Below are 57,671 nucleotides of genomic sequence, written 5' to 3'. Positions count from 1 at the left end.
CACCCGCTCGTATAGCAGCTTTGACGTGACCTCATTGTGGAACTTGTCATCGAACCAGCCCACGATGCGGCGCACCTCGTAACGGGCATCGGCAGAGCGCGGCATCAGCGACGGCTCGGGGTATTTTTCTTCGATCCACTCGCAGATCGCGGCGCTTTCGGCCATGATCTTGCCGTCGATCTTGAGCACCGGAACCTTCGCCGCCGGGTTGCGGCGCATGAAGTCCGGGTCCTTTTCCCAATAGCGTTCCTCGATCAACTCACACTCGATCTTCTTTTCAGCGAGGCTGAGTCGGACCTTGCGGCAGAACGGGGAGAGGGGAACGTGGTAGAGCTTGGCCATTTGGGATCCGGATTGCGGGGAACCCCCTCTACTTGCCGTGAAAGCGGTCCGGTTTCAACGGGATTGATGGGAAGTGGCGAAGCGGTGCCGCCCGTGGATCATCGGGCAGGGGGTGTGTCGGTTGCCCATCGCGTGAGCCAGGGCATGTGCAGGTCGTCCGCAACGTGGCGGATCGGTGGCGGCCTGCGCCAAATGGCAAAGGCCGCGAACAACCGATTTCAGTTCAATCCGAAACGCGGTAGGGTGCCGCCATGACACAGCTTGCCCTGCATCACATTTCACTGCCCGTGCGTGATCTCGCGCGGTCGGCAGAGTTCTATGACACCGTTTTGGGCCTGCCCCGGCTGGACCGGCCCGGGTTTGGGTTTGACGGGCTGTGGTACGGCTGTGGCGATGGGCAGTTGCACCTGATCGTCAACCCCGACGGCACCTATCGCAGCGGGCCGGTGACGGGCGGGGATGTGCATTTCGCCCTGTCGACTGATGATTTCGACGGCGTTTTGGCCCGGTTGGCAGAGTCCGGCTACCGCGAAGACGCCGCCGTCGACACCGCGACACACCTGCGGGTCAGGCGTGACAGCGATGCCGGTTTCGCGCAGGCCTTTCTCATGGACCCGGACGGGCATCTGGTCGAGATCAACCGCGCCCGCGGCTGACCCGCCTCAGTCCGCCGCGCGGCGGATGCGATAGTGCGTCTCGGCGGCGAATTTGCCTTCGATCACCGTTTCATCGCCATCGGCCCAGCGGATCGTGACCCGAGTCGCTTCAACCGCGTCGCCAAGACCAAAATGCGCGACAGGTGCGTCGAATGACATGAAACCGCCGCCCAGTTGCAATTCCTGCGTCCGGGTCACGCCGTTTGTATCCGTCACCCGGATCGTCGCGCCGATGCCATCGCGGTTGCCGTCCAGATCCTCAAAAGACACCGCCAGCGCGTGGCCCGCTTGCGCGTTGTTGCGGAACACCGCCAGCGGGCCGTTCACGGTATAAGTCACAAGGTCCAGATCGCCATCGCCATCCATGTCGAACTGCGTCGATGTCGCCGTCATCAGGTAATCCTCCAGCCCGAAGGGGCCAGAGGCCTCGGCAAAACCGCTGCCGGTGTTGTGGTAGAACAGGTTCGACGGGCTGACCTCATTCGGGACCCATGTGCCGTTGACGATATAGACATCGCTCAGCCCGTCCTCGTCGAAATCGGCAATCTTTGTGTCCCAGCTCCAGCCGCCGATTTCCAGTCCCATGTCCTTGGCCACGTCGGCATAGCCGCCCTTGCCGTCGGGCGTCAGCAACACGTTAAAGCTCTTGATCTGCGGCAGGGCGGCGTCGGCTTCTGCCGCCGGGATCGGGCGAGAGGGCTTGAAGTGCACCTCGCAATAGGCGCGGGCCTTGTACTGATCCGCCGGGATCATATCGCAAATGCCCGCATCCTTGCGCTGAATCGCAAGGTCCTTGATCAGCATGGATTTGCATTCGGCCTGATATCGCCCGGTCAGGTCCTGACAGCGGCTGGCATATGTCGGGTCAAAGCTGTTGCCGGAACGATACCATTCCTTGATCGCCATGTTGCTTTCGCAGATTGCCCGCTGGTCGTCGCGAGTGATCGTGGCGCAGTAGCGCTCCAGTGGCTGCATCTTGAGCTTGGCAGAGACGCCCGAAGACCGCCCCGCGATCTGCGCAAGATACAGCTCTGCCGCGCCGTCGTTGTTCAGGTCGGCGGTCTTGATCGCCATTGTGGTCGTGGTGGTGTGCGGAATGATCCCGTCCTGAAAGGTGATCGCACGGAATCCGCCCGCGCCGTCCCCCATGTAATAATAATCCGGCACCTCGAAATCATTGCCGACCAGCAGGTCGGCCTTGCCATCGCCGTCAAGGTCGGTGAACAGCATCGACAGCGTCTCACCGGGGATGCCGGGCAGGACGGTATGTGCGGCGCCTGTTAATGCGCCGCTTTCGTTCCAGATGACGCGGTCGCGGGATTCCTCGCCCGGAATGCGGCGATACCAGCCCGCGGCCCAGTTGCCGACACCCAGGTCCAGATCGCCGTCCCGGTCCGGGTCGCCAAAGGTCAGCGCCATGCTCAGGGACGCGCCGGGCGTGTTGGTGACTTCTTGCGGCGCACCGAACCCGTCCGGCCCGTTCATCAGGGTGAAATTGCCGCGCTGGTAGGTGGCCAGAAACAGGTCGCGCCAGCCGTCGTTGTCGATGTCGACCAAAACGGCGTTGAAGACGGGCGCATCGGCCAGCGGTCCAAGGTCAATCTCCATCGGGGTGAACTGGCCCGTGCCGTCATTGGCAAACAGGCGCAGGGCAACCTCGGTCGAGGCGACGGCAAGGTCGATATCGCCATCCCCGTCGATATCCCCAGAGGCAAGACTGCGCCCCTCCCAGAAGGGGGGCCACATGTCGGCCATGGTGAACTCGATCGGCTGGTCCAGCCCGATCTCCCAGCCTTCGAGCCGGGTGAACCCGGTTCCCGCGGCGGGGGAAGGGGGGGCAAAGGGGCGGGGTTCCACAATGATGCGGGCGGCGTCGGGGCTGGTGACAACCCATGGGTCGCCCTCGGCGGCCTGAGCGGCCCACAGCAGGCGGGGCGTCTCTGCCTCACCGGTCAACATCCGCAATGCGCGGTCACTTTGCCATTCGTGGTAGTAATGCGCGCCCGCACCGGACAGGATGCCCAGCCCCGCGATGCTGGCAGCCAGCCAGAGCCCGGCGCGCAGGCCCACCGATTGCGCCACGATAAAGAAGGAGTAAACGCTGAAGCTGCCCAAGGTGAACAGCAGCGCCATGACGTAGCCATGGCTCAGTCCCAGACCCAGCAGCGCGCCCGTCACCACCACGTCAAAGGCGATGGGAACCGGCAGGAACACCCCGACCAGTGCGATCAGAACCAGAACGACCAGACTGAAACTCAGCCCGGTGATCAGCTCCTGCGGCAGCAGCGTGGCGACCACCGCCCCCAGAATGCCCGCCAGCAGCATCAGCGGCACGGTCATCTTGACGATGTACCAGAGGTTTTTCAGATAGCTCACCAGCACGTCCCACAGGGCGCGGTGCACGCCGGTCAGCGGTGCGGGCGGCACGGTGGCCACGCGCTGTGCGGGGGGAATTTCCTTTTGCGGCAGGTGGCGGCAGATCAGTGGCACGACCACAAGGATCACCAGCAGACTGAGCGCGATCTTGGTCAGCGCCATGTAGAACGGCAGCAGGCTGAACAACATCGTCAGCACCACCACGTTCAGGGTGGGTGAGGCGATCATCGCCGACAGCGTGGTTTCCGCCCGCAGGCCGCCTGAATACATGCCCCTTGCGATGGGCGCGGCGCAGTTGACGCAGACCCCCAGCGGCGTGCCGATGGCCAGACCCAGCGCGCTGTTGGCAAACCCACCCTTGAAGCTCTTGCGCCGCACATAGGGGGCCGCGGTCAGAAAGGCGGCGGCAAAGAGCACGCCAAAGGTCATGCCCTTCTTGTTGGTGTTGATCCAGTTGAGCGTGGACCAGAACATCCGTTGCAGCACGGTCATGTCCTCGGTCAGGGGATACTTGGCCTCGAACCCCAGCGGATCCTCCAGCAGGATGCCGCCCGACATCATCGCCTTTTCGTCCAGCGCCGGATAGCGCGAGCCGGTCCAGAACAGATAGGCCAGCACGACCACGATGGCGGATGCAATGGCAAGGCGAAGCCAGTCGGTGCGGGCGGCGGTACTTTCCACGGTCTGTCTCTCTTGTTTGGGTCTGGTGGGGGCGGTCGCGCGTCCTCAGTATGGAGGTTCCAGACCAATAGGGGCAAGCGGGCCGCCGATGGCGGCCAGTACGAAAACGCCCCGCCTGCGGTGGGCAGGCGGGGCGGGTATCAGGATCGTCGTGGCATGGTCATGGCCTACCGGGGCCGGATCACTTGGCCTGTGTGGTCAACGCGGTCTCCAGCACCTCGATGCGCTCATTCAGCTGCGAGATGTAGATATGCGCGTGTTCCAGCTCATTCAGCATGCCCAGCACCTTTTGGGTCAGGTCATACTGGCCAGTTTCGGCGGTCGGGCCGACGTTGGGCAGATAGCCAAGATCGTACATCATTTCCGCCCGCGCCGAGATCGGCAGGATGTTGTAGTCATCCGCAAAGACCGCATCGCACGGGGTCGCGCAGGAACCCGAGGTGGTGATCGTGCCAAGCAGGGTCAGGTTGCCGTTGCTTCTGAGCAAGAACTCGGACGCGCCGCCATTGGCGTTGATCGCCAATGCGCTGAGGCCCTTTGCCGTCGCAAAATCCCATGTGTCGGGGGAATCGATGTTGTCCATGCGGAACAGAACGTCGCCATTGTTGGACAGCGTCATGAGCGCACGAAGGGCTGCGGTGCCGTTTGTTTCTTCAATCAGCAGCGCCGCAGATGCGTTGCTGCGGCGAACGTGCAGCGCGGCGGTCGGGTTGTCTGTGCCGATGCCCACTTCGCCGGAGGAATCGATGAAGATACTGTCCTCAGGGGCACCGGGCTTGGCGCGGAAGAACAACTTGCTGCCGTTGGTCACGTCGCGGATGAAAAAGTTCGCCTCGTTCGCGGCGATGTCATAGGTCTGCGCGGTGAACCCGTCGCTGCCGTCCTGTTCCAGACGCAGGGTCGGTGTGTTGCCCTCGACGACGTGGATGTCCACCACCGGGTTGGCGGTCTTGATACCGACGTCACCGTCAGCCTCGACGTAGAGGGTGTTGACCGGTGCGCCAGCCTCGACCCGGAAGGGGATGCGCCCTGCGGTCGAATCCTCGAATGCCAGATAGCTTGCGCCGCCGTTTGACGTGTCGTTGGCGACGATGCGCCAGTCATTCGTCGGGAAACTTGCGCTGTTCGACGTATCCAGAAAGTGGATGCGCAGGTTGTTTTCTTTCAGTCGCAAGGTATCGAAGCCAAAGTTCTCGCCGTTGACGCAGTCGTTGCCGACGCACAGGCTGAACGTGATGATGACATCATCAAGGTGTTGAATGTCGGCAGAGGCGCTGCCGGACAGCGCCACCCAGGCACCAAGGCCTGCCGCGGCGATCTTCCGCGTCGATTTCATTTTGTTGGCCATGGTCTTGTTCCTCGCGCGCGTTGGTTCGTTTATCGGATCAGTTTTCTTCTTCGGTCATCTCGTCAGGCGTGGTTATGACGCCTCGGGATACGACGAACTGCCCTGTCAGGTAAAAGGATTTCGCCGCAGTATCAGAGGCTTTGTCACCGCGCCCGTTGTTTTGGGGATTGATGATCTTGACCTTCTCTTCGGTCGCGGCTGTCAGTTCAAAGCTGTAGACGCCATCCGCCGCATTGCCACGGTCCAGTTCGAAAACCGGCGTGCCCGAGGCCGCGAAGACGGTGGTCATTTCGCCACTGGGGGCGACCACGTCCAGCTTGGCGTTGGTCAGCCCGAACCAGTTCACGAACCAGAAGGCGGTCGAATTGTGCTGCGCCACCGGGTCGGCGGCCTGGGCCATGCCCCCTGCAAAAGTGAATGTGGCAATCGCTAGTACGCGAAGAGTGTGGCCGACCCGCATTTGGTGTCCCTTGGTCTTTGGGTAAATAAGTTTGAGCAGAAATGTTAACGGCTGCCCCTATTCCACGCAATAATGCCCTGAAAGGTGCCGCTGGGTCAAGTTTGATGCGTGTCTCGCGGGTATCTACTGCACCACATTTTGCCACGACGCCCATTTCGCTTCGGCCCGTGCCTGTGCGTCGTTGATCTGGTCGGCGGTCATTTTCGCGCTCCAGTACGCGGTCAGACCGGCGGTGCCGTCGAAACCGCTGGTGCCTGCCAGCACCAGCCACATCTGGCCAAGCACGTAGTCTTGCGGAACGCCCAGACCGCGGAAGTACAGCAAAGCGACATTTGCCATGGCCGGGGCGTAGCCTGCCTCGGCGGCGCGACGCATCATCAGCGCCGCCCGGACGTCGCGGCGCGGGTCGCGCAGATCGTCCTCCAGAACCAGATAGGCCACCAGAAATTCGGCCACCGGGTCACCTGCAAGGGCGGCTTTCTCCAAAGCCTTCAGGGCGTCCGCATCGTCGGGCGGCGGCGCGAGGCGCGCATCGTAGACCAGATGCTGTGCCTGTCTGGCACCGGCGTCGCCTTGCCCACCGCGCCGGTAATAGCTCGCGGCCAGTTCGTCGCTCTGCGGGACACCGAAGCCGTTTTCGTATAGCACGCCAAGATTGGTCAGCGCCTCGGGCAGTCCCTTGTCCGCCGCCGCCTGGAACAGGGTGGCGGCGCGGTCATAGTTCTGCGCCACGCCGTTGCCGCGCACATAAAGCAGCCCAAGGTTGTTGAGTGCCCGCGCATGGCCCGCGTCGGCGGCGCCCTGATACAGCGCGGCGGCCTCGGCAAAATCCTGCGCCACGCCTTTGCCGTTCTGCAACAGCACGCCAAGGCTGACCGCTGCGTCAAGGTTCCCGGCCTCGGCCGCGCGCCGGTACAATCCGGCCGCGCGGGTCAATTCTGCCTCATCGGTTTGTGTGGTCTCGATCACCAGCGCCAGATCGTACAGGTGTTCGGCTGTACCGCTCTCTGCGGCCCGTTCCAGCAGGGCGATGGCGCGCGGGATGTCGCGCGGCACGCCCAGACCCGCGTGATACAGCCGACCCAGCCGGTTGGCGGCCTCGCGGCTGCCTGCCTCGGCGGCCCGGTCATACCATTGCGCCGCGCGGGCAAAGTTCTGCACCACACCGTCACCGTTTTCGAACCGTTCGGCCAGCGTCAGTTGCGCGGTCAGGTCCCCGGCCTCGGCGGCTGCGCGCAGGTCGCCCTGCGCAAGGGCGGGCGCGGTCACAAGGGCCAGTGCAAGGGCAAGCGGACATAGCAGTCGTCGGCGCATGATCAGTTGGCCTCTGGCGCGGGCACGCGCAGGGCGTCGGTTTCAAACCAGGCGCGGGCGGCGTCTTGCGCGGCGGCGATCTGCTCGGGTGTCATGAGATCGCCCAGCACCTCGCGTTTTTCCGGTGCGTCCGGATGGCCAAAGGTGGCGGCGATATTGTACCACTTGTGCGCCTCGACATAATCGGGCGTGCCATCGTGGTCGCCACGGGCAAGGATACCGGCAAGGGCGAATTGCGCCGGGCCGTCGCCAAGGTCCGCCGCCGCGCGCATCAGCGTCAATGCCTCTTCGCGCCGCGCCTCATCAGTGTCGAACAAGTGCCGCGCCAAGGCGGATTGCGCCTGCACGTTCCCTGCCTTTGCCTGCGTATCAAGCCAGTCGAGCGCACCATCGCGCCCCGCCTTGGCGGCGGCCATGACCCAAGGCACCGCGCGTTGCGGGGCCGCGCGCCCGTCCAGACGTCCCTCGATGGCCAGCCGCCCCAGCTCAATCCGCGCAAGGCGCGCGTCCGTGGTGTCCAGCGCGCGGGTGTACCACGTCAGCGCGGTGTCGAAATCCTCTGCCACGCCAGAGCCCAGTTCGTACTGCCGGGCCAGCGCGACCATGGCGCGTCCCAGCCCGTTTTCCGCCCCCATGCGATACCAGCGTACCGCCTGCTCCATGTCCTGCGGCACACCTTCGCCGCGCGCAAAGGCGTAGCCAAGGTTGCTCATCGCCCCGGCGTCACCTGCCTTCGCGGCCAGCGTCAGCCAGCGCAGGGCCTCTTGCGGGTCGGCTGTCACCCCGTCACCCTGCAAATAGCGGGTGCCCAGCATCCGCTGGGCCAAGACATGTCCGGTCTCTGCCGCGCGGCGGAACCAGTCGAGCGCTTCGACACGGTTGGTCACACCGCTTTCGGGATCGTCAAGCAGCATGGCCAGCTGGATCTGCGCCTCTGTCAGCCCCTCACCGGCGGCCGCGCGCAACCAGCGCATCCCCTCTTCATTTTCCTTGTTCTCGAATTGAACGGCAGCGAGTGAGAATTGCGCCATGGCGTGCCGCTGTTCCGCGGCGGCCAGCAGCCAGTTGAAGGCCGCGCTCTGGTCCTGCGCGACGCCTTGGCCGTTCTGGTACAGCAGGCCCAGCATGTATTGCGCGCTGGCATCGCCACGGGTGGCGGCACGGGTCAGCAGATCGGCGGCCTTGACCGGGTCGCGTCCGGGACCGTCGGGCACATCGCTGAGATAGATTCGCGCCAGCAGGGTGGCGGCCTCGACGTGGTTTTGCTCCACCGCCTTGTTCAGCCAAAGCACCGCGCCCGCCGGATCGCGCGGCCCGCCGCGTCCCTCGATCAGCACGCGGCCATAGCGATACTGCGCCAAGGCGGTGCCGCTTTCCTCGGCCAGCGCTTTCAGCCCCTGACGCACGGTGACAAAGTCCCCCTGCGCCCAGGCGCGTTCGATCGCGGCCATTTCCGGCGGGTCCAGCGTTTCGGCGGCAGGTGGATCGGCCACGTCCTGCGCGGTCAGCGGCAAGGGCGCAAAGGCCGTGGTCGAGGCAATAAGGACTGTGACAAAGGGGCGTAAAAAAGACGTCATGGCGGCTCCGGTTCTCGGGCGTGTTGCAGGGCAGCGCGGGGCGATCCTAGCGATCCTGACACAATGCGCGAGGGCGTTGTGCGCTCAGAGCAGGGTTTTTTCAAGCAGCCAGAGCAGGGCGGCGGCACCGCAGAGGGCCGTTCCGAACGGCAGGGCAAGGTCGCCCTTGACGCCGCGATGCACGCCAAGGGTGACAACCAGCGCGCCCAGAGCGGCGACCAGAACCAGCAACGGCAAGTCGAACGGGCCGGTCAGTGCGCCCAGTCCGGCCATCAGTTTCACATCGCCAAGGCCCAGCCCCTCACGCCCCCGCAGCGCCTTGTAGCCGATGCGCAGGGCCAGAAAGCTGCCCATGCCCAGCAGACCGCCCGCCAGTGCCTGAACAAACACGCCCTGCGCCAGAGCCGCGCCAAGGCAGAGCGCCGTCAGCGCCGCGGTCAGCGCGTCGGGCAGCCGGAACCAGAGCAGGTCGCACACCGCCAGCGCCAGCAGCAGCCACAGCAGGCCCGCCGAACACCAGACCTCCCACCCGGTGCCGCCGCGCAGCAGCGCCAGACCGGCCAATCCCAGCGCCGCAAGCTCCATCAGCCAGAGCCAGCCGGGCAGGGCGGCACCGCAGTTTCGGCAGCGTCCGCGCTGGAGGGGATAGGACAGCAGCGGCACCAGATCGCGCCAACCCAGCCGCGTGTTGCAGCTTCGGCAGCGCGAAGGCCGGGTCACAACATCCTCGCCGCGCGGCAACCGGTCGACCAGCACCGCCAGAAACGATCCGACCGCAGGGGCAAGCAGCAACAGCAAGAGCATCGACAAGTCGGTCATGGCGGCCCTCCGATCCGCCAACGCATTGTCCGGCGGCGATTGTCTGCCCTCGGGTTCTTGTCTAGGATCGCCGGAAAACGTCAAGAGCCTCCGGGGAGCATATGTCACAAACACAACAGGCCGCGCCGCGCCGCGCCGCCGACGCGGGCTTTTCGTTGCTGGAACTGATGGTGGTCGTGGTGATCCTGTCGATCCTTGCACTGGTCATCGTGCCGCGCGTCATCGACCGGCCCGATCAGGCCCGCGCTGCCCGTGCGCAATCGGACATCGGGGCGATTCAGGCGGCGGTCAATCTCTACCGGCTGGACAATTTCCGGTATCCCACCACCGATCAGGGGCTGGAGGCGCTGGTGACACGGCCCAGCAGCGAGCCGGTGCCGCAGAACTGGTCGTCGGGCGGCTATATGGACCGGGTGCCGCAAGACCCGTGGGGGCGGCCCTATCAATATTTGCAACCGGGGGTTCACGGCGATTTCGACGTCTTTACCTATGGCGCCGACGGGGTGCCCGGCGGCACCGGGGCGGATGCGGACATCGGGTCGTGGACGCAGGGGTAAACCCACGCGAGGCGGGCTTCAGCCTGCTGGAGCTGATGGTCTCCGTTGCGGTCTTGGCGGTGCTGGCGGTGGGGGCCGGACTGGCCACCGGGTCCGCCGTATCCCCTGCCGCGCGCGATGCCGAAAGGTTCCGCCGGGCGCATGACCAGAACTGGGCGCTGGCCATTCTGGGCCGCGAGTGGCGTGGCCTGACCGTCACTCCCGACGCATTGATGCTGGCGCGCAAAGGCGAAAATGGCTGGGACAGCGGCGCGCGGTTGTATGACTGGCGCGGGCAGGCGCATTTCACGGCCACGGGTCCGCTGCCGGACTTTGGCACGCCCGAGATCACCTTTGCCCCAGACGGCAGCAGCACGGCCTTTGCGCTGGTCTTCAACAGCAGGCGGGGGCCGGTCTGGCGATGCGCCTCCGATGGGTGGAGCAAGCTGACATGCGCCGCCCAGTGATCGGTCCAGTGACCCGCGCGCCAAACCCGCCCAATGCCCTCAATGCCCCCAGAAACTGCCGGGGCCTGACCCTGCTGGAGCTGGTGATCGCCATCGCCATCCTGTCGCTGGGCACGCTGGCCACTCTGAACGTGATCGGGCAGGCGCGAACCACGCTGGGCGGAGCGACACCGCGCCTGTTGGCGCAACTGGCGGCCGAAAACCGCGCCGAGGAATTGCGACTGCCCGCAAGCGGATCGCTGCCCGCAACCGTGACGCTGGGCCCCTACAGTTTTGACATCGAAACCCGCCAACGAACCACCGCCGCGGGTCTGATCCGGGCGGATATCACCGTGACCTCGCAGGGCGGTCCGGGGGCGACGCTGGTCACCGTTCTGCCACCCGCGCGGGTGCCATGATGCGGCGGGACACGGGGCTGTCGCTGATCGAACTGGTCGTCGCCATGGCGCTGTTTGCACTGGTCGCCGTGATGGGCATGCAGACCCTCAGCGGCACGATCCGCAGCCGCGATGTGTTGACCGCGCGCGACGACCGGGACCAGAGCCTGGGCGTGACGCTTGCGCTGCTCCGGTCCGATCTGGACCGCGCGGCACCGCTGCTGTTTTATCCGCCCGACAGCCCGCCGCAATCGGCGCTGCATCAGATTTCAGAGGGGCAGTTTGGCCTGTCCATCGCCGCGCCGGCCGGGGCGGATGCGCCTTTCCAGCGCGCCGAATGGCGGTTGGACCGGGAGGGTGGGCTGCTGTCACGCCGGTTCTGGCCAGTGACAACCCCGGCCCATGCGCGCCAGCGCGGCCCTGAGAGGGTCCTGTTGACCGGTGTTCAGGCGCTGCGTCTGCGCAGCTACTGGACCGGCTATGGCTGGATCGAGGGGGCGGGGGCGGATCTGTTCGCCAAATCGCCGCCGCCCGGTGCGGCGGACGGCGATGCGGCGTTTGCCTTGGTCGCCAACACCTATTCCGATATCCTGCCCGCCGCCATCGAGATCACTCTGGTCCTTGAGGGTCTGGGAGAAGTCCGCCTGTTGGAGGCGCTGCAATGACGGGGCCGCGCGGCTTTATTCTTGTCAACGCGCTGGTGTTGGTGGGCGCGCTGGCGGCGGCGGCGGCGGTTCTGCTGATCCGCGCAGAGATGAGCGTACAGCGGCAGGCGGCATGGCAGGGGGCGGCGCAACTCGACGCGTATCTGGATGCCTTCGAGGCCCTGGCGATTGCCGCGCTTGAAGCGGACCCCGCAGGCGGGCCGGACACATTGACCGAAAGCTGGGCCCGGCCGATTGTTGCCGCCGAACTGGACAGAGGGGCGGTTACCGGAACGATGGAGGATTTGCAGGGGCGCTTTAACGTGAACTGGCTGGCTGTCCCGGATGACCTGAATGCTCAGGACGCCTTCGCCCGATTGCTGTCCGGCTTGGGCCTGTCGTCTGAACTGGGCGGTCAGATCGGCGATTTTCTTGCCCCCGGCGAGCCGCTGAATGCGGCCGCCTATGCCGGTGTCGATCCCGCCACGCAGCCGCGCGGCGGGCCGGTTCTGGACACCCGGCAACTGTTGGCGGTGCCGGGCCTGTCACAAGAGACGTTCGACCGGCTGGAGCCGCTGATTGTGGCGCTGCCCAGCGACACCCGGCTGAACGTCAATACCGCCGTGCCGCAGGTGCTTGCCGCATGGGTGCCCGGTTTGACGGTGGAGCGGGCGCAGGCCCTTGTCCTGCGGCGCGCCCGCACGCCGTTCGGATCGGTTCAGGAGTTCCTGCTCGAATTGTCCCCCGCCGTGGTCGCGCAGGTGGACGACACCCGGATCGCCACGGGATCGGAGTGGTTTCTGGCCCGCGCGACCGCCCGTCTGGACGGGCGCACGGCCGCGCGCCGTGTGGTGTTGTCGCGGCACCCGCTTCCAGTCGGGGTGTTGGTCGACTATCGTCTTCCCGATGGATGACTTGCACGACACCAAAGCGCTGCCGACGGACCCCGGATTGGCAACCGCCCCGATCACGGGACCTGCGCCGCGTGGCCGCTATGTGGCGTTGGTGCCGGGCGAGGCGGTGCCCTTGGTGACGCTGGACCTGCCGAAAGGGCTGCGGGGCCGGGCGCGCGAACAGGTGGCACAGCGACAGCTTGCGGATATGCTGGGGGCCGATGCGGCGGCGCTGCAACTGCGGCCCTTCGCGCCCGAGGGCATGGCCGAAACCTGGTCAAAGGTGATGGTCGCGGAGCGTGCGCAAGTTGCCCAATGGCGCGGGCAGACCGGAGGACGCTGTGCGGCGGTGCTGCCCGACTACCTTGCCCTGCCGGTCTCCGAGGGGATCTGGACGGTTGTGGGCACGCCTGACCGCCTGCGGGTGCGGTTTGGCCCCTATGACGGGGCGACCACGACAGAGGGCGCGCTTTGCCTTCAGGCCGCGCGGCTGGTTGCGGCGGGACATGCGCCCGACCGTGTTCTGCGGTTCGGGGCACCGTTGCCCGCGTTCGAGGGGTGGCTGGCGCAGGCCGGTATTCCGCTGGAAACCGACCCGGCCAAGATCAGGTCCGCCCCCTTGCGCGCCTTCTCGCGCGGCGAGCTGACGCTGGACCTGCGCGCCGATCCGCAGGCCGCCCGCACCCGGTTGCAGCGGCAGGTGCGGGCCTGGCAATGGCCGGTGCTGACCGGGGCGGTGGCGGCGGCGCTTTGGGCCGCGACGCAACTGACGGTAATCCGCGCCGTCGAAGAGGAAACCGCGACCGTGACAACCCGCGCCTTGCAGGCGACGCGCCAGAACTTTGTCCCCTCCGGCCCTATCCTCGACATGCGGGTGCAGATCGCGCGGGTGCTGGCGGATGAGCGCGCGGCGCTGCGCGCCAGCACTGACGACGCCTCGCCGCTTGATCTGTTCGCGGATGCCGCCCCCGTCGTGTCCGGGGCTGGCGCGGACCTGCAATCGGTGGCGTGGGAGCCATCGGGCGGCCTGCGCCTTGTCCTGCACGCAGGCGATTTTGCCGCCGTCGATGCGCTGGTCGATGCACTGGGCGCAGAGGGATTGCGCGTGACGGTCCGCGATGCACGGTTGGCAGAGGACAGCGGCCGCGTGACCGCCGATCTGGAAATCGGCCTGCCGGAGAACGGCGGATGACGCGCCGGTTCGTGGACCAGTTGCTGCGTCTGACCGGGCGGGAGCGGGCGCTGTTGCTGGTGATGGCCCTTGTGCTTGCCTGCGGTGCTGCGGCGGGCCTGCTGTGGCCTTTGGTAGAGCGGCGCGCAGCGGCGCAGGCGGCGCTGGACGAGGCGCGCGCCGTCGATGTCTGGGTCGCGGCGCGGGTCGCGGATATGCAGGTGTTGCGCTCTGCCACCGGCCCCGGACCCACGGCCCCCATCGGGTTGGCGGCGGTGCAGCGCAGCCTTGAGGGCGCGGGGCTGTCCAAAAACGTGGCGAGCCTGTCGGCCCGGCGCGGGGATGGCATTGAGATGCGCTTTGAGGCGGTCAGCTTTGACCGGCTGATCACATGGCTGACACAGGTCGAGCCGCTCTGGGGCTATCGCTTTGCGGCCTTCCGGATAGAGCGGGGGGCCGAAGAGGGGCTTGTCGCCGCAGTGATAGAGGTGGTGCCGCAGGCCGAAACACAGCGCTGAACGGATTTTCGGACGCCGCCTCAAATGCTAGGGTGCGGGTATTGTGATTTGAAAAGGCGCGTTTGGTATGGCGACTATTTTTGAAACGACGGATGCCGCGACCGGGGTGAACACGATCTATTCCCTGACCCTCGGCGATATCTTTGTCGGCTCCGTTGCGGGCGGCGATGAGGTCGACAGAACCCTTGTGACCCTGTCGGCGGGCGTGACCTACAGTGTCACGCTCACCGGGCTGTTCGGCGGCGGGTCGACGGGCGTTTTCAGCGTCGGGAACTACGACACCGGGCCGACCTTTTGGAGCGCGCAATATGCTGACGGGGCCCTGAGCGGAAACATCGCGGGTGTGCAGGTCACCGACATTGGCGGGGCATGGCGCGCGACCTTTGTTGCGCCGGTTTCGGGCGAATACTCGCTTTTGGTCGATGACAACGGCGACACGCAGGCTGCGGATTACCGTATGTCCATCGCCTCGGGGGACGGATCGGCGGTGTCGACAACCACTGTCACCGACACGAATGGCAGCTTCCCATGGGCGCAATACACCGACAGTTTCGATGCTGGCGGTGCCCTGATCCTGCGCGAGATGGCCTATGATGATGGCCGCACGCTGGCGACCGTCTTTGCCAACGGGCTGAAATTGTCGGCGACGGTCACGGATGCAAACAACGCCTTCGCCTGGGAAGACATCCAGAGCTTTTATGACGGGATCGCTGTCTTGACCGATCAGCGCGTCACCTATGACGATGGCCGGGTCGAGGCGGTGGAATTCGATGGCGGGCAGCGCCGTGTGTCGACCATGACGGATGTCGCTGACGCCTATCCTTGGGTAAGCTACGTGGACAGGTTCGACGACACGGGCGCGCGTGTCTGGCGGTCCATGACGTTGGACAGCGGCTTGCGGGTCGACACGGTTTCGCCGCGCGGACCGGCGGGCGGCGTTGCCGTGACCGAAACAACCGATGCCGCCACCGGTCTGGACACGATTTATACGCTGACGCCGGGCGACAGCTTTGCCGGGTCGGTGGCAGGCAGCGATGAAGTCGACCGCACGCTGGTCACGCTGGAAGCGGGGGAAACCTATACTGTCACCCTGACCGGGCTGTTCGGCGGCGCGTCTGCCGGGTCCTTCGGCGTTTCGAATAACGATTCCGGTTCGACCTATTGGAGCGTGGCCTACGCCACCGGGGCGATAAACGGCAACATCGCGGGCCTTCAGGTGGTCTACACCGGCGGTGCGTGGCGCGTGACTTTTGTTGCGCCGGTCGATGGGGAATATTCTCTGACGGTCGATGACAACGGCGACGCGCAGGCGGGGGCCTACACTGTCGCGCTGCTGCCCGGCAACGGGACGGCCTATACCTCGGTGACGATCACCGACCTGAACGACGGTTTCAACTGGGCCACTTACACCGATTTTCTGGATGCGGGCGGCGCGCGTGTCCTGCGGTCCATGGTGCTGGACAGCGGTTTGCGTCTGGAGACCGACTACAGCGGCGGCGTCCGGACCCAGCTGCGCGTGACCGACGTGGCCGATAGCCTGAACTGGACCCGCTACACCGACAGTTTCGATACGGGCGGCGCGCACACCTCGCGGGTGATGGTGCTGGACAGCGGGCAGATTGTCGAGACGACCTATGCAAACGGCACCAAGAGCGCGGTCACCGTCACCGATGGCGCGGACGACTTTGTGTGGCACAGGCTCCACACCACTTTTGACAGTGCGGGTGTCGTGACCGGCCAGACCAACAGCTATGACGATAGCCGGGTGCTGACCAATGCCTATCAGGGCGGTGCCCTGACAACCTCGACCATGACCGATCCCGATGATGTCTATCCGTGGCAAAGCTATGAGGACAGCTTCAACGCGGCAGGCGACCGGACCCAACGGGTGATGGTGATGGATGACGGGTCAGAGATCATCACCACCTTCGCCGAAGAGCCGGGGGTGATCTAGGCATCAAATGCCCCGCCCGGCCATGGAAGGTCGGGCGAGGCGACATGCTTAGCTCCGGATGCGCCAGCCGGTCTTGAAGATCCACCAGATCGCGATCATGCAGATCGCCGTGAACCCGCCGATCGCCGCAAGGCTGACCGCGATCGGCACATCGGCGATCCCGAAGAACGACCAGCGGAAACCGGACACAAGGTAGACCACCGGGTTGAAGTAGGCGACCGTCTGCCATGCCGGGGGCAGCATCGAGATGGAATAGAAACTGCCACCAAGGAACACCAGCGGCGTGACCACCAGCAAAGGCACCAGTTGCAACTGTTCAAAGCTTTTGGCCCAGATGCCGATGATGAACCCCAGCAGGGCAAAGCTGACGCAGGTCAACACAAGGAAGGCCAGCATCGCAACGGGGTGCTGGATCTCCAGATCGACAAACAGCGCCGAGGTGCCAAGGATCACCACCCCGATGAACAGCGCCTTGGTCGCCGCAGCCCCGACATAGCCCAGCACGATTTCCAGAAAATTCACCGGTGCCGACAGCAGTTCGTAAATCGTGCCGATGAACTTGGGAAAGTAGATCGCAAAACTGGCGTTCGAAATCGCCTGCGTCATGACCGACAGCATGATCAGACCGGGGACGATGAACGCGCCATAGCTGACGCCCTCGACCTGATCGATTCGAGACCCGATAGCCGCGCCAAAGACCACGAAGTAAAGCGAGGTGGACACCACCGGCGAGATGAAGCTTTGCAGGATGGTACGGAAGAACCGCAGCATCTCGAACTTGTAGATCGACAGGATCGCGGGAAGGTTCATGCCGCGGCCTCCTTTTTCTGGTCGGCCACAAGACTGACAAAGATGTCCTCAAGCGAGTTCTGCGCCGTATGCACGTCGCGCACATTGCAACCGGACGTGGCCAGCAGGCCCATCAGCCGCCCGATCCCGGTGCGTTCGGCCTGCGTGTCATAGCTGTAGACGATCTGTGTGCCATCCTCGGACAGGTGCAGGTCATAGTCCGACAGCGCCTCGGGCAGGGTGGCGATGGGGTCCATCAGGTCGATGGTCAGTTCCTTCTTGCCCATGCGCCCCATCAGGCTGGCCTTGTCCTCGACCAGCAGGATCTCCCCCTTGTTGATCACACCGACCCGGTCGGCCATCGCCTCGGCCTCTTCGATGTAATGGGTGGTCAGGATGATGGTCACGCCATCGTTCTTGAGTTCCCGGACCGTCTCCCACATGTCGCGGCGCAATTCCACGTCGACCCCGGCGGTGGGTTCGTCCAGAAACAGGACGCGCGGTTCATGCGCCAGAGCCTTGGCGATCAGCACCCGGCGTTTCATGCCGCCCGACAGTTCAATGACCTTGGAGTCGCGTTTGTCCCACAGCGACAGCCGCCGCAGGATGCGTTCCACCAGCGCCTCATCCCCGCGTTTGCCGAACAACCCGCGCGAAAAGCGTACCGCATCGGCGACCTTCTGGAAGGGTTCAAGGTTGATTTCCTGCGGCACCAGCCCAACCAGCCTGCGCGCTGCCCGGTAGTCGGCAATCACGTCATGACCGCCGACGGATATCGTGCCTCCGGTGATCCGGGTGATCCCGCAGATCGCGGAAATGAGGGTTGTCTTGCCAGCGCCGTTCGGCCCCAGCAGCGCGAGAATTTCGCCTTCTTCGATGGCGAGCGAGACGCCCTTGAGTGCCTCGAACCCGTCATCGTACTGTTTCCGCACGTCGCGGATGTCTACCATGGGCATATGCCGCCCTCCTTGTTCGCATGCGCGCAACCTAACCTTCCGCACGTGATGTTCAATTGAGCAGGAATGCATAGAGACCATGCATGTCGCAAACAGACTGGCGGCCAGCGGCGTCGGGTCCTAAAGCCAAGGGATGACCCCCGCAAAACTCAATCGTCCCGCCCTTGGCATCCTGTTCATCTGCATAGGCATCGTCGCCATTTCGATAAATGACCTTCTGATCAAGGTGTTGTCCGGCGGCTATCCGCTGCACCAGATGATTTTTGCCCGCTCTGCCGTTGGCTTGGTGTTCTCCTTTGGCTTTGTTTTTGCCGAAGGCGGCCTTGGCGTGCTCCGGACCAGCACGCCGGGGTTGCACCTGTTGCGCGGCCTGCTCGTCGTGCTGTCGAACATGACCTATTTCTGCGCGCTGGCGGTGTTGCCGCTGGGGCAGGCGACGGCGCTGTTCTTTGTGGCCCCCCTGCTGATCACGCTGCTGTCGATCCCGATTCTGGGCGAAAAGGTCGGCCCGCTGAGGATTGGTGCGGTGATTGTCGGTTTCGCCGGAGTGGTGGTGATGCAAGAGCCGTGGAACGCGGATGTGTCGGCCTCGCGGCTGGTGATGCTGTTGCCGGTGGTCGCGGCGGCGTTTTATGCCTTGATGCAGGTGCTGACACGGCGGCTGGGCATGACCACGCGGGCCTCGGCGCTGGCGGTCTATGTGCAGGGGACGTTCCTGATTGTCTCGACGCTGTTCTTTCTGGTCGCCGGGGACGGGCGCTTTGTCGAAGGGGTCGAGAACGAAAGCCTGATCTTTCTGCTGCGCGCGTGGGTCTGGCCCGCGCCGGGGGACTGGGTGGTGTTTCTGGGATTGGGGCTGTGTTCCGGGGTGGTCGGCTATTGCCTTGCCGCCGCGTACCGGATGGCCGATGCCGCCACCATCGCGCCATTCGAATACATCGGCCTGCCGCTGGCGATCTTCTGGGGCTGGATGGTGTTCGGCGAATGGCCGATCCCGGCGACATGGGCCGGGTGCCTGCTGATCATCGGGGCGGGGGTCTTTGTCTTTCTGCGCGAACAGGCCAAGGCACGTCCCGCGCCGGGGCGGCGATCCCGCTGGGGACGGCGCTAAAGCGCCTTCAACCGCACCGCGATGCTGGCCTGACGACCGGCCAGCGATCCCAGCGGATCCAGTTCAGGGTGCGTTGCCAGCACCTGAGCCATAGAGGATTGCGCGCGCTCAAGATGCATCTTGCCGGCCTGCGTCTTGCCCTCTGCCAAGGATTCAAGCCCCAGTTCGTGCCGGGCCGTGGCCGCCACCGACAGCGCCGCCGCACTGGCCGCGCCCTCGCTGCCCATCGCCATGGCCTCGGCCATCTGGGCGGCTTGCGCATAGTCTCCGGCGCGCAGCAGGCTGTGGGCATATTCCAGCTGGATCCGGGGCAGGAACGGGCCCGCGCTGCTCATCAGCCGCGCGTATTGACGGTTTGCCTGCCCGTATTCGCCCTCTTCCAGCGCCGACCGCGCCACCACATAGTTCTTGCGAAAGCCCGATGAATTGCTCTCTGCGGTGCCGCAGGCCGCAAGGGGCAACAGCACGCCAAGCGCCATGGACGCCAGCATCACGCGTTTGGGGGTCATCTGCTCTGTCCTCATTATCGTCGCCAAGGTTTGCCTTGATCGAGCGTCATGATACCACCGGACAGGGGGCGGCGTCCACGAAAACCCAAGACCGCCCATGGGATAAGACGGAGAGCGTGATGCGCTGGCTTGCCTGGCTGTTGACGCCATTGACCCTTGCCGCGGCTGTCTGGGCGGGGCAAGGCCTGTATCGCGCGCTGGAAAATCCGTTGCCAGAGGCGGCGGCACTGGCCCCGGCACCTGCCGATGAGACGCTGGCGCTGGACATGCCGCAACCACAGCCGCCGGTCCGCTGGCCGTCGCTGTTCGGCACCTATCAGCCGCCCGAACCGCAACCGCCGCGCCCGCCCGCCCCGGTTCTGGAAGAGCCGCCGCGCCCGCCCGCGCCGCCGCTCGACAGCCTTGGGTTCGCGCTCAAGGGGGTGGTCAGCGACGGCGACACCCGCTGGGCCATCATCTCGCATCCGACCGGCGAGCGCCTGATCCGGGTTGGCGACAGCCTTGCCGACAACGTCGTTGTGACGGGGATCGAAACCGGCGGGCTGCGGGTGGACAACCACGGTGAGGATGCCTTTCTCGCCTTCCGCGACTGACCCCTTTCCGCCCCGATTCGCCGAGGGGGAGACAAGCCCTTTGTTTCGCTGTATGTTGTGCGAAACGACCGCGAACACGCGGCGAAAAACAATATCGAGAGGGCACGAAAGTGCGGGCAGGAACTTTGGTCGACATGAGCGGCCCCGCGCGGGTTCGCGCGTGGTGTCTGGCAGGCTTCATCGCAATTCTTTTGCTGTTGCCGGGGGGTGTCCGGGCGCAAGGCGCGCTTGATCTGCGCGACGCGGACCTGCGCAGCTTTGTCGAAATCGTGTCAGAGGCGACGGGCCGCAACTTTGTGATTGATCCGGGCGTGCGGGGGACCGTCACCGTGCTGGCCCCGGACAACGTGACCTCTGCCGCGCTGTATGAGATCTTTCTCAACGTGCTGGAGGTCAACCGCCTGACCATCGTCAAGGGCATCGACGCCGACCGGATCGTGCCGCTGAACACCGCCCGAGAGCTGTCTCCCGGCGCTCCGGGGGCAGGTGTCTATGAGACCCGTGTCATCTATGTGCAACACATTCCCGTCTCTGAGGTGGTCGATGTGGTGCGCCCGCTGCTGCCGTCCGAGGCGGTGATTTCCACCGTTCCCAATGCGCGATTGATTATCCTGTCGGATCGTTCGGGCAACCATCGCCGCATCCAGAACCTGATTTCCGAACTCGACCAGCCGCGCTCTGAGCCGATCGAGATGATCCGCCTGCGCAACGCCGACGCGCGTGAGGTGCTGCAAGTGATTCAGTCCATGGGGATCGTGCCCGACGGCGCCAGCGTCAGCGTCGATGCGCGCTCGAACGCGCTGCTGGTGCTGGGGCCGCGTGACCTGCGCGAACAGATCCGCATCCTGTCGGGCCGTCTGGACGCGCAGCAAAACAATCAGCAAAGCCGCGTGGTCCAGATCAACTATGCGCAGGCGGCGACGCTGGCGGACGTGGTGTTGCGCAGCTTTCAGGGGGCGGACAGCGGCGGCGGCACCGGCGGGCAGATCCGCATCGTGCCGGAGCCGGGCACCAATTCGCTGCTGATCTCCGCCCCTGCCGACCAGATGCAGGACATCGTCGCCATGGTGCACCATCTGGACCGCCGCCCGACGCAGGTGCTGGTCGAGGCGGTGATCTTCGAGATGTCGGTGGACGGGTTTTCCGACCTGTCGGTGCAGTTCGGCGCGATCCTGAATGATGCCATCATCGGCGGGGTGCAGTTTGCTCTGGAAGGGCGGCCCAGCCTGACCAGCCTTGTGTCCACCGTTCTGAACGGCGACACGGCCAACCCGGGCAATGGCGGCGTGATCGGCGGGCGGGCGGGGGACAACTCCACCGGGATCGCGGGGCTGCTGACAGCCATCGCCGAGACCCGCAGCACGCGGCTGTTGTCGACGCCCTCGATCCTGACCCTGAACGGGCAGGAGGCAGAAATCGTGGTGGCCCAGAACGTGCCCTTTGTGACCGGGCAGTTCACGCAGGTGGGGCAGGGCGCGGTGAATGAGCCGTTCCAGACCATCGAGCGGCAGGACGTGGGCCTGACGCTGAACGTGACGCCGCAGATCAATGCGGACGGGACCGTGCGGATGGTGATCAAGCAGGAGGTGTCGAACCTCACCAATGCGGTCTCATCGGCGGGTGGAGAGATCACCGCCAAGCGGGCGCTGTCGACCACGGTTCTGGTGCGTGACGGCAATGTCATCATGCTGGGCGGTTTGCTGGAGAACGGCTTTGGCTCCAATTCTCAGCGGGTGCCGGGGATTTCGAAGCTGCCCATCGTGGGCGGGCTGTTCCGGGGCAAATCGGGGACCAAGAACCAGCGGGTCTTGCTGGTGCTGTTGCGGCCCCGGATCGTGTCCTCGGACAAGGAGGCGACGCGGCTGACCCGTGAACTGGCGCGCGAGGCCAAGAAGGCGAGCCTTGCGATCCAGCCCGAGGACAGCACGCGTTTTCCGCAGACCCCTCTGGGGGCGCTGCCCTTTGATGGGGCCGATCTGAATCAGCCCTTTGACGCGACCTTTATTGATCGCGCGGCGGAGACGAAAAACTATCCGCCGCTGCCCAGCCGGTTGAAGTTTTCTGAGTGACGCCTTGGGCTGTCCACGCGTGGACAGCCTTGGGGTTATGAAAAATCAATGGGTTACAGAGGCGATTTAACCAACGCTTAGGAATTGCGCCGACGCCGCACCGGATATCCGGTGCGGCGAGAGACACCTTAGGCGGCGTCTTGGCCCTGTCCGGACAGCCGGTCCCGCAGATACGCCGGGACCATCCGGGCGGCGCTGATCCGGGGCAGGGGCATCTCTGGGATCGCGGCCTCATCCCCGTAGAGCGCGAGGTATTCGGCGTGATTGTCGAAACTGCTGCGCGCCACATAGTCGATATAGGTTTCCGCCGCTGCGCCATTGGCGAGGATCACGTCATGGGCGTCCGTCTCGACATGGTAATAGGCGATGGTCTGGCCAAAGCGCCGCCAGTCGACCCAGTGCACCGAGGTGCCGTTCACAAGTGCGCCCGCCGTGATCACCATGCCGTCCAGCACCATGCCGTGATCGGCGGTTACGGTCAGGTCGCGGTTGGGCACGCCCGGCGCAAAGGCGCCCGCGCGGATGCGCACCGGTTCCAGCCGGTCGGCGGGTTTGAACATCGGGCTGATGCTGGTGCGGCCAATCCATTTCACCGGCACGCTGCGGCCCTCGGCGGTGGTCACAAGATCGCCGATGGCCAGATCCTCGACCGCGCGTTCGCCGTGGGGCGTGGCGATACCGGTGCCAGCGGCGAAACAGAGGGTGAAGTTGAAATTCAGCGTGTCGGTGTCGAAACTGCTGAAGGTGCTGCTGCCCTGCACCGTGCCGGAATGGCTGTTGAGGCCGCTGGCCTGCACCTGCGCCGCCGTGACGGTATAGGTGAATGTCCCGTCGGCGGCGTTGAGGTTGAACGTCCCCGGAAACGATGCTGACGGCGTGAAACCGTAGTTGCTGTCGCTGCTGCCATCGACAAATTCGAAGTCGCCGGTGAAGACAAACGTCGTGCCTATGGCGCTGAAATCGACGTCATAGGTATAAGTGTCGTCGGTCTGGTTGCCGGTGCCGATGTTTTCCTGCGTGGTGCTGGATGCGGCGACCGACGGGTTGGTGAGTTGCATGACGCCAGACAGGCCCATGGGGAATCTCCTTATGAAATTGTGTCAAACGCGCGGGCCGGGATGCGGTGGCTTGTCCACCTGTCCGGGCCGTCGCGGCGAAATTCGGTGATGTGTTTGAGAACGCCCGGCGCGGCAAAGCGCGCAAAGCGGGCGGTCTGATGCTCTGGCCCCAGCGCCTTGAGAAAGGTCCGGGTCAGCCCCGCGCCAAGGTTTGATCCCGGATAGGGGGCGATCAGTTCCATGATCCACGCCCGCGTGCCCGAGGCCCAGTCGCGCGGCGCGATCATCTGGCCGTCGATCAGCTTTGCCTCGGCCTCTGGTGACAGGAAGGCCCATGTGATCGCGGCGCGCGGCACGCCGTCGATGTTGCGAATGTGGTAGAACCGCAGGTCAACGGGCGGCTGGATCAGCAGCCGGATGTCGGAAAAGGACATCCGGTCATATTTGGGCGCACGCATGTAGAGAAAGGAGATCGCGCCATAGGCGGCGATCTGGTCCCGTTCCGGGTATTCCGGTTTCGGCCCGTCAAATCCGGTTTTGGTTGGTGTCATGCCTGCTCTGCGCCCCGCTCTGGCCCATAAGGTTAACGGCAGCCCGGTTTGTCAAGCATTGCAAGCGGTTGGGAAAGACCGTTGCGGTGGCGGTGGTGTTGAGGGCACAAAGGGCACGCACCTTCTGCGCGGGATACACCACCGGATGACCAAGAGCCCTGAGGAACCGCTGTTGCTGATCACGCCGGAGCCGTTGCCGGTGCTGCCCTATGCCTTTGCCCGCGACCACGGGGTTGCCTTGGACGGGGTGCGGGTGGTGGCGGGACCGGGGGCCACGCTGACCGGCCTGCGCGAGGCGCAGCGGCGGGCCGGGCTGGCGGCCCCGCTGGACATGCCGGATGCGGCGGGCTTCGAGGCGGTGCTGGCGCGGCTGTACCACAGCGCCAAGCGCGACGGCGAGGCGCAGGGCGTGACCTTTGATCTGGTCGATGACGCGGCGCAGCGGCGCGGGCGCGATCTGTTGGAGGACGCCGAGGAAGCGCCGGTGATCCAGTTGGTCAACCAGTTGCTGCGCAAGGCGGTGCTGGACGGCGCGTCGGACCTGCATATCGAGCCGCACGAGGGCGGGCTGCGCGCGCGGATGCGCGTCGACGGGTTCTTGCAGACGGTCATGGACCGGGCCGATGTGCCGGTGAAACGGGTGGTGTCGCGGCTGAAGGTCATGGCGGGGCTGGACATCGCCGAGACGCGGCTGCCGCAGGACGGGCGCATCCCGCTGCGGCTGGGCGGGCGGATGATCGACACGCGGGTGAGTTCCTTGCCGGGCAATTACGGTGAGCGGATCGTGCTGCGGATTCTGGACCGCGCCGCCGGGTTGATGCCGCTGGAGCAGTTGGGGCTGGATCAGGTGCAGATTGCGCTGCTGGAAAAGCTGGCCGCCACGCCGAACGGGATCATCCTTGCCACCGGGCCAACGGGCGCGGGCAAGACCACGACGCTGTATTCGCTGTTGAAACTGGCGGACCGGGAAGAGCGCAATATCGTCACGGTCGAGGACCCGATTGAATACGATCTGACCGGGATCTCGCAGACCCAGATCAACGCCGAGATCGGCATGACCTTTGCCGCGGGGCTGCGGGCGACCCTGCGGCAGGACCCGGATGTGATCCTTGTGGGGGAAATCCGCGATGGTGAGACCGCCAGCACCGCCGCACAGGCGGCGCTGACCGGGCATCTGGTGTTTTCCTCGCTGCACGCCAACAGTTCGGTCGCCGCCGTGGTGCGGCTGCGCGATCTGGGGCTGGAGAATTTCCTGATCTCGGCCACGCTGCGCGGTGTCATCGCGCAGCGGCTGTTGCGGCGGTTGTGCCAGGACTGTCGCCAGCCGCATGCGCCGACCGAGTCCGAGGCGCGGCAGTTCGATATGACAAACATGCCGCTGCCCACGGTGCTGCATGTGGCCAAGGGCTGTCCGGCCTGCAACGGGGCGGGCTACGTCGGGCGGATCGGGATTTTTGAGATCCTGCCGGTGGATGAGGACCTGCGCGAGGCGATCAACTATGGCGCGGGCGAGGGGGCCTTGTGGAAAAGCACGCTGGAGCCGCGTGACCGGCTGATCGGGCAGGCGCTGCGGGCGGTGGCGACCGGACAGACCAGCCTTGCCGAGGCGCTGCGCGTGGTCGGGGACGGCGGATGAGGGCCTTTGCCTATGTCGCCTACACCGCCGACGGGGCGCGCAAGGCGGGCACGGTTGTGGCCGAGACCGAGGTGGATGCCTCGGAGCAGCTCAAGGCGCAGGGGCTGTATGTCTCTGACCTGACGGCGCGGTCGCGGGGGCGTGCGGCGCGGGGGCGGGGTCTTGGCCGGGCGCGGCTGTCGCGGGATTTGCAGGCGGTCTTTACCCGCCAGATGGCGGTGCTGCTGAGCGCCGAGATGGCGGTGGACGACGCGCTGGGCACGCTGAAAAGCGCGGGCAGCACGGCGGCGCTGGATCAGGTGGTGGCCCGCGCGCAGGCCGCCCTGCTGGAAGGAGAGCCGCTGTCGGTGGCGCTGGACACCAGCGGCGCGGGGTTCCCGCGCTACTATCTGGCCGCCGTGCAGGCGGGCGAGCGGGCGGGGGAGTTGTCAAACGTTTTCAACAGTCTGGCAGAGCATCTTGAGACCGCGCGCAGCGACCGGGCGCAATTGGGGTCGGCGCTGGTCTATCCGGCCTTTGTGGCGGTGGTGTCGGTGCTGGTGGCGGGGGTGCTGTTTGTCACCGTCGCGCCGGAGATCGTGGCCCTGTTCGAGACCTCTGGCCGCCCCTTGCCGGATCTGACGCGGCGCATGATGGCGCTGTCGCGCTGGATCGAGGGGCATGTGGCGCTGCTGGGGGGGATAGCGGTGGCGCTGATCGCCTTTGGGGTGATCAGCGGGCGGGTGCAGTCGCTGCGCGACGCCCGCGACAGGGCCTTTCTGCGGCTGCCGGTGGTGGGCTCGCTGATGCGCCAGGGCGCGGCGGTGCAATACCTGCGCACGCTGGCGTTGGTGCTGGATGCGCGCCACACGGTGCCGATTGCGGTGGAAAGCGCGGGCTCGGTCCTGACCATCAGCCGCTTTCGCGCCGAGGCGGACAAGGTGGCAGAGGCCATCCACGCCGGGGAATCCCTGTCCACCGCGCTGACGGCGCTGAGCGTGGTGCCACCCGTGGCGCGCCAGTTGATCGGCGCGGGCGAAGTATCGGCCCGGTTGGCGCGGATGACGGGGCGCGCGGCGGCGCTGGTGGAAAACGGCCTGTCGACCCAGCGCAAGCGCATTGCCGCACTGATGGAACCGGCCTTGATGATGCTGGTCGGGGCAATGGTGCTGGTGATCGTGCTGTCGGTGTTGCTGCCGATCTTTGACCTGCAAACGCTGGTCGCCCCCTGAGAGGGAAAACCTCAGAGCATTCCCCTTGATCGAAATCGGGCTTTGAAACGCACGAGGTTAGCGCGCGAAGTTAATGGGTGTCTCCGGAAAGTCGCACTTCATTTCGTGCATCGGTAGAATTCGCTAGGTTTCGACCTGTGGCCTTCCCAGAGGTCAACGGCTCGTCTACGAAATTGTGAAATATGCAGCATACCGGTTGGTCTCGCGCCTCATTTCAGGGCGCGTGGGCAGACCGCTGGCGTGGCGCTCGTGGAGGAATTTGAATGTCGGTTGGTCATAATCTGGGTCGGATTTTTGCAGTCTGGGTGTTTTCTTTGCTGGCAGCGTCCGCCGCACAGGCACAGGCCACGTTCAATTCGACGCTTTCGCCGACCACAATCACCGAAGGGTCGGTGTCCACGCTGACCTACGACATCGGCAACGGGAGCGGAACGCCGCTTGTCAACGGCGCGTTCACCACCACCTTGCCGGCGGGCGTCACCTTTGCGACGCCTGCGGATCTGGACGTCGGGACGAGCTGTGGCGGCGTGACCGCCACAGCCGCTGACGGCGGCACCGTTCTCACCGTCAGCGATGTTGCAGTCGGCGCCTTTGGAAGCTGTTCGTTGTCGGTTCTGGTGACATCGTCCTCGGTCGGCAGCAACATCATCACCAGCGGCGATTTCACCTCTGACCAGGGCAACTCCGGCACGGCCAGTTCGACCCTGACGGTCAACGCGACATCCAGCGCGCCGGTCTTCAGCAAATCGCTGTCGGACCCGTCGATCGCGATCAACGGCACCACGCGGATGACCTACCTGATCGACAACACCGCCAACGGCAACTTTGTGAACGGTGCCAGCTTTGTCGAAAATCTGCCGTCGGGCGTGACGGTGGCCCCGACCCCCAACATTGACGTCTCGACCTGTGCATTTCCGCCCAACGTGAGCGCCAGCGGCGGCTCTATCTCTGTCACAGGCATCACTTTGCTCAGCGGGACAACCTGTAGCATCTCGCTGAGCCTCAAGGCGACCTCGGCGGGCACATATACCCTGCTGTCCGGGGATCTGGGGACCTTTTCCGACAGCTACGGCAAAAGCCTTGCCTCGTTGAGTGTCACCGGACTGCCCACAGGCACGCCGCAGTTGCAAAAGTTCTTTCCGGACGGCGTGGCCAACCCCGGCGGGACCGCGACGCTGGAATTCCATATCTCCAACGGCGACAGGGATTTTTCCGCCACCGGGATAACCTTTACCGATGATCTGGATGCCATGCTTTCCGGTGCGACCGTGGTGGCCGCCTCGCTGCCCAGCGATCCTTGCGGCACCGGGTCGACGCTCAGCGGTTCTTCGGTCTTGACCTTTTCCGGCGGCACGCTTGCGCCGGGATCGAATTGCAGCTTTTCGATTCAGGTGAATGTGCCCGGCGGCACCACTGGCGGGTTGTATGCCAATACCACCGGGGCGCTGACCGGGTCGCTGGGCGGCACCGGGTTCACCGGCAACCAGGCCTCCGACACGCTGGAGGTCGCAAACGCGACGATTGACCAGCCGACCTTTACGCTGGAGTTCACCGACGATCCGGTCCTGCCGGGCAATACCTTCAACGCGCGCTACACGATCACCAATGCCTCAACCACGACAACGGTGACCGACCTTGCCTTTGCGCATGACATCTCTTTCACCTCGGCCATGGTCGCCGGCGGCACCGGCTCCAACCTGTGTGGCTCGGGCTCTTTTGTCTTTGTCAACTCGGTCTCCGGCACGCCCTTCCTGAACCTCGCCGGCGGGCAGTTGGCGGCCAGCGCAAGCTGCGTCATCGACGTCACCTTCCAGACCGACATCAGCGAGACGATCGGCGACTACCCGACAACCACCGGGCCGCTGTCCTACAACAACGGTGCGTCGGTCGTGTCCGGACCGACCGCAAGCGATACGCTGACCGTCGAAGGCGGCGCGGACCTGACCCTGTCCAAGCTGTTTGGACAGGACAACGCCCAGCCGGGCGAGACCGTGTCGTTGACCTTTACCATCTCCAGCGCGGCGGAATCGGTCAGTGCGGCAACGGCCATCGCCTTTACCGACGACCTGCACGCCTTCCACGCCGGATCGACCTTTGCCGGGCTTACCTCTAACACTTGCGGCGGCACCGGGGCCGGGGCGACAAGCGATCCCTCGGGCGCCGCAGTTGTCGACGGGACATTCAGTTATTCCGGCGGCACACTGGCCCCGGACAACAGCTGTACCATCGTCATCGATGTGACTTTGGGCGCGGGCGATCCCGGCGCCGAAGTGACCAACACCTCCTCGACCCTGACCGCCACCGCAGGCGGCGCGGCGACCACCGCGCCGGCGGCGACGGATACACTGTTTATCGGTACGGTCGAGCCGTATCAGTTGGCGTTCGCCTTCGACACATCCTCGGCGCTGCCGGGGGATCTGATCGGTCTGGATGTCACCATCACAAACCCCAATGCGCCCGGCACCGGGGACGCGACAAGCATCAGCCTGACAAGTTCGCTGAGCGCCGGGCTGTCCGGTCTGGCCGCCGAGGCCCCGCTGCCGACCGATCCCTGCGGCCCCGGCAGTTCGCTGTCGGGCTCCAACTTTGTCATCATGACCGGCGGCAATGTGGCGGGCGGCGCGTCCTGTTCCTTTACCATTCCGGTCCGGGTGCCGGCGGCGGCGGCGGACGGGTCCTACGGCGTCACGGCGCAGTCCTCGGGCAATGTCGGCGGGGTCACGGTGTCCGTCAACGGGGCCGCGACGCTGGTGATCGACAGCAACCTGTTGTCGCTGACCAAAAGCTTTGCGGCATCGACGGTGACCGCTGGCGATACCGTGGACATCAGCATCGAGGTCACCAATGCCTCGGCGACCCACACGGTCACCGACATTGCCCTGACCGATGATATCGGTGCCATGCTGTCGGGGGCCACGATCCTGTCGCATGCCACGAACTGCGGCAGCACCGCGGCCAGCACGGCGACGGTGCTGGACCTGTCGGCGGGCACCCTTGCGCCCGGTGCGACCTGCACCATCACCGCGACGGTGCAGACCCCGGCCAACGCCCCGGCCGGTGACGTGACCAATACCACCAGCGCGGTGACCGGCGTGGTCGGCAGTGCTGCGGTGACCGGCGCGTCGGCCTCGGGCACCTTCACCCTCGTCCCGGACATCGACCTGATCTTTGCCAAGGATCTGACGCCTTTGGCCGCCCCGGCGTCCGGCACCACCTCTCTGACGATCACGATCGAGAACGCCAGCCCGACGGCGACGGCCTCGAACGTCGGCTTTACCGACGATCTGGACGCCATGCTGAGCGGCACGCTGGCGGGGGGGCTGTCGGCCAGCAGCGCCTGCGGCGGCGGCACCTTTACCGGCACCTCCTTCCTGAGGTTCAGCGGCGGCAATATCGCGGCGGGCGACACCTGTACCCTGACCGCCACGATCAGCCTGCCCGGATCGGCGACACCCGGCGTCTATACCAATACCACCAGCCAGCTTTTCATTGCCGGTGTGGCCTCTGAGCCGGCGGTGAGCGACACGCTGACCATCGTGCCCGCACCGGGGTTCGCCAAGGTCTTTGCCGATGCGACCATCGCGCTGGACCAGACCAGCACGCTGACCTTTACCGTGGACAACACGGCGTCGATCATTGACGCGACCTCGCTCAGCTTTACCGACAACCTGCCCGCCGGGGTGCGGGTGGCGGCGACGCCCAATGCCTCGACCACCTGTACCGGCGGCAGCCTGACGGCGACCGGCGGCTCCGGCGTGATCAGCTACACCGGCGGCACGGTGACGGCTGCGGCCTCCTGCACCGTGGCGGTGGATGTCACCGGCTCCGCGCTGGGCAGCCATGTGAACACCACCGGCGATCTGACCTCGTCTCTGGGCAATTCCGGCACCGCGTCGGATACCCTGACGGTTGAGCCGCAGCCGACATTTGCCAAGGCCTTCGGGGCCAGCACGATCGGCGTCAACCAGACCACAAGCCTGACCTTTACCGTGGACAACAGCGGCGCGACGCTGACCGCCTCGGCGCTGGATTTCACCGACAACCTGCCCGCTGGGCTGCAAGTGGCGGCGACGCCCAATGCCTCGACCACCTGTACCGGCGGCAGCCTGACGGCGACCGGCGGCACCGGCGTGATCAGCTACACCGGCGGCACGGTGACGGCTGCGGCCTCCTGTACCGTGGTGGTGGACGTGACCCCCACCACAACCGGCGCAAAGGTCAACACCTCGGGCGATCTGACCTCGTCTCTGGGCAATTCCGGCACCGCGACCGACACGCTGACCGTTGTGCCGCAACCGGCCTTTACCAAGGCGTTCGCGGTCGATCCCATTGGCGTGGGTCTGGTGACGTCGCTCAGCTTTGACATCGACAACAGCGGGTCGTCGATTGCCGCAACGGGTCTGGATTTCACCGACAACCTGCCTGCGGGCATGATTGTCGCGACCCCGGCCAATATCACGAACCTGTGTACCGGCGGCACCGTGACCGCCACGGCGGGCAGCGGCACCATCAGCTATTCCGGCGGATCAATCGGTGCGGGCGCAAACTGTCTGATCTCGGTTGACGTGACCACCACCGCAACCGGGGGTCTGACGAACACCACCGGCGATCTGACATCCAGTCTTGGCAATTCCGGCACCGCGTCCAAGACGCTGACCGTTGTGCCGCAGCCGACCTTCACCAAGAGCTTTGCCGACAGCGCGATCCCGCTGGGGTTCTCCACCACGCTGACGCTGCGGATTGACAACAGCGCCTCCAGCGGCGCGGCGGTCGATGTCGCCTTTACCGATACCCTGCCTGCCGGGCTGCAAATCGCCACCCCCGCGAACGCCTCGACCAGCTGCGCCAGCGCCACGCTGACCGCCCCGGCGGGCGGCAGCGCCATCAGCCTGAGCGATGGATTCATGAACGGCGGAACGAGCTGCGTGGTCGAAGTTGACGTGACCGGCACCGCGCTGGGCAGCCATGTGAACACCACCGGCGATCTGACCTCGTCTCTGGGCAATTCCGGCACCGCAAGCGATACCCTTGTGGTTGAGCCGCAGCCGGGCTTTGCCAAAGCCTTTGCCGATGCGGCCATCGCGCAGGGCTTTGACACCACGCTGACCTTTTCCATCGACAACAGCGGCGCGACGCTGACCGCCTCGGCGCTGGATTTCACCGACACCCTGCCTGCGGGGCTGCAAGTGGCGGCGACGCCCAATGCGGCAACCACCTGTACCGGCGGCGCCCTGACCGCAACCGGCGGGGCAGGGACCCTCAGCTACACCGGCGGCAGCCTGACCGGCGGCGGCACCTGTACGGTGGCGGTCGATGTGACCGGCACCGCAACCGGCGCGCTGACCAATACCTCGGGTGATCTGACCTCTTCGATGGGCAACTCGGGCACCGCCAGCGACAACATCACCGTTGTCCCGCAGCCGGGCTTTGCCAAGGCGTTTGCACCGGCGGGTATCAACCTTGGCCAGTCCTCGACGCTGACGTTTACCGTCGACAACACCGGGTCGATCCTTGCGGCGACGGCGCTTGATTTCAGCGACACGCTGCCCGCCAATCTGGCGGTGGCGGCGACCCCCAACGCCTCGACCACCTGTACCGGCGGCACCTTGACCGCGACGGGCGGGGCAGGCAGCATCGGCTACACCGGCGGCAGCCTTGCCGCGTCGTCCAGCTGTACCGTCAGTGTCGATGTCACGCCGACGGCGGCGGGCGCGCTGGACAACCTGTCGGGCGATCTGACTTCTTCGCTGGGCAATTCCGGCACGGCGGCGGCGACGCTGACCGTGATCACGCCGGAAATCGGCATTTCCGGCTCTGTCGGCGGGGCGGTTGCCGATGGCGGCACGCTGGATCAGGGAACACCGGATGCGGGCGCGCAGCAGACCTTGACGCTGACCATTTCCAACACCGGCACCGATGCGCTGACGCTGGCCGCAGCCCCGGTGATCACCGGGGCCACCGACGTGGTGGTGGACAGTGTCACCGGTCCGCTTGCGACCACGGTTCCCATCGGCGGCAGCACGACGGTTACCATTCTGTACACGCCCGCAGCGGCGATCCAGACCGATCCGACCGTCAGCCAGCCGTTCAGCTTTGACGTCTCGCTGGGCAACAATGATGTGGACGAGTCGCCCTATGACTTTACCGTCAGCGGTACGGCGCAGGATGTCACCGCGCCGTCCGGCTATACCGTTGCCTTCGATCAGAACCCGGTGAACATCGGCAATCAGGGCGGCATCGGCTTTACCTTTGCATCGGCTGAGGTTGGCGCGGGTTTCGCCTATAGCATCACCTCATCGGGCGGCGGCGCGCCGGTCGCAGGGATCGGCACCATCGCCACGGCGACGGACCAGATCACCGGGATTGATGTCTCCGGGCTGGCGGACGGGACGCTGACGCTGACCGTGGCGCTGACCGATCCGGCGGGCAACACCGGGGCGGACGCCACGGCCACCACCGCCAAGGATGCCACGGCACCGGCGGGCTATGCGGCCACCTTTGACCAGGACCCGGTGAATGCGGCCAACCAGACGGCGGTCAGCTTTACCTTCGCCGGGGCCGAGATCGGGAGCACCTATGTCTACTCGATCACCTCGACGGGCGGCGGTGCGCCGGTGTCCACCATGGGCACCATCGCGACAGCCACGGACCAGATCACGGGCATCGATGTCTCGGGCCTTGGCGACGGCACGCTGACGCTGTCGGTGACACTGACCGATACCTCGGGCAACACCGGCGCGACGGTCACGGACACCGCCACCAAGGACGCCACCGCCCCTGCGGGCTATGCCGCCACCTTTGATCAGGACCCGGTGAATACCGCGAACCAGACGGCGGTCAGCTATACCTTCGCGGCGGCAGAGGTCGGCGCGGGCTATGCCTATAGCATCACCTCGGACGGCGGCGGCGCACCGGTCACCGGCACCGGGACCATCGCCACGGCGACCGACCAGATCACCGGGATCGACGTTTCCGGCCTTGGCGACGGCACCCTGACCCTGTCGGTGACGCTGACCGATGTGGCGGGCAACACCGGCGCGGCGGCCACGGACACCACCACCAAGGACGCCACCGCGCCTGCGGGCTATACTGTCGCTTTCGATCAGGACCCGGTGAATGCCGCGAACCAGACGGCGATGAGCTTTACCTTCGCGGGGGCCGAGGTTGGCGCGGGCTATGCCTATAGCATCGCCTCGGATGGCGGCGGCGTGCCGGTCACCGGCACCGGGACCATCGCCACGATCACCGATGTGGTCAGCGGGCTGGACCTGTCGGGCCTCGGGGACGGGACACTGACCTTGACGGTCGCGTTGACGGATGTGGCGGGCAACACCGGCACGGATGCCACCGCCACCGTCGCCAAGGACACCACCGCGCCGGCGGTTGCCATCGACACGCCGCTGTCCGGCGATGGCTTTGTCAATGCGGCCGAGGCTGCGGGCTTTGTCCTGTCGGGGACGTCGACGGGCATGCCGGATGGCAGCCTTGTCGAGATTTCGCTGTCCGGAAACGGCGTCACCTTCTCGGGTCTGACCACAACCGTCACCGGCGGGGTCTGGACCTTGCCGTTCGACATGTCGTTCTTCCCTGACGGTCCGATCGACGTCATTGCCATCGGCTATGATCAGGCCAACAACCCGTCGCCGCAGGCCACCGCCTCGGGGGTGCTGGATACCGCAGCACCCACGGGCTATTCCGTCGCCTTTGATCAGGACCCGGTGAACATCGCGAACCAGACAGCGATCGACATCACCGTCAGCGGGGCCGAAGTGGGGGCAACCGTCGCCTTGCGGATCAGCTCCGACAGCGGGGCGACGATTGTCACCCCCGCCACGGTCACCGCCGCGACCGCCACCGTCGATGTGACCGGGCTTGACCTCAGCGTTCTGGGCGACGGCACGCTGACCGTCACAGCGATCCTGACCGATCCGGCGGGCAATGCGGGCACAGCCGTCACCGGCACCGCGACCAAGGACACCGTCGCGCCCGGCCTGACCCTCGACAGCCCGCTGGCCGGGGACGGAGTGGTCAATGCCGCAGAGGCGGCGGCTGTGACCGTCTCGGGCACCGCCACCGACCTTGCCGATGGCACTGTCGTGACGGTCAATGTGACCGACACCGGCGCGGGCCTTGCCACTGGCACGGCCACTGTCACGGGCGGCCTCTGGAGCCTCACGCTGGACCTTTCGGGTCTGGCGGATGGCGCGCTGAGCCTGACCGCCGATGCCTCTGACGCGGCGGGCAACCCCGCGCCGCAGGCCACCGCCACAGCCAGCAAGGACGCCGACGTCCCAGTTGCCACCATCGATGGACCCATCGCGGGCGATGACGTGATCAACGCGGCAGAGGCAGCTTCCTTTGCGGTCTCCGGCACCGCCACCGGCGTTGCCGATGGCACCATTGTGCGTCTGATCCTGCGCGACGGCGCGTCTGCGGCGGTCTACTACCGCGAGGCGACGGTTACGGCGGGCGCGTGGAGCCTGACGTTCGACATCGCGGCACTGGCGGATGGCAGCTATGACTTGTCCGCTGACGTCACCGATCCGGCGGGCAACGCGGCCACACCGGCCACCACCGCGCTGACCAAGGACACCGTGGCCCCGTCGATCCAGATCGCCGATCCGGCAGCGGGCGCGACCAGCTTTTTCGACAATGCCGTGAACGCGGCAGAGGCGGCGGCATTCACCGCATCGGGTACGGCGCTGAACGCGGCGGACGCGGTGCAGGTTGTCCTGACCGCCACCGATGGCGCATCGGGCAGCGTGTCGGTCACAACCGGCCTGACCGCCGGTCCCGCGCCTGCGCATAGCTGGACCGAGGCACTGGACCTGACCTCGCTTGCCGACGGGACAATCACCCTGACGGCGGTGATCATCGACACCGCTGGCAACACCTCTTCGGCCTCGACCAGTTTCCTCAAGGACACCACCGCGCCTGCGGGCTATACCGCCACGCTGGATCAGGACCCGGTGAACATTGCCAATGCCACAGCGGCGAGCTTTACCTTCGCCGGTGCCGAGGTTGGACCGGGCGCGCCCGGCACCGATGTCACCTTTGCCTATTCGATCTCCTCGGACGGCGGCGGTGCGCCTGTCACCGGCACCGGCACCATTGCCACAGCCACCGATCAGGTGACGGGCATCGATCTGTCGGGCCTGCCGGACGGCACCCTGACGCTGAGTGTCACGCTGACCGATTTCAAGGGCAACACCGGCGCGGCGGCAACCGACACCGCCACCAAGGACGCCACCGCCCCCGGCCTGACATTCGACTCGCCGCTGGCGGGCGATGACGTGGTCAACGGGGCAGAGGCGGCGGCGGTCGTGATTTCCGGCACCTCGACGGATCTGCTGGACGGGGCCACGGTCACCGTGGCTGTCAGCGATGCGGGCGCGGGCCTTGTCACCGGCAGCGCCACCGTCACCGGCGGGGTCTGGTCTGTCACGCTGGACCTGAGCCCGCTTGCCGATGGCACCCTTGGCCTGACGGCGGATGCAACCGACGCGGCGGGCAACCCCGCGCCGCAGGCCACCGCCGCGATGGCCAAGGACACCGTCGCGCCGACCGGCTACAGCGCCAGCTTTGACGACGATCCGGTGAACGCGGGCAATCACACCGCGACCGGCTTTACCTTTGCCGGGGCCGAAGTGGGGGCCAGCTTTGCCTATGCCATCACCTCGGACGGCGGCGGCACGGCTGTCACCGGGACTGGCACCATCGCCACGGCGACCGACCAGATCGCCGGGCTGGACCTGAGCGGCCTTGCCGACGGCACCCTGACGCTGACCGTTGCGCTGACCGATCCGGCGGGCAACACCGGCGCGGACGCAACCGACACCGCGACCAAGGACGCAACCCTGCCCACCGTCGCCATCGACACCCCGATTGCGGGCGATGGCGTGGTCAACGCGGCTGAGGCGCTTGCCACACCCGTGTCCGGCACCTCGACCGATCTGGCCGATGGGGCGGTGGTCTCGATCGTCGTCAGCGATGGCGCGGCGGGGTCGGTCACCGGCACCGCGACTGTCACGGGCGGCGTGTGGACCACGACTCTGGACCTGTCGGGCCTTGCGGATGGGGCGCTTGCCCTGACCGCCGATGTCTCTGACGCGGCGGGCAACGCGGCCCCGCAGGCCAGCGCCAGCGCCACCAAGGACGCCACCGCGCCCAGCGGCTACAGCGCGGCCTTCGATCAGGACCCGGTCAATACGGGCAACCAGACGGTGGCCAGCTTTACCTTTGCCGGGGCCGAGGTGGGGGCGGGTTATGCGTTCACGATCACCTCTGACGGCGGCGGCACGCCGGTCAGCGGCGCGGGCACCATCGCCACCGCCAGTGACCAGATCAGCGGGCTGGACCTGACGGCGCTGACCGACGGCACCTTGACGCTGACCGTGGCGCTGACCGATCCGGCGGGCAACACCGGCGTCAACGCGACGGATACGGCGGTCAAGGATGTGGCGGTGCCCACCGCGACGCTGGCTGGTCCGGTCACGCCGCAGGCCGATCCCTTTACGGTCACACTGACCTTCTCGGAGGCGGTCACCGGGCTGGACCTGACCTCGGTCGCGCTGGTCAACGGCACCGCCTCGGCGCTGACGGGCAGTGGCGCGGACTACAGCTTTACCGTGACGCCGGATCATGACGGCACGGTCGAGATTGCGCTGGATGCGGGGGCTGCGGCGGATATTGTGGGCAACCTGTCCACGGCGGCCACCGCGATCACCGTCACCGCCGAGTTGACTGGCACGCCCAATCCGACGCCGCTGCCCGATGCGGATGGCGACGGGGTGGCCGACATCCTTGAGACCGGCGACCGCGACGGCGACGGCATTCCCGACGATGAGGATTTCGACCCGCAGGGCTATTTCTACTGCGAGGACGATGGCCGCATCATCCCCGGCGGCGGGTTCACCGTCTCGGGGCCATCGGGGAGCAATTCGTCGCTGGGCACGCTCAATGACATCAACATCACCCGCGACGGATCGACCGGCGAAATCCAGTGGTTCGCCCTGCGTCCGGGCACCTATTCGATGTCGCTCAGCTATCCGACGGCTGTGGGTGTTCCCAGCACGACGCGCCTGTCCTCCGGCACGCTGGACCTGACCTCTTTGCTGCCGTCCAACCCGGCGGTGATCGGCTCGTCCGAGTTTGGGGCGACAGGGTTCCTTGCGGATGCTTCGGCGGCGGCCAACCCGGCCTTCTACACCGGCTTTGTGATCGAACCGGGGGATCCGTTTGTTCTGTCGAACAACATCCCGATGACGCAATGCGCCGAAAACCTTGTGACGCTCAGCGCCACAACCGACGGGGCAGAGGCCAATACCGGTGTGCCGACCGACGCGACCTTTACCGTCACGCAGGGGCGGGCATCGACCGTGGATACGGTGATTGCCTATACGGTTGCGGGCTCTGCCACGTCCGGCACCGACTTTACCGCGCTGTCGGGCACGGTGACCATTCCGGCGGGCGCGACATCGGCCACCATCACCGTTCCGGTGCTGGAGGATGGCGACATCGAGGGGCCGGAGACGGTCGAGATCACGCTGACCGGTGTGACCTCGGGCGATCTGACCACGCTGCTGGGAACAGCGGTAACGGCCAGCGCCACCATCGCGGATGACGACTTTGCCGATATCGCGGTGGTCAACGTCGATCTTGTCACCAATGAGGGCGGCGGCGACGACGCCACCATGACCTTTGCGCTGCTGGGGATGCCCACATCGCCGGTCACGCTGCGGTTTGCCGGTGACAGCCAGTGTACCGTGGCCCCGGCCAGCATCACCTTCACGGCGGCGGATTACGCGGTGCCGCAGGCGCTGACGATCCGCGCCATCGACGATGACAAGGTCGAGGGCACGCACAGCTGTCAGCCGACCGTTGTGGTCAGTTCCGCCGACACCCGCTACGACGGCGCGCCGCTGGCGCTGGCGACGGTCACCGTGACCGACGACCTTGTGGACCAGATCCGCGAGCCGCTGACCGAGATCCTTGAAGACGACCTTGAGGAGACGATCACGGCGCAGACCAAGGCGTTCAGCCGGATGTCCAAAGGCGCGTTGCAACGCCTGCAAGCGGGGCGCGATCTGCCTTGCGGGACGATCCAGGGCTTTGACGTGGATGGCAGCGTCCAGATTCAGGACGCCACAGGCGCGGCGCAGGGGACATTCGGGCGCGATGCCTACAACTGCGTCACCGACACCCGTGAGATCCTTGACGGCACCTTCTCGCTGAACAAGACCGAGGATACCGGCGTTCAGGCGCTGTTCCAGTTCGCCTGGCAGCGCGAGCGGTTCATCAGCGATGCCGAAATCGCCGGTTATTTCATGGGCGGCTATTACAGCCGGACGGATGTCAGCGGTCTGGGCGATGGCAAGATCGACGGGTTTGGCGTCAATGGCGGGCTATATGGCGCGCGCAGCTTTGCGCAGGGTCTGTTCCTTGACTACTACCTCGCCGGGGCCGCCGGGCGGCACAGGTTCGACATCGACTTTGACGCCGCAGCCGCCCCGATCAACGCCACAGGCCAATACAGCTATCTGGCCGGTTTCGCCGGGGTGGGCATCTCTGGCCAGCGCGAATTCGACAGCTTTGTGATGAAGCCGCGGGTTGGTCTGGACCTGTCCTATGCCAAGGCGGGCGATGCGGATGTGACTGCCACGCAACTGGGGCTGAGCCACAATGGCGTGATCGATCTGGACGATTTCAGCGGCGTCCGCGCGACGGCGGAAATCCGGTTCGAAAGCCTGTCCGCTCCGGGGGGCGCGGAGGCGCTGTCGGGCATGATGCGCACCGCCTTTACCCCGCGCTTTACCTGCGAGCTGTCGTCGTATGACGATGAGGCGAACTGCGGGTTGGGTCTGGCCTTTGCCTGGGAGCGGACGGATGCCGCCAGCGGTCTGACATGGGGGTTTGAGGTGGATATGGAGCAGATCGACGACAGCCGCCGGTTTACCTTCAACATCACGCGTGAACGCCCGGTCGCCAATGGCCGCGGCGCGGTTGTGACACGTCTGTCGATGCCCGAAGCGCAGACCCTGGAACTCGAACACGGGCTGAAGCTGGACTTCTGACCGGGGGGGGCGGGCCCACCCGCCCCCGCTCCGGCGCGGCCCCACCCACCCACCCGCGCGCGCCGGATCGAGCGCGGGCGGGCTCTGAGGTCCGGGGCTACACTCCGGGGCTACACGAGGTGCGGGATAATCAGTCCTGAAAACAGGCGGCGCGACCGTCCTGCGCGATCAGCGCGGCACCGTCCATGATGGTCGCCGCGCGGCGGTTCATGGCGGATGTGGGCCGGTCGGCCTCACGCTTTTTCGGGCTGGGCAGGACAGAGGCGAGAAGCGCGGCCTGACGGTCGCTCAACGCCTCGGGGCCGACGCCGAAGTAGTGGCGCGCGGCGGCGTCGATGCCAAACACGCCTTCGTCGAATTCCGCGACGTTCAGGTAAACCTCAAGGATGCGCCGCTTGGGCCAGAGCGCCTCGACCAGAGGGGTCAGCAGCGCCTCCATCGCCTTGCGGACATAGCTGCGGGCCTGCCAGAGATAGACGTTCTTGACGACCTGCTGGCTGATGGTGCTGCCGCCCCGGTTTGCGCCCTCTTCGATCGCGGCGCGGATGGCGTCCATGTCAAAGCCCCAATGGGCGCAGAAATTGGCATCCTCCGCCGCCACGACGGAGCGCAGCATGACCGGGGCGACGTCGTCGATCCTGACCCATGCCCGGTCCACGCCGCCAAGGCGGCGGGTCTCGGACCAGATCGTGTGGGTGGTGGGGGGATTGAAGACCCGGAAGGCCAGCACCGCCAGTACCGCGAGCAGCGCCAGTCCAAGGGCGCAGCGCCAGAGCCAACGCCGGACAAAGGTCAGCGGGCGAAACGACCGCTGGCCCTTTTTGCGATTGGCGCGCTTCTGGCCGCGCGCCGGTTTCCTTGCCTTGACTGCCATGAAATCTGTGTAGCCCAGCGGCGGCCCGCCGCCAACGCCTGAGCGTGGTGTGGCCCGAGAGGTGGGCGCAGGCGAGGGGCCAGCCCCTCGCGCTCCCCGGGATATTTTCGGACAGAAGAAACAGGGGGGCGGCGCGCCCCGCCCGGTGGAGACGCAAATGGCCCGGTCGCGCGACCGGGCCTTTGGTCGATTTATTCCGGGCGGATTATTCCGCCGGCACCGCGAGGTCGTCTTCGATCCCCAGCGGGTGCGGGATCTTGTCGAGCATTTCTTTCGGGCAGACCTGAATGAAATGCGCCTTTTCCAGATCCCAGTTTTGCCGGATATCGGTTGCCTTGCGGCTGCCGGTTTCCTGCACATGGCGTTCGACCAGGCCTTTGAGCTGGTCTTCCCATGCGGCGACCGTGACCGGGCAGGTGACCAGACCTTCCATGTTCATCATCGCCGGCGCGGTGCCCTCCGGGTCATAGATATAGGCCATGCCACCGGTCATCCCGGCGCCGAAGTTGGCGCCGATGCTGCCCAGAATGACCGCGAGACCGCCGGTCATGTATTCACAGCCGTTGGAGCCGCAGCCCTCGACCACCACCGAGGCGCCGGAGTTGCGCACCGCGAAGCGCTCACCGGCGCGACCGCAGGCGAAGAGATGCCCGTCGGTGGCACCGTACAGCACGGTGTTGCCGATGATCGTGTTCTCAGACGCGACAAGCGGCGAGACCAGCGGCGGACGCACGACGATCAACCCGCCCGACAGGCCTTTGCCGACGTAGTCGTTGGCATCGCCCGAGACCTCCAGTTTCAGGCCCGGTGCGGCGAAGGCCCCCAGCGACTGCCCGGCGGAGCCGGTCAGCTTGACGTGCAGGTGGTCGGGTTGCAGCGCGTTGCGCATCCCGAATTTCTGCACGATGTGGCTGGAGACCCGCGTGCCCACGGTGCGGTGCGTGTTCATCACCGCGTAGGACAGTTGCATCTTTTCACCGTCTTGCAGGAAGCGGGCGGCGTCGCGGACGATTTCCGCATCCAGTGTGTCGGGCACCTCGTTGCGCGGCTTGGCGCGGTCGTAGACAATGTCGTCGGACCCGTTGACGCGGATCAGCAGCGGATTGAGGTCAAGATCGTCAAGATGATCGGACCCGCGCGAGACCTGGCTGAGCAGGTCGGCGCGACCGACCACCTCTTTGAGGCTGCGCGCGCCGATTTCGGCGAGGATTTCGCGGACTTCCTGCGCATAGAAGGTGATCAGGTTCACCACCTTGTCCGCCGAGCCGGTGAACTTGTCGCGCAGGGCCTGATCCTGCGTACACACGCCCACCGGGCAGGTGTTCGACTGGCACTGGCGCACCATGATGCAGCCCATGGCAATCAGCGCGGCGGTGCCGATGCCGTATTCTTCGGCCCCCAGCATCGCCGCCATGACGATGTCACGCCCGGTGCGCAGCCCTCCGTCGGTGCGCAGGGTGATCCGGTCGCGCAGGTTGTTCATCGACAGGACCTGATGCGCCTCTGTCAGGCCCATTTCCCACGGCAGACCGGCGTATTTGATCGAAGTGGCCGGGCTGGCGCCGGTGCCGCCGTTGTGACCGGAGATCAAGATCACGTCGGCCTTGGCCTTGGCCACGCCCGCCGCGATGGTGCCGACGCCGGAGGAGGCGACCAGCTTGACCGTCACCTTGCAGCGCGGGTTGATCTGCTTGAGGTCGTAGATCAGCTGCGCCAGATCCTCGATGGAATAGATATCGTGGTGCGGCGGGGGAGAGATCAGCGTCACGCCCTTGGTCGAGTGCCGCAGCCGTGCGATCAGGTCGGTGACCTTCATGCCGGGCAACTGGCCACCCTCGCCGGGCTTGGCCCCCTGCGCGACCTTGATTTCCAGTTCCTCGCAGTGGTTGAGGTATTCGGCGGTGACGCCAAAGCGACCCGAGGCCACCTGCTTGATCTTGGCCGAGGGGTTGTCGCCGTTCGGCTCGGGCACAAAATGCGCCGGATCCTCGCCGCCCTCGCCGCTGTCGGATTTTGCGCCGATGCGGTTCATGGCGACGTTCAGGGTCTTGTGCGCCTCAGGGCTGAGCGCACCCAGCGACATGCCCGGTGTCACAAACCGCTTGCGGATCGAGGTGATGGATTCCACCTCTTCAATCGGGATCGACTTGCCCAGCGGCTTGATCGCCAGCAGGTCGCGCAGGTGGATCGGCGGGTTGGACTGCATCGCCTTGGAGTACTGCTTCCACATCTCGTAGGAGGCGCGGTCGCAGGCGGCCTGCAACAGGTGCATGGTCTGCGCGCCCCAGGCGTGCGTCTCACCCGACTTGCGCGCCTTGTAAAAGCCGCCAATCGGCAGCACGTCACGACCGGATTTAAAGCCAAGCGCATGCACGTCCTCGGCCTTTTTCTGGATGCCGCTGACGCCGATGCCGCTGATACGGGAGATCATGCCGGGGAAGTATTCCGCGCACATGGCGCGGCTCAGGCCCACGGCCTCAAAGTTCAACCCGCCGCGATAGGACGAGATGACAGAGATGCCCATCTTGGACATGATCTTGAGCAGGCCCTGATCAATCGCCTCGCGGTAGCGGGCGACCGCCTCTGTCAGGGTCATGTCCAGCAGGCCGCGCTTGATGCGGTCGGCAAGGCTGTCCTCGGCCAGATAGGCGTTCACGATGGTCGCACCGGCGCCGATCAGCACGGCAAAGTAATGCGGGTCGATACATTCCGCGCTGCGCACGTTGAGGCTACAGAAGGTGCGCAGGCCCTTGCGGGTCAGGTGGCTGTGGACCGCGCTGGTGGCAAGGATCATCGGCATGGCAACCCGGTCGGGGCCGCAATGTTCGTCCGTCAGGATAAGGTGCCCGGTGCCAGAGCGCACCGCGTCCTCTGCCTCGGCGCGGATACGGGCCAGCCCCTCACGCAGGGCACCGGGGCCGCCGCTGAAGGTACAGTCGATCTCGACGCAGGGCGCGTTGAAATGGACCTGCAATTCCGCGAACTGCGCATTGCCCACGAACGGCGTGTCCAGCACAAGGATTTCGGTCTGCGAGCTGTCCTCGTCCAGCACGTTCTTGAGGTTGCCGAACCGGGTCTTCAGCGACATCACGCGATATTCGCGCAGGCTGTCGATCGGCGGGTTCGTCACCTGGCTGAAGTTCTGGCGGAAGTAGTGCGACAGCGGGCGGTACTTTTTGGACAGAACCGCGCTGGGGGTGTCATCCCCCATCGAGGCCAGCGATTCCTTGGCGTCCTCGGCCATGGGCGCAAGGATCTGCTCCAGCTCTTCCATGGTGTAGCCCGCCGCGATCTGGCGGCGGCGCAGGTCTGCACCCTCGAACAGCGGCTTTTCGGTGACGGCGGCCAGCGGCGTGTCCAGTTCCGAGATCTTCTCGACCCAGTCGCCGAACGGCTGGTTGGACGACAGCCGGTTCTTGATTTCGGTGTCGTGGTAGAGCTTGCCCTCTTTCATATCGACGGCGATGATCTGGCCCGGTCCAAGCGCGCCCTTTTCGCGGGCTGTCGCCTCATCCGTTGGCACCATGCCGATCTCGGAGCCGGCGATCAGCAGCCCGTCGCCGGTCACCACATAGCGCATCGGGCGCAGCCCGTTGCGGTCCAGACCGCCACAGACCCAGCGGCCATCGGTCATCGCCAGCGCCGCGGGGCCGTCCCACGGCTCCATCACGGAGTTGCAGTAAGAATACATGTCGCGCCAGGCCTGCGGCAGTTCCACCGCCTGCTTGGACCAGGATTCCGGCACCAGCATCGTCTTGGCCATCGGCGCGCTGCGTCCGGCACGGACCAGCACCTCGAACACCGAATCCAGCGCCGCCGAGTCGGACGACCCGTTCGGCACGATCGGCTTGATATCCTCTGCCATGTCGCCAAAGGCCGAAGAGGCCATGCGGATCTCATGGCTTTTCATCCAGTTGACGTTGCCCTTCAGCGTGTTGATTTCGCCGTTGTGGGCCAGCATGCGGAACGGCTGGGCCAGCCACCACTGGGGGAAGGTGTTGGTCGAATAGCGCTGGTGATAGATGGCAAAGGCGCTTTCAAAGCGTTCGTCCTGAAGGTCGGGATAGAATTCCGCCACCTGCTCGGCCAGCATCATGCCCTTGTAGATGATCGACCGGCAGGACAGCGAGGCGATGTACAACTGGCCGATACCGACCGCCGCCGCCGCCTTTTCGATCCGGCGGCGGATCACGTACAGCTCCCGCTCAAAGGTCTCTTCGTCCACGCCCTTGGCGTTCGAGATGATGATCTGCTCGATTTCGGGGCGTGTGGCATTGGCCTTTTCGCCCAGAACCTCGACGTGGACCGGCACGTGGCGCCAGCCATAGATGTAGTGGCCCATGCGCAGGACTTCGGTTTCGACGATGGTCCGGCAGGTTTCCTGCGCGCCAAAGTCGGTGCGCGGCAGGAACACCTGACCCACGGCCATCAGCTCATTCTTGCGGGGCGTATGGCCGGTGCGACCGATCTGGTCATAGAAGAAGGGGGTCGGGATCTGCACGTGGATGCCCGCGCCGTCGCCGGTCTTGCCATCGGCGTCGACCGCGCCCCGGTGCCAGACCGCCTTGAGCGCGGAAATCCCGGCCTCGACCACGCGGCGCGATGCCTTGCCGTCAATGCTGACGACAAGTCCCACCCCACAAGAGCTGTGCTCCTCGCTCTCGTGGTACATGCCGTTTTCGGCCATCCACTTACGCTTGGTTTCCTCGGCCCGTACCCAGTCGGCGTCGAATTTGGTCATGGCTCAAGCCCTCCGTTCATGGACCGCCTCGGCGGCCCGGCTTCTTCTGTCATGGCGGCGATCCCAACTGCGAGAGCGTCCTGCCGAAATTAACTCAGTCGGCGGTCTCTGCCAGAACGCCGAATTTTGCGTGACACTCGGCCCGCGTCATCAGTTTGTGGCCCGACTGGCCGTCATAGGCGAAACTGTCGGGTTTGATGTCGATGTAGATTTCATTGGTCATCTTGAACCCGTCGGCGTCATCAAAGACTCCAAGGGGCAATTCGATGTCGCCGGAATAGTCCGACGCCATCGTGACGCGGAAAAACATCCCCGATCCGCAGCGGGTGCAAAAACCGCGCTCTGCCCAGTCGCTTGACTGGATGCGGCCAAGGTGAGTTTCGTCTTCCCAGCTCAGGTTCTCCAGCGCCACGGTCACGCCGATCAGCGCCGATCCGGTCCAGCGGCGGCACATCTCACAGTGGCAGGCGCCGACCTGTGTCGGCACCTCGCGCGCGGTGAACCGCACCGCGCCGCACATACAGCCGCCCGTGCGCATGCTCATGCCGCGTCCTCCGAAAAGGGAAGGGCGCTCATCAGGTCGCAGTCATAGCGCGGATAGGTGCCGCGAAAGCCGGGTTCATCGGGATAGATGAAATCCACCGGGCTGCGGTCACGGGCATTGGTTTCGCGTTCGTCCGCTGTGACATCCGTTGCAAAGCCCGCAAAGAACCTTTTGTGCAGGGCAGAGACGTATTCCTTGCCGCGCACATGTTCGATCACGCGGCCGTCTTCGTCACGGCGGGTCATTTCGAATTCGGTGCGGTACAGCGGTTCGCCGTCGATTTCGACCTCTCCGACGATGCGGTCATACCCAGAGACCCGCGTGCGGCCCTCTTCGTCGTCCTGCTGGTAGAAATCAAAGCTGTCCACGCCGGTTTCGATCAGTTCTGACACGCTGCCGGGGTCGGTCATCGGGGTGACGGTGCGGGTCCGCGTCGGGGCCTCTGGCGGACCGCTTGCGATCCATTGCGCGTCACCGTCGATGTGGCTGTAGAAATAGGGACCGGCCTCACCGAAATCGGCGCGGAACCTGTGCTCCGGGTCGATCTGGGGGCAGATGAAGTGATTGGTCACGCTGCAACTGCGCGACTGCACGGTCATATAGGTTTCACAGCCCTCGGGCGGGGTGAACAGTCCGCCCTGTACCTGCGCCGCCGCCGCAGAGGCAAGCGTCAGCAGCACCGGCAGACCCGCGATTGCGGCAATGATCGTTTTCCCGTCTCTCAACTTTCCGCCCTCCCGAGTCAGGCTTCCGGACCTTGTTCACAGTTTTCAGGCACCGATGGCATCAGACCAGATTTCGGTGCCCGGTTTGGCAGGTTTTGCGCCTTGGATGCGCGTAAAACCTGCCTTTTGTGCAAATCCGGGGCTTATTCCGCTGCGACGGCTGCTTTCGCCGTCATATCCTGAAGAACCGCTTCGACGCAGTCGCGCCCGTCGCGGATTGCCCAGACCACAAGGCTGGCACCGCGCACGATATCGCCGATGGCATAGACGCCGGGCAGGGTGGTTCGGCCACTGGTGAACTCGGCCTTGACGGTGCCCCAGCGCGTCACTTCCAGTTCCGGGCAGCCCCAGAGCGTCGGCAGCTCTTCGGGCTCAAACCCCAGCGCCTTGATGACGATATCGGCGGGTTCGTCATAGTCAGACCCTTCGATAACCTCAGGACGCTGGCGACCGGTGGCATCCGGCTGGCCAAGGCGCATCTTCTCGACGACAACGGCGCTCACCGGCTCCCCTTTGAAGCCTTTGGGGGCGGTCAGCCATTCGAACTGCACGCCTTCTTCTTCGGCGTTCTGCACTTCGCGCTGCGATCCCGGCATATTGGCGCGGTCGCGGCGGTACAGGCATTTGACGCTGGTGGCCCCCTGACGGATCGCGGTGCGGACACAGTCCATCGCGGTATCGCCACCGCCGATCACGACGATTTTCTTGCCCTTGGCGTTCAGCTCACCGCTGTCGAATTCCGGCACGCTGTCGCCAAAGTTCGACGCCCGGTTGGAGGCGGTCAGATAGTCGATGGCACGCACGATACCCTTGGCCCCCGCGCCCGGTCCGACCAGATCACGCGATTTGTAGACACCGGTGGCGATGATGACCGCATCGTGCTGAGCGCGGATTTCCTCGAACGACAGGTCCTTGCCGACGGTGCAGTTCAGGACAAAGCGCACGCCGCCCTGTTCCAGCTGATCGTTGCGGCGCGTGACAATGTCCTTTTCCAGCTTGAAGCCGGGGATGCCATAGGTCAGCAGCCCGCCCGCGCGGTCATACCGGTCGTAGACGGTGACCTGCACACCGGCGCGGCGCAGCATGTCGGCGGCGGCAAGCCCGCCGGGGCCGGCACCGATGATGCCAACGCTTTCGGTGCGTTCCTGCGCCGGAGAGATCGGCTTGACCCAGCCCTTTTCCCAAGCGGTGTCGGTGATGTATTTCTCGACCGAGCCGATGGTCACGGTGCCGTGGCCCGACTGTTCGATCACGCAGTTGCCTTCGCACAGGCGGTCCTGCGGGCAGATGCGGCCACAGATCTCGGGGAAGGTATTGGTCGCCTGACTGACCTCATAGGCTTCTTCCAGCCGGCCTGTCGCGGTCAGGCGCAGCCAGTCGGGGATGTTGTTGTGCAGCGGGCAATGGGTCTGGCAATAGGGCACGCCGCACTGGCTGCACCGTGCGGATTGCTCTGTGGCCTTGGCGTCGGCGTATTCCGCATAGATTTCGTCAAAGTCGGTGCGACGGACAGAGGCGTCCCGCTTGGCGGGCATTTCACGCGCAACGTCGACAAATTTCAGCATCGGCTGCTTGGCCATTCCATATCCCTTTTCAGGTGATCTCACGTCAGTCCCGGCCTCTTTACAAAAGCTTCCGGAAGAATAAAAGTCACAAGTACTGACCTATAATGCCTTTCTTTTCGGATTTCCCGCGAATTTCCCCCACTCGGCGACAGTATTTGCGTCCGATTCGGACCTAAATAGCCTCTTTCTCCTGCGAAACAAGGGGTTATACCGAAGCCCTCAATATGAATTGGACGCCGATAATGCCATTCACGCAACTCCTGATTCTTGCCCTGATCCAAGGGGTTACCGAGTTCCTGCCGATTTCTTCCTCAGGTCACCTGATTCTCTTGCCGAATCTGACCGGGATGCAGGATCAGGGGCAGGTGATCGACGTCGCCGTGCACCTTGGCACGCTTTTTGCCGTGATCCTGTACTTCCGGTCCGACGTGAAAGACGCGGCGGTGGGCACCTTGCGCCTTGCGACCGGGCGGATCGACACGCCGGGTGCTCGGTTGGCCTTTTTGCTGCTTGTGGCGACGATCCCGGTGATTGTTGTCGGCCTTGCGCTGAAACTGACGGGTCTGGATGACATGCTGCGCTCGGTCGCGGTGATCGGGTGGACCATGCTGATCTTTGGTCTTGTGCTGTATTGGGCCGACATGCGGGGCGCACAAGCCAAGGTCGCAACGGACTGGAACCTGCGGGACGCGGTCATCATGGGCATGTGGCAGGCGGTGGCGCTGATCCCCGGCACCTCGCGGTCCGGGATCACGATCACAGCGGCGCGGCAGTTGGGGTACAACCGGCACGATGGTGCGAAACTGGCGATGCTGATGTCGATCCCGACCATCATCGCCTCCGCCGTCTTGCTGGGGGCCGAAGTGGTCAGCACGGCGGACGCGCAGGCTGCGCGCGACGGGGCGATTGCGGCGGCGCTGGCCTTTGTCTCGGCGCTGGGGGCGCTCTGGCTGATGATGCGCTTGTTGCGGTCGGTCAGCTTTACGCCCTACGTGATCTACCGGGTTGTTCTTGGCGTTGTCCTGCTGTGGATCGCCTATCGCTGAACCCGCCCGGTCAGACCCGGTGATAGGGCGCGCCCGCAAGGATCGAGGCCGCGCGGTACAGTTGCTCGGCCAGCATGACCCGCACCAGCATATGCGGCCAGACCATCGGCCCGAAGGACATCAGATCCTGCGCCTCGGCCCGCAGGGCGGGGTCGATCCCGTCCGCCCCGCCGATCACCAAGGCCAGATCCTGCGTGCCGGTGTCGCGCCAGCCCGCCAGTTTTTGGGAAAATTCAGGCGATGACCATGTCTGCCCGCGTTCATCCAGCGCACAGATGCGCGCCCCAGAGGGGATTGCGCGCCGCAGCAGTGCGGCCTCGGCGCTCATGCCGCCGCCCTTGCGGTCCTCGACCTCTGTCACCTGCGCGGGACCAAGGCCAAACGCCCGGCCCGTTCGGTCGAACCGGGTAATATAGTCGTCAACAAGCGCCTTTTCCGGCCCCTTCCGGAGCCGGCCAACCACGCACAGATGCAGGCGCACCAATCAGGCCTGAGCGGCCGTCATCGGTGCCCACATCTTTTCAAGCTGATAGAACTCACGCACCTCGGGACGGAACACGTGGATCACCACGTCACCCGCATCGATCAGCACCCAGTCCCCTGCGCCTTTGCCTTCAAGAGTGCACAGCACGCCATGGTTCTGTTTGAGTTCATCCGCCAGCTTTTCTGACAGCGCCGCAACCTGGCGCGACGACCGGCCCGATGCGATCACCATGTAATCGCAAACGGCGGTTTTACCGCGCAGGTCGATCTGCACGATATCCTCGGCCTTGTTGTCAGAGAGGGTTTCGAGCACCGCCGCAAGAAGTGTCTCTGCGGTCGGGAGGCCCTGCGCCATGGCCGAGATTCCCCGGCCGTGATCAGCGGCATGTGCCGCAAGTGTCGTCGAAGACAGGACAATGTCCTCCTTTGTCTTTGCACGCGTCCAATGCCCGGACGCCAAGCCGTGTCATAAAGATAGCACCGCGAATGTAAATTCTCAATGTCATGGCGTCGGCGGGGTGTCGACATGTGCGCAAACTGCCGCGCGCTTCGGCATTCCGGGGGTTGGATGACGTTATTGAGGCATCAATATGGGCGCGGGGCGCGCGGTTTTTGCCGGGTTACGTCGCCGCCGGTCAGGCCCCGTAGGGCACCCAGACCGTCTTGACCTCTGTAGCGGCCTCCAGAAAGGCGCGGCCTTCGCCTGCCGGGCCGTGCCAGTCACGGGCCTGTCCGTTGTTGACCCATGTGCGTTTCAGATTGCCCGCGCCGCCGCTTTCGATGACCTGCGCAAGGTCGGTGGACGAAAAGCTCCAGACTGCTTCGATGTCCATATGTGTGGCCAGCGTCGGGGCCAGTTCCGCGTGCGATCCGGTGAGGATGTTGACCACGCCGCCCGGCACGTCGGAGGTTTCCAGCACCTGATAGAACTCCAGCGCCGCCAGCGGAAAGGGGTTTGAGGCCACAAGGATCACGCGGTTGCCCATCGCGATGGCCGGGGCCATGACAGAGATCAGGCCCAGCAGCGGGGCCTCATCCGGGCACAGCGCGCCGATCACGCCACAGGGTTCGTTCATCGCCAGCGCCACACCGCGCAGCGGCACGCTGCGCACGCCACCGTCGAACTTGTCCGCCCATGCTGCGTAGGTGAACAGCCGGTTCACAGCTGTTTCGACCTCAGCCTTGCCGGTCTTGCCGCCGGTCAGCCGGTCGATCAGCGTGGCGAATTCCCCCGCGCGCGCGGACAGGTTTTCGCCGATGTAATACAGGACCTGCGCGCGATTGTGTGCCGTGGCCTTGGCCCAGCCGCCCGCGGCGCGCGCCGCCTCGACCGCGTTGCGGATATCCTTGCGGTTGGCGATGGGGGCCTGCCCGATCAACAGGCCCTTGGCGTCGTAGACATTGCGGGCATAGCCGCCGTCGGGGCGCGCCTGCTTGCCGCCGATATACAGCTTGGCGGTGCGGTCCACGGGCTGCGGTTCGGCGCTGTTGCCGGTGAACGGGGCGATCTGCTTTTGCGGTTTGGGTTTGTCGCCTGTGCGGGTGTAGGCGCGCAGGCCCTCCCAGCCGCCTTCACGGCCAAAGCCGCTTTCGCGGACCCCGCCAAAGCCTGCGGCGGCGTCGAACATGTTGGTGCCGTTGACCCAGACCACGCCTGCAACCAACTGCGGCGCGATGTCCAGCGCGGTGTTGATGTTCTCGGACCAGAGGCTGGCGGCCAGCCCGTAGCGCGTGTTGTTGGCCACCTCGACCGCCTCTGACGGCGTGCGGAAGGTGGTGGAAACCAGCACCGGGCCAAAGATTTCCTCCTGCATCAGAGGTGAGGCAGGAGAGAGGCCAGAGATCAGCGTCGGCGGATAGTAGCAGCCCTCTGGCAGATCGCAGTTGGCGCGATAGACCGTCCCGTCAGAGCCAGAGACCAGCGCCTCGACCCGGCGGACCTGCTCCGGATCGACCAACGCGCCCACGTCGATGCATTTGTCCAAGGGGTTGCCGATGCGCAGCTTGTCCATCCGGGTGCGCAATCGGTCATGGAATTCCTCGGCGATACCTTCCTGCACCAACAGGCGCGACCCGGCGCAGCAGACCTGCCCCTGATTGAACCAGATGGCGTCCACCAGCCCCTCGATCGCGCTGTCGATATCGGCATCCTCGAAGACGATGTAGGGCGATTTCCCGCCCAGCTCCAGCGTCAGGGAAATGGCCCGTCCCGCCGTTGCGGCGCGGATCTTGCGGCCCACCTCTGTCGAGCCGGTAAAGGCGATCTTGTCCACCTCGGCAGCGACGATCATCTCTCCCACCGCGCCGTCGCCGGTGACGATGTTGACCACGCCTTTGGGCAGGCCCGCCTGTTGGCAGATGTCCGCAAACAGCAGCGCCGTGAGCGAGGTCCACTCCGCCGGTTTCAGCACAACGGTGTTGCCCATGGCCAGCGCCGGGGCGATCTTCCACGCCAGCATCAGCAGCGGAAAGTTCCATGGCACGATCTGTCCGCAGACACCCAGCGCGCGGGCGTCGGGCAGTTCGCTGTCCATCAGTTGCGCCATGCCCGCGTGATAGTAGAAATGCCGCTGCGCCAGCGGAATGTCGATGTCGCGGCTTTCCCGGATGGGTTTGCCGTTGTCGAGCGTTTCCAGCACCGCAAACAGCCGCGCGTGTTTCTGCAACAGCCGCGCCAGCGCGTACAGATAGCGGGCGCGTCCCGGCCCGCCCAGCTTTTCCCATTTCGGCTGTGCCTTGCGCGCGGCGGCGACGGCTGCGTCCACATCGGCCTGCGTGGCCTGCGTCAGCGTTGCCAGCACCTCACCCGTTGCCGGGTTGCGGCTGTCGAAACTTTCGCCCGGTTCGGTAAAGCTGCCGTCGATGAAATGCCCAAAGCGCGAGCCCTGATCGACAATCCATGCCAGCGCATCCCCGGCGCTTTCGGGGGCGGGGCCATAATCCATGGTTTCGAAGATCTCTTTTACGGTCATTACAGCATTCCCATCCCAAGCGAGGCCACCCAGCCCATCCAGATCAGCGCCAGTCCCCAGATCGCATGTTGCACCCGCAGGCTGCGCTTGTGCAGGGTTGCATAGTCTTGCAATTCCTCTGGCACCTCTTCGGGCGGCATAAATTCCGGCTCTGGCCCAAGCTGCCGGAACAGCCGGGTGGGCAGGTCGCGCGTTGCCCGTCTCAGGCGGCGACGTCGCCAGTTGGCGGCCCCCATCACAAGGAAGACCGCCACCATCATCAAGGACCATTCCGGCGTCATCTGCATCGGTCTAGCCTATCGCGTGCCGCCAGGATGCCGAATAGGCCCCGGTGACGTGGTGTTCCAGCTGCCGTTCGATATCGCCCAGCAGCGAGGACGCGCCAAAGCGGAACAGATCCGGGCGCAGCCAGCGGTCGCCCAGTTCCTCTTTGATCATCGACAGGTAGACCAGCGAGTCCTTGGCCTTGGAGATACCGCCCGCCGGTTTGTACCCGACGCGATAGCCGGTGCGGTCATGATATTCGCGGATCGCGCGCATCATCACCAGACTGACCGGCAGGGTGGCGTTCACCGGCTCCTTGCCGGTCGAGGTCTTGATGAAATCGGCCCCCGCCATCATGCAGACCAGCGACGCGCGCGCCACGTTTTGCAAGGTGCCCAACTCGCCAGTGGCGAGGATCGCCTTGACGTGCGCCTCACCACAGGCGGCGCGAAAGGCGCACATTTCTTGATACAGGCCCTGCCAGTCGCCGCGCAGGACAAGGCGGCGGGAAATCACGATGTCGATCTCTTGCGCACCCGCCTTCACGCTTTCCTCGATCTCTGCCACCCGCAGATGGAACGGCGACAGGCCCGCCGGAAACCCGGTCGAGACGGCGGCCACCGGGATGCCCGAGCCCTCCAGCGCCTTCACCGCAGGCTCGATCATGTCATGGTAGACGCAGACCGCGCCCACGGTCAGCCCCTCCAGCCCCAACGCCTTCAGCAGGTCGGCGCGGACCGGCTGGCGCGCCTTGGCACACAGACGCGCCACGCGTCCGGGGGTATCGTCGCCTGCCAGTGTGGTCAGGTCGATGCAGGAAATCGCGCGGGCCAGCCACGCGGCCTGATAGTCCTTCTTGACCGAGCGTCTGCCGGGCAGGGTGCTGGCGCGCCGCTCAATCGCCGACCGGTTGGCGCGGGCCGCCCGGACCCAGTCCATGTCCAGCGCCATGCCGGGGTTGCGCGCCTCGTGGACCTGCGGCAGATGCGCGGTCTTGTCTGTCTGGGCGGTGCCGGTGGTCATGTCGCCTCCAATTGCGTTTGTCTTGAACCTGCCCCCGCAGGCGCGCCATTTCAAGCGGAACGCTGAGGCAGGGCCGCCTCTGCCAGGGCCGCCTGCAACTCTGTGTCCGGGACGGTGCCGCCACGAACCTGCGTGCGCTTCAGCGATTTCCAGCCGTTGGTGACATTGCGACAATGGTAGAACCACGCGTTGTCCGCCTGAAACCGGCCCGCAAAGGGCAGCCGTTCCAACCCGTGCGCGCGCCACTGATAGCCTCTGAGCGGCCCGTTGGGGACGACGCACCATTTCGACGGGCAGGGTTTGAGCGGGTCATCGCGATGGGTGTGCCGTGCGTGCGCGGGCCAGCCGTCGTCGTCGGGCGCGGGATGGACCCAGCGGCCGGGAAAGCTGACAAAACCCTGTCGGCTGGCGACCGCCGCGTCAAAGACAGAGCGCCCCGGCGTCATCACCAGTTCGTCCACATCGCAGTTCAGCACCGCCCGCGCGCCTTGCAGGAACCGGAATTGCAGCGCGTTCAGCACGCCGGTTTGCAGGAACAGTTCGGCATTGAGAAAGGGGGGCAGCCCGCGCGGGCCGTAGCGCAGCGGGGTCGAGAGCAGAACGATTGTCCGGAACCCGGCCCGTTCCAGTGCGGGGCGGATCTGGTCCGGTCCCCATGTCTGCGATCCGTTGTCGACAAACAGCACCGCATCCGCGCCGTGCCGGGCGATGTGAAAGCGGCCCCAGTCCTCGATCCAGTCCGGGTGATTGTCCTTTGACAGGGTCATCAGGACATTGCACGCGTCAAGCTGCGTGTCGGGGCCATTAACGACCGTCTCTGCCCGCCAGTCGCCGATCTGCACGCTGACGGTGCCGGGGCGGGTTGCTGCGGGCAGGCGGATCAGCGTGTGACGGTAATAGCGTGTGAAACGCGGGCGGACCTCTGTGCCATCCACGCTGAATATCGCGCCGGATACCGCGCGTTTGAGGTTGTTCAGGCGCGGGCAGATCAGCACAACCGCGCCGTCATGCCAGACCGCGTCCAGCCAGAGCGTCGATGCGTCGAAGCGGTCAAGATAGCCCTCCGCGCGTTTGGCGGGCCGCACGCGCGGGGTGCGGGTCAGGCCGCTGCCGGTCAGGCTAAGGGTGGCAAAATCGCTCATCTTGTGGTCCCCGCGTTGCGGCAAGATCGCTAGACCAGCATTGCCACCGGGTAAAGCACTGATCTCCCGACGCCATGACGTGACGTAGATCGTGACAGCGTAACCGCCATGATGTGATGTGGCCACCAAGGAACCGGGAGGACACCATGACCGATTATCCGCATCTTTTGAGCCCGCTCGACCTCGGCTTTACCACACTGAAGAACCGCGTGTTGATGGGGTCGATGCACACCAACCTTGAAGAGCGGGGGGACTGGAACCGGGTGGCCGAATTCTACGCCACGCGGGCGCGCGGCGATGTCGGGCTGATGGTGACGGGCGGCATGGCCCCCAATCGCGAGGGCGGCGTCTTTCCCGGCGCGGCGGGGCTGTTCACGCCGCAGGACATCGCCAATCACCGGATGGTGACGGACCGGGTTCATGACGCGGGCGGCAAGATCGCCATGCAGATCCTGCATGCGGGGCGCTATGCCTACGGGCCGGAATGTGTGGCGCCGTCCCCGGTGAAATCGCCGATTTCGCCGTTTCCGCCCAAGGAACTGGACGAAGAGGGCATCGAAAAGCAGATCGCGGATATCGTCACCTCCGCCGTGCGGGCGCGCGAGGCGGGCTATGACGGGGTCGAGGTGATGGGCTCCGAGGGGTATTTCCTCAATCAGTTCCTTGTCACCCATACCAACAAGCGCACCGACCGCTGGGGCGGCAGCTATGAGAACCGGATGCGCCTGCCGGTCGAGGTGGTGCGCCGGGTGCGGGCCGCCGTGGGGGATGATTTCATCGTGATCTACCGGCTGTCGATGATTGACCTGATCCCCAATGGCTCGACCTTCGAAGAGGTGGTGACGCTGGCGCAGGCCATCGAGACGGCGGGGGCCACCATCATCAACACCGGCATCGGCTGGCACGAGGCGCGCATTCCCACCATCGCCACCTCTGTGCCGCGCCGCGCCTTTGCATGGGTGACGCAGAAACTGATGGGCAAGGTGGGGATTCCGCTGATCACCTCGAACCGGATCAACACGCCTCAGGTGGCCGAACAGGTGCTGGCCGAAGGCTGCGCCGATATGGTCAGCCTTGCGCGGCCATTCCTTGCCGATCCGGATTTCGTGGCCAAGGCGGCGGGCGGCAAGTCACATCTGATCGCGCCCTGTATCGCCTGCAATCAGGCCTGTCTGGATCACACTTTTGCGGGCAAGGTCTCTAGCTGTTTGGTGAACCCACGCGCGGGGTTCGAGACCGAACTGGTGGTGGAAAAGACCGATGCGCCGCGCCGGGTCGCGGTGGTGGGCGCGGGGCCTGCGGGCCTGTCGGCGGCGATCACGGCGGCGCAGCGGGGGCATGACGTGACGCTGTTCGACAAGGCCGACCAGATCGGCGGTCAGTTGAATATGGCCAAGCAGGTGCCGGGCAAGGAAGAGTTTCACGGTCTGGTGGACTGGTTTGCCGCCATGGTCGCGGATGCGGGCGTAGAGCTGCAACTTGGCACCGAGGCAACGACGGACACATTGGCGGGCTTTGACGCGGTCATTGTCGCCACCGGTGTGTTGCCACGCGATCCGCAGATCCCCGGTCAGGATCACCCATCGGTCAAAGGCTACATCGACGTATTGCGTCACGGGGCCGGGGTGGGCAAACGCGTGGCCGTGATCGGGGCGGGCGGCATCGGCTTTGACGTGGCCGAGTTCCTTGTGACCGGCGACAGCCCAACCGAAAGCCTGCCCGACTGGATGCGCGAATGGGGCGTGACCGACCCGGCCGAGGCGCGGTCCGGCCTTGCCCCCGAAGGGCCGCAACCCGATGCGGCAGAGCGTGACGTGGTGCTGTTGCAGCGCAAGGCGGAACGTCCGGGCAAGCGTCTGGGCAAGACAACCGGCTGGATTCACCGCGCCGCGCTCAAGATGAAGGGCGTCGATATGCGCAGCGGCGTCAATTATGAGCGTATCGACGACGCGGGCCTGCACGTCAGCTATGGCGAGGCGCGTGAGCGCCCCGAGGTGATTGCCTGCGACACGATCGTGCTGTGCGCCGGGCAGGTCAGTGAACGGTCGCTGGCCGATGCGCTGATCGACAAGGGCGTTGAAACCCATGTGATCGGCGGCGCGGATGTCGCCTCGGAACTGGATGCCAAGCGGGCGATTGATCAGGGCACCCGGCTGGCGGCCAGGCTGTAACCCTGTCCGGGCGGGAACGTCCCCGCCCGGAAATCCCCGCGACGATGGAACAGGCCTCTGGTCGGGACGTTGCTGTATCAGACACAGCAACGAAAGGAGGCATTCCATGCCGAATATCGCTGGCTCGAAGATCCTGATTATCGCGACCCATGGCTTTGAACAGTCGGAACTGGAGTTTCCGCGCGACCAACTGCGCAGCAAGGGCGCTGAGGTCCATGTGGCCACGCTGGACGGCGCGTCCATCAAGGGGTGGGAAGGCTCTGACTGGGGCCGCGAGGCTGAAGCCGATCTGAAGATCGCCGATGCCGACCCCACCCAATATGATGCGCTGGTCATTCCCGGCGGCCAGATCAATCCCGATCTGCTGCGGGTAGAGGCACCGGTGATCGCGCTGGTGCGGGCCTTTGCCAGACAGGGCAAGGTGATTGCCGC

The 57,671-nt window shown here is 65.4% G+C and carries 41 protein-coding genes (2 of these 41 cut by a window edge); 18 read left to right on the top strand and 23 right to left on the bottom strand.

The genetic code is table 11. The features are described from left to right. Positions 1–342: the 5' portion of a glutathione S-transferase family protein gene (locus tag ACN0S5_RS08080; RefSeq protein ID WP_417207614.1), read on the bottom strand. The gene continues 324 nt to the left of window position 1, outside the view; only the first 342 of its 666 coding nucleotides appear in the window; its start codon is at positions 340–342; its stop codon lies beyond the left edge, outside the window. A gap of 251 nt (positions 343–593) precedes the next feature. Between ACN0S5_RS08080 and ACN0S5_RS08075 the strand changes: the two genes are divergently transcribed. Next, positions 594–998 (top strand): VOC family protein, encoded by a 405-nt coding sequence (locus tag ACN0S5_RS08075; RefSeq protein ID WP_417207613.1) that lies wholly within the window; start codon positions 594–596, stop codon positions 996–998. A 6-nt stretch (positions 999–1,004) separates the two neighbouring features. Here the strand turns inward: ACN0S5_RS08075 and ACN0S5_RS08070 are convergent, their stop codons facing one another. From ACN0S5_RS08070 to ACN0S5_RS08045, 6 genes are all read right to left on the bottom strand, one after another. Continuing rightward, positions 1,005–4,055 carry an FG-GAP-like repeat-containing protein gene (locus tag ACN0S5_RS08070; protein ID WP_417207612.1) on the bottom strand — a complete coding sequence of 1,017 codons (3,051 nt, stop codon included), beginning with the start codon at positions 4,053–4,055 and terminating at the stop codon, positions 1,005–1,007. A gap of 181 nt (positions 4,056–4,236) precedes the next feature. Then, the gene (locus ACN0S5_RS08065) at positions 4,237–5,403 is read right to left on the bottom strand and encodes a hypothetical protein (RefSeq protein WP_417207611.1); all 1,167 of its coding nucleotides are present in this window, start codon (positions 5,401–5,403) and stop codon (positions 4,237–4,239) included. 37 nt (positions 5,404–5,440) lie between these two features. Beyond that, positions 5,441–5,803 carry a hypothetical protein gene (locus ACN0S5_RS08060; RefSeq protein WP_417207610.1) on the bottom strand — a complete coding sequence of 121 codons (363 nt, stop codon included), beginning with the start codon at positions 5,801–5,803 and terminating at the stop codon, positions 5,441–5,443. A 183-nt stretch (positions 5,804–5,986) separates the two neighbouring features. Continuing rightward, the gene (locus ACN0S5_RS08055; protein WP_417207608.1) at positions 5,987–7,177 is read right to left on the bottom strand and encodes a tetratricopeptide repeat protein; all 1,191 of its coding nucleotides are present in this window, start codon (positions 7,175–7,177) and stop codon (positions 5,987–5,989) included. A 2-nt stretch (positions 7,178–7,179) separates the two neighbouring features. Then, positions 7,180–8,754, bottom strand: coding sequence for a tetratricopeptide repeat protein (locus ACN0S5_RS08050; protein ID WP_417207607.1), 1,575 nt, complete (start codon positions 8,752–8,754; stop codon positions 7,180–7,182). An 84-nt stretch (positions 8,755–8,838) separates the two neighbouring features. Further along, entirely contained in the window at positions 8,839–9,573 is a 735-nt protein-coding gene (locus tag ACN0S5_RS08045) for a prepilin peptidase (protein ID WP_417207606.1), read from the bottom strand. 101 nt (positions 9,574–9,674) lie between these two features. On the opposite strand from ACN0S5_RS08045, the gene gspG reads away from it, so the two are divergent. The 8 genes from gspG (at position 9,675) to ACN0S5_RS08005 (ending at position 16,133) form a co-directional block, all read left to right on the top strand. Continuing rightward, on the top strand, positions 9,675–10,130 hold the full coding sequence (gene gspG, locus ACN0S5_RS08040) for a type II secretion system major pseudopilin GspG (RefSeq protein WP_417207605.1): 456 nt from the start codon (positions 9,675–9,677) through the stop codon (positions 10,128–10,130). After that, complete coding sequence (locus ACN0S5_RS08035; RefSeq protein ID WP_417207604.1) at positions 10,115–10,576, top strand: type II secretion system protein; 462 nt, start codon at positions 10,115–10,117, stop codon at positions 10,574–10,576. Before gspG ends, ACN0S5_RS08035 begins: the two co-directional genes overlap by 16 nt. Then, positions 10,561–10,974 (top strand): prepilin-type N-terminal cleavage/methylation domain-containing protein, encoded by a 414-nt coding sequence (locus tag ACN0S5_RS08030; RefSeq protein ID WP_417207603.1) that lies wholly within the window; start codon positions 10,561–10,563, stop codon positions 10,972–10,974. The genes ACN0S5_RS08035 and ACN0S5_RS08030 overlap by 16 nt, the downstream gene beginning before the upstream one ends. Further along, on the top strand, positions 10,974–11,618 hold the full coding sequence (locus tag ACN0S5_RS08025; RefSeq protein WP_417207602.1) for a type II secretion system protein GspJ: 645 nt from the start codon (positions 10,974–10,976) through the stop codon (positions 11,616–11,618). Before ACN0S5_RS08030 ends, ACN0S5_RS08025 begins: the two co-directional genes overlap by 1 nt. Next, entirely contained in the window at positions 11,615–12,511 is an 897-nt protein-coding gene (gene gspK / locus ACN0S5_RS08020; RefSeq protein ID WP_417207601.1) for a type II secretion system minor pseudopilin GspK, read from the top strand. Before ACN0S5_RS08025 ends, gspK begins: the two co-directional genes overlap by 4 nt. 1 nt (position 12,512) lies before the next feature. Further along, positions 12,513–13,682 (top strand): type II secretion system protein GspL, encoded by a 1,170-nt coding sequence (gspL, locus tag ACN0S5_RS08015; RefSeq protein ID WP_417207600.1) that lies wholly within the window; start codon positions 12,513–12,515, stop codon positions 13,680–13,682. Beyond that, on the top strand, positions 13,679–14,179 hold the full coding sequence (gene gspM, locus ACN0S5_RS08010) for a type II secretion system protein GspM (protein WP_417207599.1): 501 nt from the start codon (positions 13,679–13,681) through the stop codon (positions 14,177–14,179). The genes gspL and gspM overlap by 4 nt, the downstream gene beginning before the upstream one ends. Before the next feature lie 67 nt (positions 14,180–14,246). After that, a complete protein-coding gene (locus ACN0S5_RS08005) occupies positions 14,247–16,133 on the top strand; it encodes a hypothetical protein (RefSeq protein ID WP_417207598.1) in 1,887 nt (628 codons plus the stop codon). A gap of 48 nt (positions 16,134–16,181) precedes the next feature. Here ACN0S5_RS08005 and ACN0S5_RS08000 read toward each other — a convergent pair whose 3' ends face one another. After that, a complete protein-coding gene (locus tag ACN0S5_RS08000; protein WP_417207597.1) occupies positions 16,182–16,943 on the bottom strand; it encodes an ABC transporter permease in 762 nt (253 codons plus the stop codon). Continuing rightward, positions 16,940–17,878: an ABC transporter ATP-binding protein gene (locus ACN0S5_RS07995; protein ID WP_417207596.1), complete on the bottom strand. Its 939-nt coding sequence runs from the start codon at positions 17,876–17,878 to the stop codon at positions 16,940–16,942. Before ACN0S5_RS07995 ends, ACN0S5_RS08000 begins: the two co-directional genes overlap by 4 nt. 133 nt (positions 17,879–18,011) lie before the next feature. Here ACN0S5_RS07995 and ACN0S5_RS07990 point away from each other — a divergent pair, with 133 nt between their 5' ends. Then, positions 18,012–18,989 carry a DMT family transporter gene (locus tag ACN0S5_RS07990; RefSeq protein WP_417207595.1) on the top strand — a complete coding sequence of 326 codons (978 nt, stop codon included), beginning with the start codon at positions 18,012–18,014 and terminating at the stop codon, positions 18,987–18,989. Here ACN0S5_RS07990 and ACN0S5_RS07985 read toward each other — a convergent pair. Next, entirely contained in the window at positions 18,986–19,498 is a 513-nt protein-coding gene (locus ACN0S5_RS07985) for a hypothetical protein (RefSeq protein WP_417207594.1), read from the bottom strand. The genes ACN0S5_RS07990 and ACN0S5_RS07985 overlap by 4 nt on opposite strands. A gap of 119 nt (positions 19,499–19,617) precedes the next feature. Here ACN0S5_RS07985 and ACN0S5_RS07980 point away from each other — a divergent pair, with 119 nt between their 5' ends. Together ACN0S5_RS07980 and gspD are read left to right on the top strand one after the other, a co-directional pair. Then, positions 19,618–20,091, top strand: a complete 474-nt coding sequence (locus ACN0S5_RS07980) for a type II secretion system protein N (protein WP_417207593.1) — start codon at positions 19,618–19,620, stop codon at positions 20,089–20,091. A gap of 134 nt (positions 20,092–20,225) precedes the next feature. Further along, positions 20,226–22,160 carry a type II secretion system secretin GspD gene (gene gspD / locus ACN0S5_RS07975; protein ID WP_417207592.1) on the top strand — a complete coding sequence of 645 codons (1,935 nt, stop codon included), beginning with the start codon at positions 20,226–20,228 and terminating at the stop codon, positions 22,158–22,160. Positions 22,161–22,288: 128 nt separating this feature from the next. On the opposite strand, the gene ACN0S5_RS07970 is transcribed toward gspD, so the two are convergent. Further along, positions 22,289–23,236 carry a Hint domain-containing protein gene (locus tag ACN0S5_RS07970; protein WP_417207591.1) on the bottom strand — a complete coding sequence of 316 codons (948 nt, stop codon included), beginning with the start codon at positions 23,234–23,236 and terminating at the stop codon, positions 22,289–22,291. Positions 23,237–23,247: 11 nt separating this feature from the next. Beyond that, complete coding sequence (locus tag ACN0S5_RS07965; protein WP_417207590.1) at positions 23,248–23,769, bottom strand: toxin-activating lysine-acyltransferase; 522 nt, start codon at positions 23,767–23,769, stop codon at positions 23,248–23,250. A 145-nt stretch (positions 23,770–23,914) separates the two neighbouring features. Here ACN0S5_RS07965 and ACN0S5_RS07960 point away from each other — a divergent pair, with 145 nt between their 5' ends. From ACN0S5_RS07960 to ACN0S5_RS07950, 3 genes are all read left to right on the top strand, one after another. Further along, the gene (locus ACN0S5_RS07960) at positions 23,915–25,405 is read left to right on the top strand and encodes a GspE/PulE family protein (RefSeq protein WP_417207588.1); all 1,491 of its coding nucleotides are present in this window, start codon (positions 23,915–23,917) and stop codon (positions 25,403–25,405) included. Then, entirely contained in the window at positions 25,402–26,616 is a 1,215-nt protein-coding gene (locus tag ACN0S5_RS07955) for a type II secretion system F family protein (RefSeq protein ID WP_417207586.1), read from the top strand. Before ACN0S5_RS07960 ends, ACN0S5_RS07955 begins: the two co-directional genes overlap by 4 nt. Before the next feature lie 263 nt (positions 26,617–26,879). Further along, positions 26,880–39,689: an Ig-like domain-containing protein gene (locus tag ACN0S5_RS07950; RefSeq protein ID WP_417207585.1), complete on the top strand. Its 12,810-nt coding sequence runs from the start codon at positions 26,880–26,882 to the stop codon at positions 39,687–39,689. 130 nt (positions 39,690–39,819) lie between these two features. On the opposite strand, the gene mtgA is transcribed toward ACN0S5_RS07950, so the two are convergent. The 5 genes from mtgA to ACN0S5_RS07925 form a co-directional block, all read right to left on the bottom strand. Beyond that, positions 39,820–40,563, bottom strand: coding sequence for a monofunctional biosynthetic peptidoglycan transglycosylase (mtgA, locus tag ACN0S5_RS07945; protein ID WP_417207584.1), 744 nt, complete (start codon positions 40,561–40,563; stop codon positions 39,820–39,822). Between the two features lie 205 nt (positions 40,564–40,768). Further along, positions 40,769–45,304 (bottom strand): glutamate synthase large subunit, encoded by a 4,536-nt coding sequence (gltB, locus tag ACN0S5_RS07940; protein WP_417207583.1) that lies wholly within the window; start codon positions 45,302–45,304, stop codon positions 40,769–40,771. 94 nt (positions 45,305–45,398) lie between these two features. Beyond that, the gene (locus tag ACN0S5_RS07935; RefSeq protein WP_417207582.1) at positions 45,399–45,848 is read right to left on the bottom strand and encodes a GFA family protein; all 450 of its coding nucleotides are present in this window, start codon (positions 45,846–45,848) and stop codon (positions 45,399–45,401) included. Next, positions 45,845–46,573, bottom strand: a complete 729-nt coding sequence (locus ACN0S5_RS07930) for a hypothetical protein (RefSeq protein WP_417207580.1) — start codon at positions 46,571–46,573, stop codon at positions 45,845–45,847. The genes ACN0S5_RS07935 and ACN0S5_RS07930 overlap by 4 nt, the downstream gene beginning before the upstream one ends. A 143-nt stretch (positions 46,574–46,716) precedes the next feature. Continuing rightward, a complete protein-coding gene (locus ACN0S5_RS07925) occupies positions 46,717–48,153 on the bottom strand; it encodes an NAD(P)-dependent oxidoreductase (RefSeq protein WP_417207579.1) in 1,437 nt (478 codons plus the stop codon). Positions 48,154–48,380: 227 nt separating this feature from the next. Between ACN0S5_RS07925 and ACN0S5_RS07920 the strand changes: the two genes are divergently transcribed. Next, complete coding sequence (locus ACN0S5_RS07920; RefSeq protein ID WP_417207578.1) at positions 48,381–49,184, top strand: undecaprenyl-diphosphate phosphatase; 804 nt, start codon at positions 48,381–48,383, stop codon at positions 49,182–49,184. Between the two features lie 10 nt (positions 49,185–49,194). On the opposite strand, the gene rlmH is transcribed toward ACN0S5_RS07920, so the two are convergent. The 6 genes from rlmH to ACN0S5_RS07890 all read right to left on the bottom strand — a co-directional run bounded on the left by rlmH (position 49,195) and on the right by ACN0S5_RS07890 (position 55,068). Then, positions 49,195–49,665 carry a 23S rRNA (pseudouridine(1915)-N(3))-methyltransferase RlmH gene (gene rlmH / locus ACN0S5_RS07915; protein ID WP_417207577.1) on the bottom strand — a complete coding sequence of 157 codons (471 nt, stop codon included), beginning with the start codon at positions 49,663–49,665 and terminating at the stop codon, positions 49,195–49,197. Between the two features lie 3 nt (positions 49,666–49,668). Next, entirely contained in the window at positions 49,669–50,022 is a 354-nt protein-coding gene (gene rsfS, locus ACN0S5_RS07910) for a ribosome silencing factor (protein WP_417207576.1), read from the bottom strand. 280 nt (positions 50,023–50,302) lie between these two features. After that, positions 50,303–52,639: an aldehyde dehydrogenase family protein gene (locus ACN0S5_RS07905; protein ID WP_417207575.1), complete on the bottom strand. Its 2,337-nt coding sequence runs from the start codon at positions 52,637–52,639 to the stop codon at positions 50,303–50,305. After that, on the bottom strand, positions 52,639–52,926 hold the full coding sequence (locus tag ACN0S5_RS07900; RefSeq protein WP_417207574.1) for a hypothetical protein: 288 nt from the start codon (positions 52,924–52,926) through the stop codon (positions 52,639–52,641). Before ACN0S5_RS07900 ends, ACN0S5_RS07905 begins: the two co-directional genes overlap by 1 nt. Positions 52,927–52,930: 4 nt before the next feature. Further along, a complete protein-coding gene (deoC, locus tag ACN0S5_RS07895) occupies positions 52,931–53,926 on the bottom strand; it encodes a deoxyribose-phosphate aldolase (RefSeq protein ID WP_417207572.1) in 996 nt (331 codons plus the stop codon). 50 nt (positions 53,927–53,976) lie between these two features. Next, entirely contained in the window at positions 53,977–55,068 is a 1,092-nt protein-coding gene (locus ACN0S5_RS07890) for a hypothetical protein (protein WP_417207571.1), read from the bottom strand. 146 nt (positions 55,069–55,214) lie between these two features. Here ACN0S5_RS07890 and ACN0S5_RS07885 point away from each other — a divergent pair, with 146 nt between their 5' ends. Beyond that, a complete protein-coding gene (locus ACN0S5_RS07885; RefSeq protein WP_417207570.1) occupies positions 55,215–57,239 on the top strand; it encodes an FAD-dependent oxidoreductase in 2,025 nt (674 codons plus the stop codon). A gap of 106 nt (positions 57,240–57,345) precedes the next feature. After that, a protein-coding gene (locus ACN0S5_RS07880; RefSeq protein ID WP_417207568.1) for a type 1 glutamine amidotransferase domain-containing protein crosses the window boundary here: on the top strand, positions 57,346–57,671 show its 5' portion. 235 nt of this gene lie beyond the right edge of the window; only the first 326 of its 561 coding nucleotides appear in the window; its start codon is at positions 57,346–57,348; the stop codon falls past the right edge of the window.

Source organism: Antarctobacter sp. (genome assembly GCF_048262615.1).
Classification (GTDB): domain Bacteria; phylum Pseudomonadota; class Alphaproteobacteria; order Rhodobacterales; family Rhodobacteraceae; genus Antarctobacter.
The sequence above is the reverse complement of the archived record's forward strand: the minus strand, read 5'-3'. Positions and strand labels throughout refer to the sequence as shown.

Excerpts from the sequence above, each read along its gene's own strand:
- ACN0S5_RS08075 (WP_417207613.1), top strand. The coding sequence starts at position 594 with ATGACACAGCTTGCCCTGCATCACATTTCACTGCCCGTGCGTGATCTC.
- ACN0S5_RS08065 (WP_417207611.1), bottom strand. The coding sequence starts at position 5,403 with ATGGCCAACAAAATGAAATCGACGCGGAAGATCGCCGCGGCAGGCCTT.
- ACN0S5_RS08060 (WP_417207610.1), bottom strand. The coding sequence starts at position 5,803 with ATGGCCCAGGCCGCCGACCCGGTGGCGCAGCACAATTCGACCGCCTTC.
- ACN0S5_RS08055 (WP_417207608.1), bottom strand. The coding sequence starts at position 7,177 with ATGCGCCGACGACTGCTATGTCCGCTTGCCCTTGCACTGGCCCTTGTG.
- ACN0S5_RS08050 (WP_417207607.1), bottom strand. The coding sequence starts at position 8,754 with ATGACGTCTTTTTTACGCCCCTTTGTCACAGTCCTTATTGCCTCGACC.
- ACN0S5_RS08045 (WP_417207606.1), bottom strand. The coding sequence starts at position 9,573 with ATGACCGACTTGTCGATGCTCTTGCTGTTGCTGCTTGCCCCTGCGGTC.
- gspG (WP_417207605.1), top strand. The coding sequence starts at position 9,675 with ATGTCACAAACACAACAGGCCGCGCCGCGCCGCGCCGCCGACGCGGGC.
- ACN0S5_RS08030 (WP_417207603.1), top strand. The coding sequence starts at position 10,561 with ATGCGCCGCCCAGTGATCGGTCCAGTGACCCGCGCGCCAAACCCGCCC.
- ACN0S5_RS08025 (WP_417207602.1), top strand. The coding sequence starts at position 10,974 with ATGCGGCGGGACACGGGGCTGTCGCTGATCGAACTGGTCGTCGCCATG.
- gspK (WP_417207601.1), top strand. The coding sequence starts at position 11,615 with ATGACGGGGCCGCGCGGCTTTATTCTTGTCAACGCGCTGGTGTTGGTG.
- gspM (WP_417207599.1), top strand. The coding sequence starts at position 13,679 with ATGACGCGCCGGTTCGTGGACCAGTTGCTGCGTCTGACCGGGCGGGAG.
- ACN0S5_RS08005 (WP_417207598.1), top strand. The coding sequence starts at position 14,247 with ATGGCGACTATTTTTGAAACGACGGATGCCGCGACCGGGGTGAACACG.
- ACN0S5_RS08000 (WP_417207597.1), bottom strand. The coding sequence starts at position 16,943 with ATGAACCTTCCCGCGATCCTGTCGATCTACAAGTTCGAGATGCTGCGG.
- ACN0S5_RS07995 (WP_417207596.1), bottom strand. The coding sequence starts at position 17,878 with ATGCCCATGGTAGACATCCGCGACGTGCGGAAACAGTACGATGACGGG.
- ACN0S5_RS07990 (WP_417207595.1), top strand. The coding sequence starts at position 18,012 with ATGACCCCCGCAAAACTCAATCGTCCCGCCCTTGGCATCCTGTTCATC.
- ACN0S5_RS07985 (WP_417207594.1), bottom strand. The coding sequence starts at position 19,498 with ATGACCCCCAAACGCGTGATGCTGGCGTCCATGGCGCTTGGCGTGCTG.
- ACN0S5_RS07980 (WP_417207593.1), top strand. The coding sequence starts at position 19,618 with ATGCGCTGGCTTGCCTGGCTGTTGACGCCATTGACCCTTGCCGCGGCT.
- gspD (WP_417207592.1), top strand. The coding sequence starts at position 20,226 with ATGAGCGGCCCCGCGCGGGTTCGCGCGTGGTGTCTGGCAGGCTTCATC.
- ACN0S5_RS07970 (WP_417207591.1), bottom strand. The coding sequence starts at position 23,236 with ATGGGCCTGTCTGGCGTCATGCAACTCACCAACCCGTCGGTCGCCGCA.
- ACN0S5_RS07965 (WP_417207590.1), bottom strand. The coding sequence starts at position 23,769 with ATGACACCAACCAAAACCGGATTTGACGGGCCGAAACCGGAATACCCG.
- ACN0S5_RS07960 (WP_417207588.1), top strand. The coding sequence starts at position 23,915 with ATGACCAAGAGCCCTGAGGAACCGCTGTTGCTGATCACGCCGGAGCCG.
- ACN0S5_RS07955 (WP_417207586.1), top strand. The coding sequence starts at position 25,402 with ATGAGGGCCTTTGCCTATGTCGCCTACACCGCCGACGGGGCGCGCAAG.
- ACN0S5_RS07950 (WP_417207585.1), top strand. The coding sequence starts at position 26,880 with ATGTCGGTTGGTCATAATCTGGGTCGGATTTTTGCAGTCTGGGTGTTT.
- mtgA (WP_417207584.1), bottom strand. The coding sequence starts at position 40,563 with ATGGCAGTCAAGGCAAGGAAACCGGCGCGCGGCCAGAAGCGCGCCAAT.
- gltB (WP_417207583.1), bottom strand. The coding sequence starts at position 45,304 with ATGACCAAATTCGACGCCGACTGGGTACGGGCCGAGGAAACCAAGCGT.
- ACN0S5_RS07935 (WP_417207582.1), bottom strand. The coding sequence starts at position 45,848 with ATGAGCATGCGCACGGGCGGCTGTATGTGCGGCGCGGTGCGGTTCACC.
- ACN0S5_RS07925 (WP_417207579.1), bottom strand. The coding sequence starts at position 48,153 with ATGGCCAAGCAGCCGATGCTGAAATTTGTCGACGTTGCGCGTGAAATG.
- ACN0S5_RS07920 (WP_417207578.1), top strand. The coding sequence starts at position 48,381 with ATGCCATTCACGCAACTCCTGATTCTTGCCCTGATCCAAGGGGTTACC.
- rsfS (WP_417207576.1), bottom strand. The coding sequence starts at position 50,022 with ATGGCGCAGGGCCTCCCGACCGCAGAGACACTTCTTGCGGCGGTGCTC.
- ACN0S5_RS07905 (WP_417207575.1), bottom strand. The coding sequence starts at position 52,639 with ATGACCGTAAAAGAGATCTTCGAAACCATGGATTATGGCCCCGCCCCC.
- ACN0S5_RS07900 (WP_417207574.1), bottom strand. The coding sequence starts at position 52,926 with ATGCAGATGACGCCGGAATGGTCCTTGATGATGGTGGCGGTCTTCCTT.
- deoC (WP_417207572.1), bottom strand. The coding sequence starts at position 53,926 with ATGACCACCGGCACCGCCCAGACAGACAAGACCGCGCATCTGCCGCAG.
- ACN0S5_RS07890 (WP_417207571.1), bottom strand. The coding sequence starts at position 55,068 with ATGAGCGATTTTGCCACCCTTAGCCTGACCGGCAGCGGCCTGACCCGC.
- ACN0S5_RS07885 (WP_417207570.1), top strand. The coding sequence starts at position 55,215 with ATGACCGATTATCCGCATCTTTTGAGCCCGCTCGACCTCGGCTTTACC.